This window comes from Shewanella benthica KT99, from assembly GCF_000172075.1.
Lineage (GTDB): Bacteria > Pseudomonadota > Gammaproteobacteria > Enterobacterales > Shewanellaceae > Shewanella > Shewanella benthica_A.
The window spans coordinates 115,344-173,014 of the sequence record NZ_ABIC01000001.1 but is presented as its reverse complement, the minus strand read 5'-3'; the positions used below and the strand labels follow the sequence as shown (position 1 = coordinate 173,014).

Genomic DNA, 57,671 nt, shown 5'->3' with positions numbered 1-57,671 from the left:
GAGTAGCAAATAGCCCTAATATTTAGATTTTCATTGCTAGGTTCTAATTCCTAATCCCTAGGATCTGCTCTAATTTTTCCATATCTAAATCTTTCTCTAACTGATCGGCAAATCGATTCAACTGCTGATCACGAATGGCATCTATGTCGACGGGATCGGCATCCGACATACCGGCCCACTTCAGTAATATCGCGCAGGCATCCGCTGAGTCGAACAGGCCGTGTAAGTATGTCCCCAACACTTGGCCATCTTCTGAGAGCAAACCGTCACTGAACGAGCCTGCAGCAGACTCATCCTCAACTCTTGAATCCATCGGCGATAAGCTCAGGGGCTGAAGTTGACCTTCGGCTTGAGTTTTGAGTAACAGGGATTGGCCACAATGGATCTCATAGCCTTTCACCTCGGCCTGCTCACCGAGTAACGAGAGCTTACCTGTCACTTGGCGTAGGACTTTCTTGGGCTTTAGCTCAGTGACCAGAGACAATAGCGCCAATCCTTCGCTCTCACCGGGCTCGCCTTCGACGCCGCTAGGGTCATCGATAAGTAGGCCAAGCATCTGATAGCCGCCACAAATCCCCAGCAGCTTGCCGCCGTATCTCAAATGCTTCTTGATGCCTATGTCCCAACCTTGCTGCCGTAGGAATTCTAAATCGGCGCGGACATTTTTACTGCCGGGTAATATGATGAGATCCGCTGGTGGTAACACACCAAACTCAGATTGACTTTCGGCTTGAGTCTGCAGGGATACATAGTTAAATTCAACATGGGGGTTTAGCCGCAGAGGGTCGAAATCGGTGTGGTTACTGATCCGCGGGAAGACGAGTACTAAGACCTTGAGCCTGGTCTGAGTCGATTTATTCGGTGCAGGTGTTAGTGCATCCTCGGCGTCCAGATGCAGATCGTGCAGATAGGGCAGCACACCCAAAACAGGCTTATTGGTGTACGCTTCTAGCCAATCTAACCCCGATTGCAGCAGGGCTATATCGCCGCGAAAACGGTTGATAACGAAGCCTTTGACTCTGGCCTGCTCTGACTCAGACAATAATGCTAAGGTGCCCACCAGATGGGCGAATACGCCACCTTTATCGATATCGGCAATGATGATCACCGGACAATCTACCGCTTCGGCGAACCCCATGTTGGCGATATCACCTTGGCGCAGGTTGATCTCAGCCGGACTGCCCGCCCCTTCTACCATCACCAGCTCATAGGCATGGGTTAAACGCGAAAACGAATCCAACACGACAGACATGGCTTTGACCCGATAACCGGGCAGGTATTCATCTCCACTTCCATCAGCCTGACCTCGATGCAGGCCGAAGAAGGTCTTAGCCTCCATGTGGTCCAGTGCATGGCCCTGAACTATCACCTGGGCACCAGTATCTGAGCTAGGTTTAAGCAAGATGGGATTAAAATCTGTGTGCAGAGGTAAACCACAGGCCACTGCCTGTAGTGCCTGGGCACGGCCAATCTCTCCACCATCGGCCGTTACCGCACTGTTGAGTGCCATATTCTGTGGTTTAAACGGGGCCACGTGCCAGCCCTTGCGGGCAAATAAGCGACACAGGCCAGCGACTAAGGTGCTCTTACCTGCATCGGAAGTCGTTCCCTGCACCATAAGCACACGGGCTGAGCCCATCTTTGGATCGATCGTGTTATTAGTGTTCATCTTGTTCTTATTAAGTATGAAGCCACAGGCTTTAAGGTTTTTAGAAAAAATACTGAGAGGCATAAAGGATACAAGCCTTCTTAATCTCTAACCTTGTTTGCTTTATTTTAATCTACTGGCTAACAGATTGGATTCCGGCCACAAGCATGCCGGAATGGCGAATGGCGAGAGCTTTCACGCCTACTCTTAAAACATATCGCTTTATTGCACATCCTTGAGCCTGCAATCTTTCTCTTAAAGCTTATAGCTTTCATAGCACTTACTTAAGCTTTCTTAGCATTTATCCTTTCAATCTCATGGGTAAACCCGCTGTCACTTTAGTCACTGTATCAGCAATAGCCGCTATATCCTGATGCAGCCAACCCGCCTCATCGACGAAGCGGCGATTAATCTCACCCAGGGGCACAATGCCGCAGCCAACTTCATTGCTGACCAGATAGATCTCACCGGGTAATTCGGTTAATGCCGAGAGTAAAGCTTGTTTTTCGTCGTTCCACTTACGATCGCAATCGGTGAATACAGTAGGAGAGTCTTCGAGCATCAAATGATTGGTTAACCAGAGTGTCAGGCAGTCGACCACGAGTACCCTATTTTCCCTGGCATATTCACTCAGGGTTTCCACCAGATTCAACGGAGTCTCGACGTTTATCCAGTCCAGACTATCAGCCTCTCGGTCAGCTATATGACGAGTAATTCTGTCATTCATCTCGTCATCTAAGGCCTGAGCCGTCGCAATATAGACGCACTGATAACCATTTTTGCTAAGTGCCTTTGCCGCATTGGTGGCATAACCCGTCTTACCGCTGCGGGCCCCACCGAGTACCAGATGTATCATGCTATACCTCCTAAGATGCTCTTCGCTCTCATAATAGATCTTAAACAGCTAGCTAACACATCACCGAAAGCCACTTCTATCATGCAAGGCTAGCTAACAAGAGCATATAGAATACCAGCTCAGAGACTTGCTGTGCTGCTCCTAAAGTGTCGCCGGTATAACCACCTATCTGTCTGCGAAAAACAATCACCAATAACCAGCGAACTAGGAATAAACTGACTACTATCAGTATGGCTGACCCCAGACCACTAAGCCATAAAGCCAGAACACCCGTGAGCAGCAAAATAGCAAGTTCATTGCTGGTTTGGCTTTCGGCCAATGGCTTACTCTTACTGCCCTTTTCTTTACTTTCACCGGCACTATCACTAACACCCTCACTAACACTAGTAGCGCTAGCATAAGCATCACTGACATAAGTGTCGGTAAAGATAATACTCGCGGCCAACACCCGGCTGAGGCAGTGACCCAAAATCAGCGCAACAATGACAAGTTCAGGATCATATAGCGCCAGTTCTAACAACAACATGTACTTTAATATCATAGACAACAACAGAGTTACCGCGCCATAGGTACCGATGCGAGAGTCTTTCATTATTTTCAGTTTATCGGCAACCGTCCAACCGCCACCAAAACCATCGGCGGTATCGGCCAAACCATCTTCATGAAGGGCCCCTGTCACTGCCACACCCGCGATCATGGCCAATATTATGCTGATAGATGTGGGCAGAACAAACAGGCTGATCTCATAGACCAGAGCCGAGATCGCACCGACGAGTATCCCAACCAAACCAAAATACCTGTTGGCCTTATTGAGATTATCGGCATCAATTTTAACCCAAGCCGGCATAGGGATACGGGTAAAGAAGCCCATAGCGATAAAAAACAGCGTCAGTTCTCTGCGTAATACGTCCATAAATAATCCTTTAAATCTCTATTCCTGCATCGCTGAAGCTGGCCATCTCATTGTAGAAACCCGCTGCGGCCTGGATTATAGGTAACGCCAATGCTGCACCGGTTCCTTCACCCAACCTCATGCTTAATGTCAATAAAGGCCTGGCCTGAAGGTACTCCATCATCAAGCAGTGCCCCCGCTCATCGGATTGATGGCCGAAAATCATATAGTCACGCACATTTTCATTGATCTGCACCGCAACCATAGCAGCAGCTGTAGCGATGAAGCCATCGACCACGACTAACATTTTTCTTTCCGCGGCGGCTAACATAGCGCCTGTCATCTGCACTATCTCAAAGCCACCTAAACAAGCCAGAATATTCATCGGGCTGGTCAATTCAGGCTGATGAAGATGCAGGGCTTGCTCGACCAGGAGCTGCTTTCTCTTCAGAGTCGCAGCATCTATACCCGTGCCGCGACCGACACATTCGGACCCCTTTATATTCATGATGCTGGCCATGATTGCCGCCGCCGATGAGGTATTGCCTATCCCCATCTCACCTAAGGCGATTAAATTTGTCCCTTGCTGGTGATGATATTCGATTCGATTACGTGCCATCTCGAAGCCTTGTTTAACCGCACCTAAGGTCATCGCAGCCTGCTGGTGTATTGGCTTTGTTCCCGCACCTAATCTCTGTTCGATAATACCTTCGACACCTTCGAGTGGTTGCAGAATTCCGCAATCGATAACTTCTAACTCGAAGCCAACTTGGCGACAGAATACATTGATTGCGGCGCCACCTTTGATGAAGTTCATCACCATCTGAGTCGTCACATCGCTGGGCGCTATCGACACCCCTGATGCTGCTATGCCGTGATCAGCGGCAAATATCAGCAGTTTAGGCTTGATAATTTCAGGCTTATCCTTGCCTAGCACTCGCGCCAGTTGCATGGCAAGATTTTCCAGCTCACCCAGAGCACCTAATGGTTTGGTCTTATTGTCGATCTTATGCTGAATCTCTTCATCGAACTCATGACTCACCGGACTAATATCAAACATTATCGACACCCTGTTTATTTTCGTGATTTATTATTTTATAAAAGTAAAAGCAGCTCCTACATGGAGAGTTATTACTTCCTACGACTAAGAATTCCTAAAAAGAAGATGCTGCCTATCACAGCTGTGATTATGCCTACGGGCAATTCTTGATAGCTCAGCATGGTCCGCGCTAAGACATCGATCCACACCATAAACAGTCCACCGACTAAGGCCGTGGTGATGAGTGGAAACTGACCGGGAAACAAGATTCTCACGGTATGAGGCACCATTAAGCCGATAAAACCTATACCGCCACAATTGGCAACCAGAATCGCGGTGATGATGGAGCAGAGCAGCAACATCTGCAACCGCAATCGACTCACGTTTATGCCTAATGTATGGGCCGTTTCATCACCGGCTCTCATGGCCATTATCTGCCTCTTAAACAGTAAGATGATACCTGTACAGCCAGTGACAATAATAACAGGCGCGATCAATCCGCTCCAGCTGGCTTTCGAGAAGCTTCCCATACTCCAAAACAGCACAGATGCAGCCGCCTGAGGGTCGGAGAAATAGAGTAACAAGCTGGTAAGCGCACCGAACATAAATGATATCGCCACACCTGAGAGCAACATCCGCTCTATCTGGCTACTCATATGCCGGCCACACAGAGCCAGCACCATAGCAACCGACAAACCGGCCCCCATAAAGGCACCTAAGGGTAATGTCATCCAGCTAAACTGTTCGAACAGATTTGAACTAGCAAAAAGTCCAGAGCCGGTAAAAAGTGTCAACACAATCACAGCACCGAAAGATGCTCCGGAAGAGATACCGAATAGATAAGGATCTGCCAATGGATTACGCGTCACAGTTTGCAGCACACTACCTGCGATAGAGAGACCCGCTCCGGCAATAAATGCCAATATGACTCGAGGGAACCTCAGTTCCATCACTATGCGCTGGGTGATGCTAGCAACGTCGCCAATCCCGAACGTCTTATGCAAGACCACATCTAAGGTGTCCATAAATGTGATATTTGCGGCGCCAAAACTCGCGGCAAACATCAGACTCAGCAGAGATAACAAGCTCAGGGAGAATAATATCCACTTATGAGCAAACAGTTCATGCTTTACCAAGTCGACTTCGCCAGTTTTCATTGCAATTGAATCAGTTTCCGCCATTCCAACTCCAGCGGTGAGCTTAATACTGCTAGTCATGGCCGGTGCCCTCGAGAGAGACAGGGCCACTTTTATTAACCAGCCCCTTGTCATGCCCCCGCTTGTAAGCCTGCTTATAGCCCGTCTCATAACCATAGAAGTAACAGATCTGTGGATTGCCATGTTGAGGATGAGACGTGACATGGGAACAGACACCGAAGACCTCGCCTATGGCCTGCTCTGTGAGCACCTCTTTAGGTGAACCGTAGCGAATACACTTGCCCTCTTCCAGCAGAAGTAACTTGTCACACATTGCGCTAGCGAGATTGAGATCGTGAATAGAGGTGATCACAGTGATCCCGATTGAGCGCAGCAGCTCCATGATCTGGATCTGATAACGGATATCTAAATGATTGGTCGGCTCATCGAGAATGAGCAGTTTAGGTTGCTGCACTATGGCTCGAGCGATCAAGGCTCTTTGCTTTTCACCGCCGGAGAGATGCTCATAACTCTGCTTAGCCTTATGGGTTAAGCCCACTTTTCCCAGCGCATCGGATATCAACACCCGATCGGCAGAATTAGTGAATTCGAACGGGCCCTTATGGGGGGTCAAACCGATAGCCACCAGCTGCGCCGTGGTTAACTCGAAGTGCTGAGGGGTGTCTTGCAGCACTACCGCCACCTCTCTGGCGAAGGCTTTAGAGGAGAGATGAGTTATCTCTTGGCCAAATAGCTGTATTTGGCCGCTGTCAGGCTTGATATATCGATAGATACAACGAAGCAAAGTCGACTTTCCCGCACCATTAGGTCCGATAATGCCGAGCATCTCACCACGTCTTATGGAGAAGCTTACCTGCGACAGAATTGAGCGTGACTCGACCTGCCAGCTAAGATCGCGCACATCCAAGGCGAGTTCAGGTGTGCTCTGTGACCTTGAGTCTGAAACTAATGACATCTATGACTCCCCCGAGTTACCCGCTCGAGTATTATCGCGACAAAATGAGGCCGGTATCCTGACTGGTGATTAAAAACAAGATCCTAGTTCCTAGGTCCTAGATTCTAGGAACGTCTTTAAAAATCACTCACAGTTGCGGGCACAATTTGGGCTTTCGCTAAGCTAATAACTAATGCAGCTAATGCTAAGAGCTGTCGTCCCAATTCCCTTTTAAGTTTGAGTTTGAGTTAGCAATAAAATGGGCACACTTGATTAAGTGGCCAGATTAGCTCTCAACACCTCATTTTTCGAACTTGAAACATTCCTCTTAGAAGCTAAAAGGAATGAAGGAAAATTTACATAACAAGTTCTAATGGGCGCTATTATGCCGAATTTACCCGCCTTAGCAAATTGTACCTGTGAAGTTAATACCATTCCGAGTAAGTATCAGATCATTCAGCGGGAGTTCAAAGCACTGTAGGCAAGGTCTATATATTGCTCCTCGGTAACAGCTCCTGCGTTACTCTACCTCCTATATCCCTATAGTCGTGCAATATAGACATTTCCCATATCCCTATGGGTCAGGGAAATGTCATATTTTGTATGGAACAAAATAGACCATGCAGTCGTATATCGAGAACATTCAAAGTAGCATAAAGGGCTTTGCCCTTTTCTTTAAACATCAGCCGCACTACGTGAGCTTCTCAGGACTTCCACTTCGGTGTTGCATTGCTTCAAAAACCTAGGCATCGCCCCAGTGCAGCTTAGTGAAGTGGCCTTGAGGGGAGGTAAATACAGAGATCTTGACCACAGATGCATAAGCCAGCGACAGTTGAGTGTAAAAACCGGCCACACCACTCACGCCAAGGGCATTGGCTATCAAGTGTCTCATCACCCCGGCGTGGGTGATCAAGAGTAAAGTCTTTCCGTTATATTGCTGCAAAATAGTCTGCCATAGGGCATCGACTCTGGACTCAAATTCAAGCATGGACTCGCCATTAGGCGGTGTCACGGCCCAGGGATCCTTCCAATAGCTTTCTATCATCTGAGCTGAGTTTTGATACAAACTCTCTATGGTCTCACCATCCCAATCACCAAAATTAACCTCCTTTAAGCCTTCCTCCAGTGTTAACGGCACCCCATTTTTCAGGGAGATATTGAGTGCAAACTCACTGCAACGACGCAATGGAGATGAGAACAGGTGGTCAAACTCAACATCATGTCGCTCGACGAGACGCTCGATAGCGGCGGCCATCGATGCTCGCCCCGTCTGGCTCACGACAACATCGGTATGCCCCCTGAGTATCTCGCCGCCTTCGCATTCACCATGACGAAGAAGATAAAAGACAGTGGTGCGCTCAGCCTTATTTTCAACGCTGTGATACTCGTCAGCCATATGATCTCCTTTGCTGATTCCTAGCTCCTAGAGTCTAGGTTCCAGGATAAATCTAGTCCTCAATATTCTTTGGGAAGCGTATATGGTAACAGAGTCCCTTGCCTGGCGATGTTTCGACGTCGACCTCCCCCTTGAGTTTCTGGGTACCAGGTTATACAGCAGATATGTGCCCAATCCACTGCCTCCCTGATTACGCTTAGTGGTATAGAAGGGATCGAATAGGTTTTTCTCGCCATCTTCATCTAAGCCGATGCCATCATCACTGTAATTCATTAAGATTTGTCCCTCGCTGGCAGATATCTCTATGGTGACCTTACCTACCTGCTCAGGCTTAAACGCATGCAGTAAGCTATTCATTATCAGGTTAGTGATCACTTGAGATAGCACCCCAGGATAAGTATTACAGGTGAGCTTATTCGAACATATGACCTTTACCTCGTGGGGAACTTTCTTCAACGCCGGACGCAACGACATTAATATTTCCTCGAGATATTCTTTAAGACCAAACTCTCTAATCTGCTCACTGGACTGATCCACCGCGACCCGTTTAAAGCTCTGGATCAACTTAGAAGCCCGAGCATTATTTTTGAGAATAATATCCATCGCCTCGGTGCAGGTCTGCATAAAACTCTGAAACTCCTCTTCACTCAGATCCCCGGCGGCGTACATCTTCTTCAGTGCAACCACCTCATCGTGTAGGTGAGATGCAGCTGTCACACACACACCGATTGGCGTGTTGATTTCATGGGCTATTCCGGCCACCATCTTGCCCAGTGACGCCTGCTTTTCTGTTTCAACCAGATGAGCCTGTGCACGCTTTAATTTATCTAAGGTCTCTTGTAGCTCGCGGGTTCTTTCATCGACTATGCCCTCCATCTGCTCTGAGTATCGCTTAGCTAACAATTCTTTCTCTTTCGAATAGTTAAGCTGTTGCCTCAACTGAGCCGGACTTATTTTCAACTCTGCCAGTAACTGACCGTAATAGCGCTCTAAAGTGCGGATTTCTGACTCCGAATAAAGGGTAGACTGAGTCACCACCATATGCGCCACCGCCGCACCCGTGATACCACTCAACTGCCTCTCTGTGGTTCGCTCCAGATTAGCCAGCTCCTGCACATTGATCAGGCTAACCTCATTCAGATCTGCCTCGGTCAAACAAGCTGCCAGTTTATTCTCAGCATTTTCAGGAGTCAGATACTGGCCGAATATATCTTTGAGTAATTTAAGCTTGGGCTCAATGTCTATATCTCTGGGTAAGGTATCCATGATGGCTTCATCTTCTGCCACACGCTCGGCCATCACATCCATAAATTCGGCATTGTAACGCTTCTCCTGTCCAGACATCTTAGAGTACAAACTGCCCAATACCAGCGCCGAGATGTTCGCCGCCATGGACCAGAAGGCGCCATGACTAATTTTGTCCATCTCGCTCCCCAATAGATGCTCGGGATGTAGCAAAGCAATACCGAAAGGACCGGTTAATAAGATATCGGCATTGATCCAGCCGCTTTTCATGATCGCAGGTAAAATCAAACAATAGGCCCAGATGCCAAAGCCAGCACACAAGCCAGCAAATGCGCCTTTCGATGTCACTTGAGGCCAATATAAACCCGCAATAACCAAGGGCAGAAACTGCAGCACGGCGCAGAACGAGATCATCCCCATGTTAACTAACATGTAGGACTCTCCCAGATAGAGATAAAACATCTGTCCGGCCCCAAGTACGATGAATACCGCCAGCCAGCGAGACTGTAACAGATATTTTTTAAAGCGACTGTCCGGTCTGAACCTCTGTATGAAAGGTAAAACCAAGTGATTACTGAACATGGTCGATAGGGTCATTCCCGACACCATTAACATGGCCATAGAGGCCGAGAAACCACCGATAAATACAAATATGGTCAATAGCTCTTGCCCGGCTAACATGGGAATAGACAACATATAGCTATCCGCAGTTTCGGGCCCTAATAACAACAAGCCCGCCGCCGCAATCGGCGTAACAAACAAGGTCATCAGAAAAAGATAGACCGGCAGCCACCACTGGATTTTTTTAACGTGATTAGCATCCGGGTTCTCCACCACCAACACATGAAACTGGCGTGGCAATAACATGAAGGCTGTTCCGGCTAACAGTAGATAGCTAAACCAGGTGACAAATGCAGGCTTAGAAGCCATTTTAGCCGCCGCCTCGGGCATCTGCTGCTGCAACTGAGCAAAGATATCGAACATCACGAAACAGACAAATACCCCGACGGTCAACATGGCTGCCAGCTTAACAAGGCCTTCGACCGCCAGAGCCAACATCATGCCCGGGTGGCGCTCAGTAGGGTCCAGATGACGGATACCGAACACTATGGTAAACAGGGCGACGCCCAGCCAAACCAGCCAGGCTATGGTGAGTTTAGCCTGGGTTTGCACCGCCAGAAGCAAGTCGATAGACGTATTTATCGCCTTAAGTTGCAGGGCTAAATAAGGCACTATGCCAATCATGGCAACTAGCGCCGCGAGCCCAGCCAAGGACACACTGCGATTATATCTGGCAGAGAGAAAGTCGGCGATGCTGGTCACCCTGTAGATCTGCTTAATCAGTAATATTCTTTGCATCAAGGGCCAGATCACTATCATCAACAGCGTTGGGCCTAAATAAACAGATAGCATCAAGATACTGGAGTGCGTGGCGATACCTACGCTGCCGAAGAAGGTCCAACTGGTACAATATATGGCTAAGGACAGGGCGTAAACAGCGGCACTACTGGTGAGTTTCTGAGCGCTTTCGCTACCGGATTCTGCCCAGGCAGCAATCACATACAGTAAGCCAACATAAGCCAGTATGATCAGTAGCAGACTAGTAGCGCTAATCATGCTGTCACCTCAGCGATAAGATTAGCGTCACCACCTGATTCTGCACTAATATCAAGAGCAGCAACCACATACAGTAAGCCAACATAAGCCAGTATGATCAGTAGCAGACTAGTAGCGCTAATCATGCTGTCACCTCAGCGATAAGATTAGCGTCACCACCTGATTCTGCACTAATATCAAGAGCAGCAACCACATACAGTAAGCCAACATAAGCCAGTATGATCAGTAGCAGACTAGTAGCGCTAATCATGCTGTCACCTCAGCGATAAGATTAGCGTCACCACCTGATTCTGCACTAATATCAAGAGCAGCAACCACATACAGTAAGCCAACATAAGCCAGTATGATCAGTAGCAGACTAGTAGCGCTAATCATGCTGTCACCTCAGCGATAAGATTAGCGTCACCACCTGATTCTGCACTAATATCAAGAGCAGCAACCACATACAGTAAGCCAACATAAGCCAGTATGATCAGTAGCAGACTAGTAGCGCTAATCATGCTGTCACCTCAGCGATAAGATTAGCGTCACCACCTGATTCTGCACTAATATCAAGAGCAGCAACCACATACAGTAAGCCAACATAAGCCAGTATGATCAGTAGCAGACTAGCAGCACTAATCATATAAGAATAGAATTAAAAACAGCCAAATCAGTGTGATACTTAGCATGATGCTAGATAGGCTGAATGATATGTTACCGGCGACTGGCCATGAGACAATAAAAAACCACATTACTAGGGCCAACAGCCTGAAGGCAGCTTGATTATTATTTTTCCTCCACACCACATTACTCCGGTAAAGATCCTGTCTAAAGCATAGTTCAAAAGCATAGTTCAGACCTTGAAACGAGTGGACAAACCATTCAAAAATAAGTCAATAGACCAGGCGATAAAACACGCAATATGGCGACTCGACACAGATACGGGTCTGGTTTAGTATAGACGTCTATACGTATAAACATCCAAACGACACCACCCAGCGATTTCAATAGAGATGCAGCGCAGATCGATTAAGGCAGGTAGAATTTATGGCCAGTGACACCCTCAGCACCCAAAGATTAACCAAAGAGAAAGGTCAACAACTCACCTTAAAATTGACCCGACAACTCGAACAAGGGATCCTCATTCTCGATGGTGCCATGGGCACCATGATCCAAGACCTTAAGTTGCAAGAGGAAGATTTTCGCGGCGAACAGTTCAAACACTGGCATAAAGATGTGAAAGGCAACAACGACATGTTGGTGCTGACTCAGCCTGCTGCCATCAAGGGCATTCATAAACAATACCTGCTCGCCGGCGCCGATATCATCGAGACCAACACCTTCAACTCGACGCGTATCGCCATGGCCGACTACGACATGCAAGAGTTCTCGGCCCAGATAAATCTTGAGGGAGCCCGCCTCGCCCGCGCCGCTGCCGATGAAGTTGAGAAAGAGACCGGCCGCAGCTGTTATGTTGCCGGAGTACTGGGCCCAACTAACCGCACCTGTTCTATCAGCCCGGATGTGAACGACCCCGGATACCGTAATGTCACCTTCGATGAGTTGGTCGAGGCTTATGTCGAGTCCATTAATGCCCTGATTGAGGGCGGCGCCGATATCATCATGCTCGAAACCATTTTCGATACCTTAAACGCCAAGGCTGCACTGTTTGCCGTCGAGACTGTCTATGATGATCTCGGTGCACGCTTACCTATCATGATATCCGGCACCATTACCGATGCATCAGGCCGCACCCTGACCGGACAAACCACCGAAGCCTTCTACAACTCATTACGCCATGTTAAGCCGCTATCGATTGGCCTTAACTGCGCCTTGGGGCCTAAAGAGCTGCGCCCTTATGTGGAAGAGCTAGCAAAAATTGCCGAATGTTTCGTCTCGGCTCATCCCAATGCGGGCCTGCCCAACGAGTTCGGTGGCTATGATGAAACCCCCAAGCAGATGGCCGATATTATTGGTGAATGGGCCCAGGAAGGCTTCCTTAATATCATAGGTGGCTGTTGTGGTACCACGCCGGAACATATTCGCGTCATTCGCGAAGCCGTTATCAAGTACCCAGCCCGCCCGCTACCCGATATCCCGGTGGCCTGTCGTCTGGCAGGGCTTGAGCCGCTGACCATAGATGAAAACTCGCTGTTTCTTAACGTGGGTGAGCGTACCAACGTCACCGGCTCGGCCAAGTTTTTACGTCTTATCAAGGGCGGAGAGTTCGAGGAGGCGCTATCCGTCGCCCGCGATCAGGTAGAGAACGGCGCGCAGATCATCGATATCAACATGGATGAGGGCATGCTCGACGGCAGTGAAATCATGCATAAGTTCCTCAACCTTATCGCCTCCGAGCCCGACATCTCACGTGTGCCAATTATGATCGACTCCTCCAAATGGGAAGTGATCGAGGCCGGTCTCAAGTGTATTCAGGGTAAAGGTATCGTTAACTCCATCTCGCTTAAAGAGGGAGAAGAGAAATTTATTCAGCAGGCCACCTTAGTTAAACGCTACGGCGCGGCCGCCATCATCATGGCCTTCGATGAACAAGGCCAGGCCGATACTAAGGCGCGTAAGATAGAGATCTGTACCCGTGCCTACCGGGTATTGGTGGATAAGGTGGGGTTTCCACCGGAAGATATTATCTTCGATCCCAATATTTTCGCCATCGCCACGGGTATCGAAGAGCACGATAACTATGCCGTCGACTTTATCGAAGCGACCGCCGAGATAAAGCGCACCTTGCCCCACGCGATGATCTCGGGTGGGGTATCTAACGTCTCCTTCTCCTTCCGTGGTAACAACCCGGTGCGAGAGGCGATTCATGCCGTGTTCCTCTACCACGCGATTCAGGCTGGCATGGACATGGGTATCGTCAACGCCGGTCAATTAGCCATCTATGACGATATCGACCCTGAACTTAAGCAAAGGGTCGAGGCCATAGTCGGCAACTTGCCTTGCACTTCTGTCGATAAGAATGGCGATGTCACCAATAACACAGAACTGTTATTAGAAGTGGCGGAAAAGTTCCGCGGCGACGGCAGTCAAACCACCAAGAAAGCAGATCTCGAATGGCGCAGCTGGGAGGTCAATAAACGCCTATCTCACGCCCTGGTTAAAGGCATCACAGATTATATCATCCAAGACACAGAAGAGGCGCGAGCGGCATCGAGTCGTCCGCTAGATGTGATCGAAGGCGCCTTGATGGACGGTATGAATGTGGTCGGTGACCTGTTCGGCTCAGGCAAGATGTTCCTGCCCCAGGTGGTAAAATCTGCCCGGGTGATGAAAAAATCCGTCGCTTATCTCAACCCTTATATCGAAGAAGAGAAGACCCCGGGTCAATCGAACGGCAAGATCTTAATGGTCACAGTTAAGGGTGACGTGCACGATATCGGCAAGAATATTGTCGGCGTGGTACTGGCCTGTAACGGTTATGATGTTATCGATCTCGGAGTCATGGTGCCGGTGGAGAAGATCATCGACGTGGCCATAGCCGAAAACGTCGACATCATCGGCATGTCAGGGCTTATCACCCCGAGTCTGGATGAGATGGTGCATAACGTAAAGAGCTTCCATAAGGCGGGCTTAACCATTCCAATCATCATCGGCGGCGCGACCTGCTCGAAAATTCACACCGCGGTAAAAATTGCCCCCCACTCGCCGACGGGAGCCATCTATATCGCCGACGCCTCACGCGCCGTGCCTATGGTGTCAAAGCTGATTAATAACCAGACTCGTCAGGCCACCATAGACGCCACCTATCAGGAATACGATGTGATGCGCGAGAAGCGCCTGTCACAGACCAAACGCAAGATCATCACCACTATCGAAGCGGCCCGTGACAATCGCTGCAAGTACGACTGGGACAAGTACACCCCGTTTATCCCTAACCAGCTGGGGCGTCAGGTATTCGATGACTATCCATTAGAAGACCTGGTCGAGCGTATCGACTGGACGCCGTTTTTCCGCAGCTGGGAGCTACATGGTCGCTACCCGCAAATTTTAACCGATAAGGTCGTAGGCATTGAGGCCACTAAGCTGTTCGCCGATGGCAAGGCCATGCTTAAACAGATCATCGATGAGAAATGGCTCACCGCCAAGGGCGTTATCGGCCTGTTCCCGGCGAATAGCGTCAATCATGACGATATCGAGCTGTACTCTTGCGATGGCACGATTGAGTCTCGCGAGAAACCAATAATGACCCTGCACCACCTGCGCATGCAGATAGAGCGTGTGGGCAACGACAACTTCTGTCTGGCCGACTTTGTCGCGCCGAAAGACTCAGGCGTTGCCGATTACATGGGCGGCTTCGCGGTCACCACGGGGCACGGTATCGACGAGCATATTGCACGCTTCGAGGCCGACCACGATGACTACAGTGCCATCATGCTCAAATGCTTAGCCGACCGTTTAGCCGAGGCCTTCGCCGAGCGCATGCATGAACGTGTACGTAAGGAGTTCTGGGGCTATGCCAGCGATGAAGTGTTAGATAACGAAGCACTTATTCGTGAGAAGTATAAAGGCATACGTCCAGCCCCTGGTTACCCAGCTTGCCCCGACCACACAGAGAAGGGCCTGCTTTGGGACCTGTTAAAGCCTGATGAGACCATCGGCCTTAATCTCACCGAGAGCTACGCCATGTACCCAACCGCTGCAGTTTCTGGCTGGTACTTCGCCCATCCCAAGTCACGCTACTTTGGCGTGACCAATATCGGCAAGGATCAGGTAGAGGATTATGCCCAGCGTAAGGGGATGAGTATAGAAGAGACAGAGAGATGGCTCTCTCCGGTATTAGACTATGATCCCGAGTAGACAGCCCTGAGTAACCAGAATCGGCTTTACGCTCACGCGGTGTAGAGTCGGTCTATCGACCGAAGAAAGTCGTGGAATTCCATTCCACACTAGGGCAAGGAGGACTGCTCGTCCTATCAATAACATCCATGTTTAACATCCAGTTCGGTATCCATACCTCTCGCTCATGAGCTTATGGCTACGCCACTTCTTGTAACAGCCAGAGCACCTTTCAACGAGGAATAGCTGTCGCCTGCGGCGGCATTTGAATGAAATGAGGAAAGTATGATCTGGCCCCACTTTTTATTGAACTTCATAATGCTATAGTGTAGGAAGTTCTAAAATAATAAATTTCAGATCACCTTTCAGAGGTTACCTATGCTTAATGAGAATCACGCGCTTATTTTCGATTTCCCAGAATATAAACAAGATATTGTTTATTTGAATTATAAAGACGAAGCATTCACAAAATTATCCAAGCAATATCACCTACTCGATTATGATATTCGTCAGCTAGAACTTGCCGGTAGTCCAACCGATGACGAGCATATGCATCAGCTGAAATTACAACGCGCTAACTTGAAAGACGTCTTGTTCCAACGATTGAAAGCTCACCACGACACTCCAGTTACAACCAGCTAATTCCAGAGCCTGAATACGCAATAAAAGACAGGGCAGCCCAGAGCGTCCCTGTCGTCCCTCCGACATTCCGACATTCCGACATTCCGACATTCCGACATTCCGGCAATGGTTTAGACTCTGTCATTCCAGCAATGCTTTAAAGCCGGAATCCATTGTGTCATGCCACTGTTTTTTTTAAGCCTAAACGAAATATTCTGTCGTCCAGACGTTCTTTTAGGCTGGAGTCTATTCTGTCGTCCCAGTGTTCTTTTAGGCCGGGATCTGGCTCCTTATGCTTTCAAAGTAACTATCTCTCGTTCATGAGCTTATGGCTACGCCACTTCTTGTAACCGTCAGAGCACCTTCCAATGGGGATTGTGGGTTTGAGCTGTGTTTGGATGAAATGCTGGATGAAATAAAGAAAGTTAACTCTGACTCAAGTTATTACACATCATCACCCAGAAGCATGGCCCGTTTAGATACACATGAGCAGCAGTGGTACATTGGACTTATTGTTAAATCAATAGCTCTAAACTAACCGGACTTCTTCTTGGGCGCGGCATAACAACCTCTTACTTAAACTTCATCATCAAAGCTTAGTAAGAGGCGTGAACATCTGCCACTGAGTGTGGGCGGCACCATTAATTCTTACCTGCCCCAATAAACTTAGATTGGTTCCGCTATTTTTAGTCTGACAGTGATAGGTGTGATATTGGCAAAGTTATCCGATACCGGGCAACGTAATTTAACTTGGTTCATCCAATGTTCTAATGTCTCAGTATCGGCTTCTGCTTCGATAACAAAATCAATATCAATACCTTTGTAACCGGCACGGTCATCGGTGACTTTTCCAAGGAAACAAGCGGGATTAAGACGACCAGATGCCTTTATTTCAAGTTTGTTGATCGTGAATCCCATTTCCTTAGCAAGGATATAGCCTGTAACGTTTAGACAACCGACAATGGCACTAAGTGCATACTCTACTGGGTTTGGCCCTTGGTCTTCGCCACCTAACATAGGTGGTTCGTCCACGATAATCGTAAAATTACGCGCCTTAACCGCCATTCTAGTCGCTGACTCAGAATATCCTACAACACTAAATTTTAAATCTGACATTGAATTCCTCACTCTTTGTACGCTGTAAATAAAAACGTTTTAATATTGGCAAAGTCTGATAACGACATGGCTTCTTTCTGAACGCATTAGCATCCGCTGCGCGGTCATTGGCGTCTAAAAAACAGCCACAGCTGTAGCTACTAGCCAGCCCCGAAAGATGTTAACAAGGGTATTGATATAATAAGTGAGCTCTTATTATCCATAGCTTCTCGTTAACTAATTAATTGTTTTAAAAACAAATGAGTGTGAATGATAACCGACAGAGTGACGAAAAACTGTGATGTAAGCTTCTTCCTTAAGTAAGTGGGGATCAGAGTAAAGATTTGGATTTCATTTATCCGCCATGCCTTACTAATCTAAACATTTTTATGGAGATGGGAATGGGTATAGGGAGTTAAATTGATTTATTATCAAGTGGCTATTAGCCTTAATACAGTCGCTCTCATCATCTAATGATTGACCACATAGCCATCTTTAGTCCTGGAGATATTAGCTTGTTGAACCGAGATCTGTAGTGAGGCTAAGGTATTAAATAGTGTCACAAACAGGCCGGGGTTATCCTTCATATAAACGAACAGGTCACTGCTACCTTTAGTGCTGCTTCCAACGAGTAAAATAAGTGTGTGTTCAGTGGGATATTACATCATGGCTTGGGAGTAACGGGCGATTAATCACATCAGGCGTTTCACTCATCCCCATCAGCTCTAGCGCTTTATTTTTGTGTTCACGAACGATAGTTCGCTGTTCTAGCACATTTTCTAAGCCATTACGCAGTGCATAACTAATCGACAAATAAAGAGCTCGAAGTAAGCTTGCCTTCCAATTGGTCCACAGGTCATCATTTGTCGCCTTAATGTCGGCAACCGATAAACAATAGATGGTTTTTAACTAATCCGGTGTTCACCTTAGCTTGTGAAGGTTTTAGTTCATGAAATTTAGCAAATTACAACGCGTCGACAGCCCCTAATTCACTGTGGTCACCGCCGCGTCCTTTGCCTAAATCATGGAACAAGGCGGCTAACAGCAATACCTCTTTATTCTCTATCGCTTTGTAAGCCGCACTAGGTTGTGCAAGAGAGGGAGATTAAGGTTTGCCACTGAGTGAATATAAGTTTTTTAGTAACTTATGCGTATGCTCGTCAACGGGGTAAACATGATATCGGTCGAATTGCATCTGACCCACAATTTCCCGCCATTGCGGAAAATAGGAGGCTAAGATCCCATGTTTGTGCATTAATGATAGCGCGAGCCCCATGCCTTAAGGATGACGAAATAGTGAGATAAACTCTTTGCGGCAGCGATGAAAGTCTTGCAGATCACCCAGTAATCATCGCCGAACCTGACGTATTAATCGAATCGTCTGCGAAGCATTAAAGCTTAGTAAGAGGCGTGAACATCTGCCACTGAGTGTGGGTGGCATCGTTAATTCTTATCGTTAATTCTTATTATTTGCTCATAGCAGCCATAACGAACTCTATGAAGACTCGCGTTTTCAGTGACAGGGCCTTGCTCTTATACATGAGATGTATTGGTGAAGGGGTTGGCACCTGATCACTCAAAATTTCAATTAGCTCTCCACGTACTAAATCTTCAGAGAGTAGCAAACGTGGCTGCAGTAGTATTCCCGCTCCCTTCAGTGTCGCGACTTTCAGGGCCTGACCACTGTTCGAGGTCAATCTGGAGTGCTGTTTATCAAATGCCTGTGTATCTATTTGCAATGCTAGGCTAGCTTGAACATCACCATAGCTAAAGCCCAGACATTGATGATCAGTTAAATCATTCAGCGAAAGCGGTATTTGATGTTTGGCAAGATAATCGGGGGATGCGCAAAACACCATTTCATAGACGGCAATCTGTCGGGCTATTAACGATGAACTGGCAAGGCCACCGATACGGCCATTGCTGCCATTCACTCTTTTTGTGAAGGCATGAATAGCGAAAAGGGTTGCTCGATGGCAGTCGCACTGCAAGATAAAGAAAACCCTCGTCGATTTATCTTCTGGGAACGTTATGAAGATAAAGCCGCCTTCGAGCAGCATTTTCAAGCCGAACACACTCAAAGGTTTATTAACTCCGGCTTAACGGATCTTGTTCAGGCGTTTGAAACCCAACTATTGATATGGAAAAAACGCAGGAGGCGCTGGCGGCCGTTGAGAAGAATGACGTATTCTTCGCCGAGGGACTGATGTACCTCACCCACCCGTTAGCCGCAAAAATTTGCGACATAATTCGCGGAGGTGCCATCGGTGATGTTCGCTCCATTAAGGGCCAATATTGTGCAGCTATCGCTCAATTCGTTAACCCGGATAGCAAGGGGGCTCTGTATAATCTGGGTTGTTATCCGGCGTCTCTCATGCACCTGATAATGCAGCAAGCCTTTGGAGACGGTATTTTCGAAAATTACCATATTGCGGCATCGGGCCGCCTAGGTGAAGACGGCAATATCTGCGAGTCGGCTGCAACCCTTCAATTCAGTAATGGTGTTATCTGTCAGCTGCATACAGCAGAAGATTATGGCTTGCATGCCGGTTTTACGGTACTTGGCAGCAAAGGCAGTATAGAGCTGGCTTCTAATCCCTGGTTACCGGAGGCAGAAGGTAATCGCTTAGTTGTTACTGAGTATGAACAGCAAAGTGAAACTGTCTCAGTATCCGCTGATGGTAACGGTTTCCTATATCAAGTTAGATTGGTCCGTGAGGCAATAGAGTTAGGGAGAGGTTCACTGCAGCGCCCGGCGGCGACGGCGAAAGATTCTCGTCAAATTATGAAAATACTGACGGATTGGGAAGCTGCAACTAAAGCTTACTAACTTGAAGAGTTAAATAACCGCTATTCACTTTAAGAATCGGAAAAATCGTGCCAGCCATTGTAAGAGAAATCTAGCCAGCCATTATTAATCAATAACATATCGAGCCTATGGCAGATTTAATTCTCAGCTGAATACTCGTATGGTCTAATTACTCTGGAGTATCAGCCATTTTTGCGCGAATAGGCCTATCTATTAGTGAAGAGTGGTCAACATAAGCCATGCGAGCAATAGGTTCATTTAGGGCTCGCAACTCTTCTGAAAACAATTAGCAGCTAATATCACTGAGTCGACTTCGATATTGCGCAATCGAATACTGTCAACCTCATAGCTGCAAATCGATTAACCTAGCTTGAATGTTGTAACCTTCAGATGACTAGCCCCTGAGGCTAATCCGTTCCCAGTTGTGAGTGACCGCGTGCTGGTACAGCTTATCGTCCGCATCGACGACGATTGGGTGTTGGACTTTTTGTAACAAAGGTAAGTCATTGTAAGAATCTGAGTAAAAACAGCTGTCAGCCATATTGTGCGGGTTAGTGTTTAACCATTTGCGTAGATTCACTACTTTACCGTGCTGAAAACAGGGTTCGCCGACGATATTGCCGCTATAACCGTCTGGCCCCAATTCGGGTTCGGTCGCGAGTAACTGCGAAATACCAAGCATGCCGGCGATAGGCCCAGTTATAAATCGATTGGTGGCGGTGATAATTAACAGGGTGTGTCCTTGTCGGCGATGCTCTTCGATGCGTTTACATGCTTGCGGTAATATAATCGGTTCTATTTTTTGCTTAAGATAATCTTTTCTTAAAGCATTTAAATGGCTAAGCGAAAATTGTGTTAGTGGCTGTAAACTAAAACGTAAAAAGGCATCAATGTCGAGACAGCCATTTTGATAGTCCTGATAGAATTGGTCATTATTGGTCTTATAATGACGGCCATCGATAAGCCCCTGTTCAATAAGGAATTCACACCATAAATGCTCGCTGTCACCCGCGAGTAGGGTCTCATCAAGATCAAAGATTGCTAGCATAGATTACTCCATAATTATCATTAACGGATATAGATTAAATTTTATTGACCAGCTGTGGTATCAAGTGACACCGCACTATTTTGGCGGCGCCAGGCGTTAGGCTTAGATGTGATTGAGTGAGCTCGACTAAGACCCTTGGATAACATCATCTGCATAAGTGTGTTTAGCTCGCTAGTGCAACAGGTTTTGGCCAGTATCTTGCGACATCCTGGCAGATAATACCTTTATCAGTCAGCTTGATATGTGTCAGCGTTTGCTCATCATGATTCATTCGCCATGACAGCATCTTCTGCGCATATTCAAGTACCAGCTGAAAATAATCAGGATTGTTCACCTGATTAATTAATTCTTCAGGGTCATTTTCCAGATCGAAAAACAAGGGCGGCATATTGGTGAAATGAACATATTTATAGCGCTGGCCACGAACCACATTTAAGGTACATTGATGGTGCGTTATACCCAGTGATTGTTCATGGGCTTCGCCTTTGGATATATTTCTAAAATCATATTCCCAATGTGCTTCCGTGCGCCAATTCTGCGGCTGAGTACCTGTTTGTATGGTCGAGATAAGAGAATGGCCATCACACTGAATCGGGATCTTAATACCCAGCCAGTCCAATAAAGTAGGCATGATGTCGACACTCTCGGTAAACTCGGTTCGAATCGTTCCTCGGGTAGCATTAGCCTGTTCATCTGGGTTATAAACAATAAGAGGAATATGATAGGACTGATCAAAATAGCCCATTTTATCCATCAGGTAATGATCTCCAGCTTGTTCACCATGATCTGAAGTGAAAATGATCAAGGTATCTTGCCAAAGATTCTTTTCCTTCAGATAATTAAACAGGCGGCCCAGGTTCGCATCGACCTCAGACATCAAACCGAAGTAGGCCGCTTTCATTCTGGCAAGTTCTTCAGGCTTATTGGGGGCGATAAAATTAGCTTGCTTTAAGGCCCAGTCCAGCCAAGGATGTTGCGCCGCTTCTTGCTCGACAGACTCGTGGCGAACGTAATCCTCAAGCGCCTCTGGCGGGTACATGCTGTTGTAGGGTTCAGGTGCAATCCAGGGTGGGTGCGGCCGTAGCAGGGATAGATGCACGCAGAATTTGTCTTGTCTTGCTTCGATATAATCCATGACCTGATCCACCATAAACCAGGTGACATGATGCTCCTTAGGCATATCAAGCGCTGCCGGCGCACCAGCATCCTGTTCACGCTGCTTAAAATAAAGATCCGATCTGGGAGAAGGTATTTTATGGCCTTTTTTGGCCAACCAATTTGCCCATGGTTCTATGTTATCACCCATAATTCCCACGGGATTAATCCCAGGTAATGGCCCTTCATAGTTATCTAAGATAGGATCATTTTGATCAAACGCTCTGGGATCATTGGCCGTATCTGTGTAACCAAACAAGGCTGGATCATAGCCGTTTTTTCGTAGCTCGAGCGCCCAGTTAGTATGTCGAGCATCCAAAGGTGTGCCATTAGTTCCAGAGCGGTGATTCTGTAGATACATGCCGGTATATAAACTCGCTCGGGATGGGCCACAGGGCACGGCATTGGCAAAATGATTTTTAAATAATACGCCCTCACTCGCAAGTGCATCAAGGTGAGGTGTTTGTACTAAATGGCCTAGAGCAGAAAGACACTCTCCGCGCCACTGATCAGCTGTAATAAATAGTATATTCTTAGACATGGATCAGCCTTTTAATCGTTAACCTATGACCAGAATCTTATGTTTGCTTGATGACACTATTACTACAGAATTTAGATAGTTTTATTACAGAGAAAAAAAGACGGAAAAGCAAAAAGTGCTTTTTTAGACACAGTTTGTCACCGCTGGCAGGTGAATATGGCGTAGCCATAAGCTCATGAGCGAGAAGTATGGATTTGTGATTCCATTTACAGCAGAAAACTGTCCTCCTTGCCCTACTCTTTATTCGAGAATGGAATGGTATTAATCCAAACGGAGTTTGGCAAGGTCTTCGCGGCTGAAGCCGCTCCTACATCAAAAGAATGGAAGCCGATAGTTTTCGCCGCATTATCCCGCCCAATAAATCCCACTCCATCGCTTTCCCTGCGATCGGGGATAACTACCTCCATGTACAAGCCCCCTCCTTCACCATCCATGGCGATCGGGGATAACTACCTCCATGTACAAGCCCCCTCCTTCACCATCCATGGCGATCGGGGATAACTACCTCCATGTACAAAAAACGCACCTCTAAGGGTGCGTTTCATCATAATTGCGTCGCTGGCGATGATAAGACAATGAAGTTTTGCGTTTTCGCCGCAGAGTTGACTCCAGTCAATGAGCAGCGAAAACGTTAAACTGAGGCAGTATTATCAAGCCCAAGCAGCAATTATTATTCGTAATCAGCGATTGGGATGCAGGCACAGAACAGATTGCGGTCTCCAAACACGTCATCGATACGGTTAACCGTAGGCCAGAACTTGTTTAGCTTCACTGCTGCCGTCGGGAACACGGCCATTTCACGGCTGTATGGACGTGAGTCAAACTCGCCGTCCATGATATCGGCCAATGTATGCGGAGCGTTGCTCAGCGGGTTGTTGTCTACCGGCCACTCGCCAGACTCGACGCGAGCTACTTCGCCGCGAATAGAGATCATCGCTTCGATGAATCTATCCAGCTCAACTTTAGACTCTGATTCAGTGGGCTCAATCATTAAGGTTCCCGCAACTGGGAAGCTCATGGTTGGCGCGTGGAAACCGTAATCGTTAAGACGCTTGGCGATATCCATCTCAGTGACGCCAGACGCTTCTTTAAGCGGACGCAAATCTATGATGCACTCGTGAGCCACGCGGTCGTTACGACCGGTGTAAAGCACAGGATAATGCTCAGACAGCTTCTTCATCACGTAGTTAGCGTTAAGCAGTGCCACCTGAGTCGATTGTCTCAGGCCTTGCTTGCCGAGTAACTTGATGTACATCCAAGTGATAGGCAGAATTCCTGCGCTACCGTATGGCGCCGCAGATACTGCGCCGTTGTTGTCAGACTCTAGACCCTGCTTAACCACAGCGTGGCCAGACAGGAATGGCGCTAGGTGTTTCTTAACACCGATTGGGCCCATACCCGGTCCACCGCCACCGTGTGGGATAGCGAAAGTCTTATGCAGGTTAAGGTGAGACACGTCGGCACCGATTGAGCCCGGCGATGTTAGACCTACCTGAGCGTTCATGTTGGCGCCATCGAGGTAAACCTGACCGCCGTGTTGATGAATCACTTCACAGATCTCGCCAATCGTCTCTTCGTACACGCCGTGAGTCGATGGGTAGGTGACCATGATACAAGACAGGTTATCGGCAACTTCTGCCGCTTTCGCCTTGAGGTCTTCCATGTCTATGTTGCCGTCTTTATCACAGGCGGTAACCACGATTTTCATGCCAGCAAGCTGAGCAGAAGCCGGATTAGTCCCGTGGGCAGATTGAGGAATTAGACAGATGTTTCTGTGTGCGTCGCCGCGAGACTCGTGATACTGCTTAATCGCCAGCAAACCGGCGTATTCGCCCTGTGCACCTGAGTTAGGCTGTAGTGATACGGCGTCGTAACCGGTGATCTCCACTAACCACTCAGAAAGCTCACTCACAAGTTGTGCGTAACCTTGCGCCTGATCTTGTGGGCAGAATGGGTGCATGTTACCAAACTCAGGCCAAGTGATAGGCATCATCTCGGTGGCTGCGTTCAGCTTCATGGTACATGAGCCCAATGAGATCATTGAGTGGTTAAGGGCGAGATCCTTGTTCTCGAGACGCTTGATGTAACGCATCATCTCGGTTTCGCTGTGGTAGCGGTTGAACGTCGGGTGAGTCAGAATCGCATCTGTTCGGATTAACGCTGCTGGCACCGATGTGCTGCCATTGGCAACGATGTCGCTATCGATCGTGGCAACATCCAGATCATGGCCTTCGCCAAGTAGGATGTCGAACAGCTGAGCCACATCTTCACGAGTGGTGGTCTCGGCTAAGCTGACACCTAAAATGCCATCCGAGTCTATGCGCAGGTTAACGCCTTGGGCTTCAGAGCGAGTCTTGATAGCCGCAACGTCTAAGCCTTTGATCGATAATGTATCGAACCAGGTATTGTTGACCAGAGTTATGCCCTTGGCCGTTAAGCCAGTGCTAAGAATATCGGTCAGACGATGAATACGCTCGGCGATAGTCTTAAGGCCTTGCGGGCCGTGGAATACGGCGTAGAAAGACGCCATGTTCGCGAGTAATACCTGAGCGGTACAGATATTTGAGTTAGCTTTTTCGCGGCGGATATGTTGCTCACGAGTCTGCATCGCCATACGTAGGGCGCGGTTACCACGAGTATCTTGTGATACACCGATAATACGGCCAGGCAGTGAACGCTTGTATGCGTCACGGGTGACGAAGAAGGCGGCGTGTGGACCACCGAATCCCATAGGGACACCGAAGCGCTGAGAGTTACCCAGTACGACGTCGGCGCCCATGGAGCCAGGCGATTTAAGCATCACCAGAGACATGATGTCGGCGGCAACAGCAACCACGGCCTTCTTCTCATGTAACTTGGTGAATAGCTCGGTGAAATCTGTGATTTGACCATAACGGTTGGTGTACTGGAACAGGGCACCGAAGATGTCGTGGTTAGCGGCATCGGCTGCCGGGCCCACGATAATATCGAAACCGAAACACTCGGCGCGGGTCTTGATCACATCCAGCGTCTGCGGGAACACGTCATCGGCAACGAAGAAGATGTTGGCTTTCTTGGCTTTCGATACACGCTTGGCCAGTGCCATGGCTTCGGCCGCTGCAGTCGCTTCATCCAGTAGCGATGAAGACGCTAAGTCCAGACCGGTAAGGTCCATAGACAGCTGCTGGAAGTTAAGGATGGCTTCTAAACGACCCTGAGCGATCTCTGGCTGGTATGGCGTGTAGGCCGTGTACCAACCTGGATTTTCGAGCACGTTACGCTGGATAACAGTAGGAACCTCGGTACCATAGTAACCCATGCCTATGTAGCTCTTATAGACCTTGTTCTTATCTGCGATAGCGCGGATATAGGCCATGCCTTCGGCTTCGCTGACGTGATCGCCAACGGCTAAGTCACGATTAAGACGAATCGACTCAGGCACTATCTGCGCGGTGAGGTCTTCTAAAGATTCTGCACCGACATAATTCAGCATCTCTTGCTGCTGTGCGCTATCTGGGCCAATATGACGGCTGAGGAAGAGATCGTGCTGCTCAAGCTTAGTAAGCGTTTCAGTGGTCATGATAACCTAATTCCATTTTTGCCAGTATCCGCCTGTAGGGGGGCTAAGGTACCGGTCTAATTGTATTGTTTAAGAATAAATTGGTGTTTGCTACATGTATATATAGCTAAATAACTTCTGACGATTGCTCTTGTTAAACTTTAGGCTTTAGTTGTAAGTTGTCAGCTTTAAGCTGTAAGTACTGAGCTGTAAGCCTTAAGCTATGGACATCAATCGAGTTTAAAGTCACTTAGCTATAAATTAGTCTCGGTAATAGGTGAAAACTGATATAACCAACAAGGCCTCATTTTTGAAGAAATGAGGCTTTGTTTTCGACGAGATTTTACTCTTCGTCGATAACCGCTTGATAGCCTTCGGCATCAAGCAGATTTTCAATTTCAGCGGTATCAGAAGGCATCACGCGGAAGAACCAACCGTCACCAAATGCATCGCTGTTGACCAGCTCAGGAGAATCTTCAAGGGCTTCGTTAACTGCCAGTACTTCACCTGAGATTGGTGCGTAGATGTCAGAAGCTGCCTTTACAGATTCAGCAACGGCACAATCTTCACCAGCAGTTACGGTATCGCCAACGTCTGGAAGCTCAATGAATACCATGTCACCCAAAAGCTCCTGGGCGTGCTCACTGATACCTACGGTATAGCTACCGTCTTCTTCTTTACGGATCCACTCGTGTGAAGATGCGTACCTCAATTCAGTCGGGATATTGCTCATTGTTTTTGATCCTTATTTCTATTGTTCTAATTCTGTATTAATAAGACAATTAGTCGTTGTCATATATTATTCAACGAGGTTAGCCGAAATTTGATTCGAGTTATAGGAGAGCGCGCGGAGTTGATAAGCATCAATGAGCACGATCGACAAATAAATCGGATTAAATAGCTATAACCCCGTTAAATAATTAAAAAACTTGTTTACCGTTGCGCACAAACGAAGGTTTGATCACTTTAACAGCGACGCGCTTCTTACGTATTTCGACTTCTGCAGTGTCACCAATACTTCTTGGCACGCGCGCCATGGCAATAGAGTAGCCTAATGTTGGCGAGAAAGTACCACTGGTAATAATGCCTTGCTGTTCATTACCTTCGCTATCGGTGAAGAAGATAGACATACCCGGACGGATAACGCCTTTGGCTTCCATAATCAGGCCAACCAGCTTCTCGGTACCGGCAGCCTTGATTGCTGCCAGAGCTTCACGACCGTTGAAATTACGATCTTCCGGCTCCCAAGCGATAGTCCAGCCCATGTTAGCCGCGAGTGGGTTAACACTCTCGTCCATATCCAGACCGTAGAGGTTCATGCCAGCTTCGAGGCGTAATGTATCACGCGCCCCTAGGCCACATGGCTTAACGCCGGCTTCGAGCAGAGCCTGCCATAATGCTTCGGCTTCGGCTTCTGGCACTATGATTTCGTAGCCAGTCTCACCCGTGTAACCGGTAGTAGCGATAAACAGTGAGTCAGCTTGCACTCCGAAGAAAGGCTTCATGCCTTCAACCGCTGCATTTTGATTAGTATTGAATACACTAGCGGCTTTGACCTTAGCGTTAGGTCCTTGAACGGCGATCATCGCCAGCTCTGGACGCTCGGTGATGACCACGTCGAAACCTTTGACTTCTTGTGCAATCCAAGCCAGGTCTTTTTCACGAGTCGCAGAGTTAACCACGATGCGATAATGAGTATCGGTAAGATAATAGGTGATGAGATCGTCGATCACGCCAGCGTTATAATCTAGCATGCCGCCGTAAAGCGCCTTGCCCGGTATTTTAAGCTTAGCGACATCGTTCGCTAATAATTTACGCAGGAAAGCACAGGCGTCTGTGCCAGTCACATCGACAACGGTCATGTGAGACACATCGAACATGCCAGCGTCTTGACGAACCGCATGATGTTCTTCGATTTGAGAACCATAGTTCAGTGGCATATCCCAACCGTGGAAATCTACCATCTTAGCGTCTGATTCTAAGTGCTTGTTAAAGAGTACAGTTTTATTAGCCATTATTATCTCGTTATTATGCCCTTTTCGGGTCTAACCTGGCGTAACTACACAGTTACCTGTTCGGCTTAGCTTCTGTATAAGAACAGAAACACCTAGCGTAGGGTACATACGGCCAAAGTGTGTCTGCAAACATATTACTCCTGTCACTATTTACTGTTTAAATAGTCGGTCGTAATACATGCATCAATTGCGTTAGATAAAATTGCAGCGATGAGTTTCCTTTAAGAAACAAAATCTCATCGATACTAAAATGCGGCGAAATTATACCTCGCAACACCATTTTGTATACAAGAGAATTTTCTAATCCGAATCCTTTCGTCATTACTTTTTCTCATGCTGAACATGTCGCTTTTTAACACCTGAATATTGTTTACACATTCACTGAGATTAACTCACTGAAATACTAGACTTAATAGCCTTAGTTGACTCAAGTGCCTAGTCTAGTTTGCATAGCTTTGGCAGGTTGTTTTTGTTACCCATGGCCTGCTGTATAAACAGTGTTTTCACAGGAGAAAGGTTATCGACTAAATTCAAGCCGAAATTCCGTAATGCTTTCTTAACAGGATTGCTACCTTCGAATAAACGCTTGAAACCTTCCATCGCGGCAATCATCTCCAGCGCATCAGCCTTTCGCCAACGTTCAAGTGCACGTAAATTACTGTAATCACCGATATCTTTGCCGTCTAACTTAAGCTCGGTTATGGTCTCGATAATCGCCGCCGCGTCTAAAAAGCCAAGGTTGACCCCCTGCCCCGCTAACGGGTGTATGGTATGCGCCGCGTCGCCTGCCAGTAACATGCGATGGCGGGCAAAATGACGGGCGTAACGCATACGCAACGGAAAAGCCTGAGGCTCACACTCGAGGTGACACATGCCCATGCGGCCATCGAACTCGGCGGTGAGGGTGCGCTCAAACTCCTGCTTGCTCGCCGCCAGCAATTGCTGCGCCTTGGCCGGCGGTACCGACCAGACGATGGAACATAAATTATGTTCATACAGGGGCAAGAATGCCAAGGGTCCGTCTTTGAGAAACACCTGACGGGCGGTATCTTGATGTGGAATTTCGGTGCGAATGCTGGCCACCACGGCATGATGGCCATAATCCCAGAAGGTCATAGGGATTTTACACTGCTCACGCACCCAAGAATTGGCGCCATCGGCGCCGATAACCAAGGCGGCGCTGATATTGTCCCCATTGTCTAAAGTCAACCAGGCTTCACGTTCACCGAAAGCGATTTTATCGAGTCTATGGTTCTCAAGATAAGTTATTTCATCGAACTCAGCAGCCCGCTTAGACAGGGCAAAACGTATGTTGTCATTTTCGATGATGCTGCCGAGATACTCTTCACTGAGAGAGTGAGCGTCGAAGCCAATCTTGCCTAGGCTGTCCTTGTCCCAGACTTCCATCTTCTGGTAGGGGCTGACGCGCCCATCGTCCAGATAACTCCAGGCACCTAAGTTTTGCAGTAAGCGCTGACTAGCTTTGTTGATGGCGCTGACCCTGAGTTTGGCTACGCCGGAGACGGCGCGAGCCTCTCCCGCGTCGATAACCACCACGCGCAGTTCATCCATCGCCAGTCCGATAGCGGTAGCTAATCCCACCATACCGCCGCCAATAATCGCGACATCATAGGTTTGCATTGCACTTGAATTTATGTGCATCTCACTTCCTTCACTTAAGATCTAGAGCGTTATATGTAAATTCGTATAAATCTTTTAAATAGCCCTTAGAGCAAGAGCAATCTTTTACCAGAGCCTTTTAAACATCCCTTATTAAGAATTAGCTTACCGACTTCCAGCCCATGGCGGCCCTGGCTACCGGCACTTTCAGTGGCGGCAGCCAAGAGAGTAGCCTTAAGCCCAGGCTACGCCCGACCACTAATGGCCAGTGGTCATTAGAAAAGCCGCGCACCAAAAATTCGACATTGGTCATGGTGCTGAATCTGTCTTTTTCGCGGCTCTTAAGGTAAGTGTGGGTCAGCTTGGCTGAGCCAAGATCCACCGCCTCACCTTCAGCGAGTAAGCGCTGCTTAACCACGTCAAGCAAGCTGACTAAGTCCCGCAGGCCTAAGTTAAAACCCTGACCGGCAATGGGATGTAGAGTCTGCGCCGCATTACCGATAAACACGGTTCTGTGATAGATGGGTCTGGGCATGTGTGACATTAACAAGGGGTAGGAGAAACGCTCACCCACTTGGGTAAATCGTCCGGCGCGAAAACCAAAGGCCTGCTGCAATTCGGCTAAGAACTCGTCTTTGGCAACCGACTGTAAACGCTCGGCTTCACTGGGGGTAAGTGCCCACACCAGAGACACCCGCGGATCCCCCTTGAGCGGCGCCATAGGTAATACGGCTAAGGGACCTGTATTGGTGAAACGCTCGAAGGCCCAATTATTGTGAGGCTTATCGGTCTCGACGTTAGCGACTAGTGCGACTTGCTCGAAGTCCACCTGTTCTAAGGGTAAGTTGAAGGCTTGCCTGACTTTGGAATTTACTCCGTCGGCGGCCACCAGCAAGGCCGTTTTGATCTGAGTGCCATCATTGAGCGTGAGCAGCTGGCAATCGACTTGAGCCTCGACATGGGCGAGCGTCTCTGGACAATGAAGCTGGACATCACTGGCTTCGAGCTGCTTAAACAGCACTTGACCGACCCGCTCTAACTCCACAACCTGACCTAAACTCTGCAGATGAAAGTCTTCAGCATTGAGCTCTGTCATGCCAAAGTGTCCGCGGTCTGAGATATGTATGTTCTCAATGGGCGTGCCAAGATGAGCAAGCTTAGACCAGAGTCCAAGGCGTTTAAGCTCGAAGATAGAACCGTGGGCGATGGCGATGGAGCGCGCATCGAAACCTGGGTGTTCACTGCCGGGTTTGTGTGCCTCTATAAGGGCTATCTTGAGGGGCCTGTTTAACTTTTCGCTCAACTTCTTTAAGCTTAAGGCTAAGGTAGCACCAGTCATAGCGCCGCCAACAATGGCAACATCGACCAGTTTGACGTCCTGAGTTTCCAGGGTATGGGAGTTTGTTGTATTGCTGTTTGTTTCTATATCAGCTGTCATTGGTCTTCTCTAATTTGCCGCGAGTCGTATAGGGGCTGCGGCAAGTCTAGATACAATAATGAGGAACTATTTTAATGAATTACGTTGGCTTCTTTTTGATTTAGATCTGTCAAATCTGGGCCAAACTCAGAATAGCAGAGTAACGCCGCCACCTTGGCAAACTCCATCAGCTCCATATAGGCCAATTCCGACTCCTCATCTTCGGCCACATCGAACTCGATCAGGGCGATATCCGCCAGATCTTTGATGACTTCCTGTACGTCGGCAGAAGCCTTGTCAATTTTAGGCTGCACCATGGCAATACCGGTTAAGAAGCTCTGTACCCATAACGACAGAGCCTCGACGCGCTGAGTAAGAGGCTCTTCCTCTTCCGGCAACATGGGCGAGAAACCAAATTCGATATCCGAGATTCTGCTCAAGGTATCTTGGTAGAGCTCCTCGATCAGCAGGTGCAGTGGATCTGGTAGAGGATGACCATCATTCATCAGCTCAAGCAGAGGTTTACACCAGGTATCTTTCGACTGCTCGACACCACCACAAATAATTCCCACTAAGGCACCATGAACTTCTACCGGTGTCTGACCAATTTCGGCTGCATCTAAAGCTGCTAATAAATTATCTATACGTAGAGAAGGAGGAGTTGCCATAACTGTTTCCACAGGCTGAAAATACTCAGCCCATGCTAGCAGAAGTGGGACGCTCGGCCAAATTAAACAAGGTTCTAGAAACGAGTTCCTAGAACCTTGGAGCAGGGAAGGATAGGAAAGTGATAAGTTTTAAGCGATAAGTAATAAGTAATAAGTAATAAGTAATAAGTAAGGGCAAAGAGCCAGATGCTGAAATCCAGAACCAAGGAACAAGGGCCTAGAAACTCGCAGCTTAAAAATCCAACTAAATGCTTACAAATCACTCAAGCCTGTCTATCTAAACAACATTTAATCCAATATTGCTCACCTTAGCGCTTACTCATGTTGCACTTTTCGATTTAGACCGATATAGTCCGCTCAAGAGCCAATAATCAGGACCCTTAGCCACATGAGCAGCCATGCTATTGAAATTAGCTTGCTAGGCCGTACATACTCCATCGCTTGCCCGCAAGGACAAGAGAAAGCATTGCAGCACGTGGCGCAGCAGCTCGAAATACAGTTGATTTCGCTGAAAGCACGGACTAACTGCCTGAGTCGCGAAGAGATAGCCATCATGGCGGCATTAAATACTGGTTATGAATTGCTGGAAGAACAGCAAAAGAATCAAGATTATAATAAGCAGATGGATGAAAAAATTGGCCTGCTGCAGGCAACTTTAGAGAACGCACTCATTGAGCGTTCGGTAAAAGAAGATTAAACTGTACAAAGATCATATGACACATGGTTAAACGAGTCTTGTTACTTTTACTCGCTAGCCAAAATTAGTCAGTACCCAGATTTAAATCTGAAAGGCTTATCATCGCAATAGCAGATGAAGCTAAGCATTTCAGATAACCAGTTTTGCTCCCTGGTATACGCGTCAGTCGGCAATGTCCCTGTGCCGATATTTACATACCCAGGATGAATGCTTTGATGACATTGAGCAGGCTCGGCTCGTACCGAGAAGCCTTAGGAGTTAATCATTTACCCGCCTTGAACCTACGGTTCATAGGTCAACGCCGGCAACGGTATTTTGGGGAGCAATTTAAATTCGACGTAAAGTTGAAATAAGAGAACCATTGCTGAAAAGTGATGGTTTTTTTATGTCTGCCCCTCCCGTCATTCAGGCATGCTTGTGGCCGGAATCTAGCTTGTAGCGTGCAATTGTAGGACCGGCTTCAGCCGGGAAAGACGCCCCCTATGAGCCATCGCAGCTAAAGCAGCTCCTAACCTTGATTAGATAGGAGTCTCAGCGGTACACTGAATCTATCTTATCAAGGTTAGGAGCTGGAGACTATATTGAAACAAGACTTCACATCTAACTCAATTGCACAGGCGCGCGGCAAATCGACTCGCACTCAGATCCGGGCTCGGGTTCGTAGTGCCCGCCGAAGTATTAACGAAAGCGAGCAACAAGGTTTCGCAGCTAGCTCGGCGCAATTGATGCTGGCTGAAATCATCAAGCTAGAAGCAAAACATGTGGCGCTTTACCTCACAAATGACGGTGAGCTGGATACTCGTGTCTTGATTGACGCTTTGTGGAAGCTAGATGTTCAGATCTACTTGCCACGGCTTCATCCTTTTTGCAAAGGCAATCTAGTCTTTCTCGCTTACATGCCCTCAACACTTCTGGTGCAGAACTCATTGAACATATGGGAGCCTAAACTGGATATCACTCAGATGATCTTACCGCACCGATTAGATGTGGTGGTGACGCCTCTGGTGGCCTTCGATTTATCGGGTAATCGTATGGGCATGGGCGGCGGTTTTTACGACCGGACCTTGGCTAACTGGTCATTAACCGGTAAACCTTATCCCATAGGTTTTGCTCATGATTGCCAGCAGGTCGAAAGCCTACCCTGTGAACACTGGGATGTGCCTCTGCCTATGCTGGTGACACCGACACAAGTCCTGACTTTTGACTCTACATCCTAGATACCTAGGTTCTAGTTCCTAGGATCTTCTTTTAACTCTTGTCACCAATAGGCATGAGTCTCGAAGCCCTGTAGCGTCAAGATACGCTGAACGCTGGCGTCGAGTTCCATCTCAAATTAGCGATTAACAAGCCATTTACCCTTTGATTATTTAGGCGTTACACCATACCGAGCTGGCTCACACTATAATGTAAAAGCCTAATGCAAGGGACTAATTTGCAGGTTTATTATGCTAACATTGGCGGCTGCACTTTTTCAAAGACTCATAAGGATTATGATGAAACTACAAATCATCACCGTATCTCTACTCGCCCTTACCCTTAGCGCTTGCTCTGAGCAAGAGACACCAACACAAGATAGCGTGCAACAAACTCAAGAAACTCTACCAGTAGGTGATACCAGCCGAACTTCATTGGACTGGAACGGTACCTATTCAGGTGTGACCCCCTGCGCCAGTTGCTCAGGCATAGACACGACTCTCACTCTGAAACTGGATAATACCTATGTGTTAGAGACTCGCTACCTAGGCGATGAGAATGAGGCTAAAAAAGTATTTACCGAAGCCGGTTTATTCGAGTGGAACAGCGAAGGCAACAAGATTAGCCTGCTGGGCGATGCCAGTAGAAAAGATGACCCCGAGCAATATCAGGTTGGTGAAAACCAGCTGTTAATGCTGGATATGCAAGGCAATCGCATCACAGGTTCATTAGCCGAACTCTATCGTTTAGCTAAGCAAGACTCACATTTAGAACAGCAACAAGATTAAGATTTTGTGTAGGAGCTGCTTTAGCCGCGAGGGTTTATTGATATAATCTCTCCCGGCTGAAGCCAGTCCTACAAATTGCATCTATACCTGCCAATCGATCGGCTTGGTGCCGAGTGATGCTAGCAGCGCATTGGTCTTGGAGAAATGTTGGCAGCCGAAGAAGCCACGGTATGCGGATAGTGGTGAGGGATGTGGGCCTGATAGAATATGGTGATGCTCGGATGTGATCACCTTACCCTTCTTGATCGCATGCGCTCCCCAGAGGATAAATACCATGGGCATTTCTTGCTCGTTTAGCTGCTTGAGTACATGGGCGGTAAAGGTTTCCCAACCCGATTTAGCATGGGAGTGCGCCTTACCCTGTTCGACAGTCAATACTGTATTGAGCATCAATACTCCTTGTTCCGCCCAACTGGAGAGATGCCCATGATCGGGTGTTTGAAAACCAGCAATATCAGTCAGCAATTCCTTATACATGTTCACCAGAGAAGGCGGAGTTTTCACACCATGCTTAACCGAAAAACACAGGCCGTGGGCTTGGTTCGGTCCGTGGTAAGGATCTTGCCCAATGATCACCACTCTCACCTTGTCTAAAGGTGTCTTCTCGAATGCGGTGAACACCTCTTCCTGAGGGGGAAATATCGCCTTACCAGTATTACGCTCACCCTGAACAAATTGTTGAAGTTTTTGGTAATAATCTAAGCGCTTCTCGGCTTCAATAAAGGTGTTCCAATTGAAGTGTACAGTCATAGTGTCCTCAGCGTGTGCAACTCTAAAGCTTAAGGGCCAGTCTTAAGCCGCAGGTTTTACCTTGATTGAGCTCGTGGTGGTGATCATTATACTCGGTATACTCGCAGTGGTCGCCCTGCCTAAATTTCTCAATCTATCTGTAGATGCCCATGTGTCTACGGTAAAGGGGACTGGTGGTGCATTCAAGTCGGGAATTAATCTGGCAAGAAGTGTATGGGCCGTGCGGGTAGGTTCAGGCCCCGCCGATGATCTGCACACCTTCGGCGATGCAGAATCTGGTGAGATGGACTTTAACGATAATGGCTGGCCGGCGCAGCATTGGAGAACACCAGACTCCCTGGGGGCGCACCTCAACTGGATAACACAGATGACTGCATCTCTGTTTGGGTGACTCTTTTTGCGGGCGATGAGCCCAGTGTTTCAAATAACATCAGTAATGAAACTGATTATGTGGTGACTTATAATTCTGATAACTCATGCACCTATACATATTCAGCCAATACCAATCTCAGTATCACCTATGACTCACTCGACGGTAGTGTAGTTATCGATTCGGATCCACAAAGCTAGAAATCAAAGAAAGCTTCGAGCAAAAAAAACATCTGTAGGACCGGCTTTAGCTGGGAGAGCTGGTACCAATAAAACATCGCAGCTAAAGCAGCTCCTACATGAAAGCACCTAGCTGATCCTGACCAAGATCCCATATAGATGATAAGAGAGCTTTATTAATGGCTAATTTACGTTAGTATTCGGCCACTAAAATTACGATTTTATTCTTATTAAATTCATATTAACTTCTTATTCGAGAGTGAGAGCACCATGTCAGAAGCAAAAAAAGAGACCACAATCTTTCAATTAGCCGATCAATTCATTGCACTTGCCAACGAGATAAACGCTAGAGAACAAGATGTGAGTAAAGTCGGCACAGCAATGCGTTTTGCAGCCTCTCGTTTCAATGCCTTCGAAGCATCTCTAAAATCTGCCGATTTGTCTGCAGAAAGAGATAATGCCATTGAATGGTTTACTAACGAATACAAAGAAATGCTTACAGACAATCTAAATGATCATATTAAAAACCCTTCCATGTCTAAAGATCAAGAGTCGAAGGAACAGGGAGCGACTGAGCAAGAGCCGGCTAAAGATGATGCGGTGCAGATATTTTCTAAATAAGAAGTTCCTAGTTCCTAGGTTCTAGAGCCTAGGAACTGATCCCTCCTAAATCGTCACTAGCACCCGCACGGCTAATAGGATCAGTACGACTCCCGATAGCTTATCTATCAATGCCGCCTTCTCTCTGAGCTTAGGCAGCACTGACTTATGGGAAAGCACCACGGCGATAATCGTGTACCAGAGGCCGTCGATAATGAGCGGCGTAAATACGATCAATGACTTGCCCCATAGGCTATCGCCAGCCATGACGAATTGACTGAATAACGCCAGAAAGAAGAGTGAAATTTTCGGGTTAAACAAAGAGATAGCCAGACCATCTCTGGCAGCCGTGAATGAATCGCTCGACTTCCCCCCCGCGAGTTTATCTGACATGCCTCCCTTAGATCTCAGTGCCTGAACGCCCATCCAGGCAAGATATAGGGCCCCGGTGATGGCGATACCGTTAAACACCATGGGCGATTTCTTAAGTACCACGGCCAGACCTAACAGGGTCACCAAGGCATAGATACCTATACCGATAGAGTGAGCCCAGGCGCAGATAATACCCTTGCCTCTGCCGCCACCTAAGGTGTGTCTGACCACCATGGCCAGACTCGGGCCCGGCGACATGGCGCCTAAACAACAGATGGCCACTAAACTCAGCCAAGCAGTAAAACTCATATCACTTCCTATTCCTCTATTATCTGTGCCCGCGGATGCCGTTAATGACTCCACAAACGCGACCCTAATGTACTACAAGCCAGTAATCTAATACCAAATGGTATTAGATTACTCAGTGGCTACAAAATTCAATGACAAACAACTCTTTCTACGATCTCCTTTAATGAGAAGCAAGCATCATAGATTAAAAGTTGGCTATTGCCGAAAGCGTCACATATTGAATCTGTGAAACTCTAGCAATAAGGGGATTTAACACAAAATAGCGATTTTTAGGCAGGACTTGTTACCTCAAATGGTTGAGCTCTTACAAGGTTCCTACTGAACCATTGAATAGTTTTCCAAATTCAGAGGTCAGTTTTATCTAGTTATCTGCTGAAATATTGAGCCTAGTTAATATCTTAGATGCGCTTGAACAATTAATAATGCCTGCCTCTATTTCTCCCCGACTCCCTGCCTAAACCCAGTGCCAACAAACCACAATAGAGCTATAACTCTAAATGTAACATGCTATCAAACCAAGTTGGAAACGTGATCGGTTTCACGTTTTTTGTTGACCTGAGGCCATTTTTAGCACTAATCTAAACGCATGTTTTATTTTTGAAGCTGCCGGGGTTAGCCAATCATAGCCAGCAGCATTCGCTTAATTCATAAGGGCTCAACCTATGCCATACGATTCAGATTCAACACTCGACCTCACTCAATACCCGTCACTCATAGAGCTGATAGAAACGGCGAGTGAGAAATATGCAGATAAAACGGCTTATGCCTGTTTAGGTCATCACGCGAGTTTCAGTGAAATTGAACGTGACTCTCGCTATTTTGCCGCCTACCTGCAGAGTATCCCAGGTCTTAAATCCGGCGATCGTATTGCCATACAGCTGCCCAACCTTATCCAATATGTTATCGCCGCTTACGGTGCCATTCGCGCCGGCATGGTGTTAGTAAACACTAACCCCATGTATACTGAGCGCGAGCTGACCCATCAATATAATGATTCGGGCGCTAAGGTGTTAGTGGTGCTGTCTGATCTGCTACCAAGCCTGGAGAATGTGATTGCCAACACAGCAATCGACACGGTAATTTCGACCCATGCGGCGGATCTACTGGCACCTCAGGCCCAGCCCCGAGTCTCATTTACGACCCATAAATTCTTAGATGTTCTGGCCCAGGGCCAAAACCTGCCATTCGAGCGATTCAGCACAAGTTTAGCTAGCTTAGCCGCCCTGCAATACACAGGTGGTACTACAGGTCTGTCGAAGGGTGCCATGCTCAGCCACAGCAATCTCATCGCCAATGCCATGCAGATTAAGTCACGCTTAAGCGATAAACTCGTGGAAGGAGAAGAGATCTTTGTCGCCCCGCTTCCCGTCTATCATATCTACGCCTTCATGATAAATCTGGTGCTCTATTTCGAGCGCGGCTGTTGTTCTGTATTAGTACCCAACCCCACAGATATCACCTCTCTTATCAAGACACTCTCTGACTATAAATTTACCGGTTTCGCCGGACTCAACACCCTGTTTGTCGGCCTATGTCATCAACCCGAATTTAAGGCGTTGGATTTTAGTCACCTCAAGGTCACCATCTCGGGTGGCACCGCCCTAACCCAAGCCGCAGCAGGCATATGGAAAGAAACAACTCACTGCACCATATCAGAAGGTTACGGTCTATCTGAAACATCTCCCGTCGTCTCACTCAATGCTCCGGGTCTCGAACAACTGGGGACAATCGGTAAACCCGTCATAGGCACTAAGGTCAAGATTCTCGATAATGATGATAATGAAGTCGCTCTGGGAGAGACGGGTGAACTGGCAGTGAAGGGCCCTCAGGTGATGAGTGGCTACTGGAACAAGCCGCAAGAGACCGCTCTGGTGATGACAGATGACGGTTACTTTAAGACTGGCGACATAGCTCTGGCCACCCCAGATGGTCTACACAAGATAGTCGACCGTAAGAAAGATATGATTATCGTCTCAGGTTTCAACGTCTATCCTAACGAAGTGGAAAATGTACTGGCAAACCACGAAGCTGTGCTCGAGTGTGCCGTCATAGGCGTAGCCGATGAGCGATCCGGCGAAGCAGTCAAAGCCGTTATTGTACTGGCAGACCAACATAGTGACCCAGAAGCCGCAAAAGCGGCCATCATCTCCTATTGCCGAGAGCAATTAACCGCCTATAAGGTGCCTAAACAGATAGTATTTATGTCTGCCCTACCAAAGTCGACGGTAGGTAAGATTTTAAGAAGAGAGTTAAGGAAAAACTAACTAGGACCCGGCTTTAGCCGGGAGCAGAGACAAAGCAAAGAAAGCTATAAGCTTGAGACAAAATCAGGGGCTATCTAGCCCCTTTTTACTCGCTGACCCCGAACATTAATCAAATCTGTATGTTTTACTTACCACTTAAGACTTACCACTTACCACTTAGAAATTCCAACTGAAAGCAGCTCCTACATATCAAAGCTCCTGCCTACAAGCTATCTAACCACTGCTTGATAGCCGGCCTGACATCCGGGTTAACCACTATGCCCATATGACTGATTCCGGGTAATACCTTCACCTCAGTTTGGTCATTATCCTGCAACGTGTTTGAGATAAGCGCTTGGTATTTATCGGCGAACATGGTTTCGTCAGCACTCCCGGCTAATAAAAGAAGTGCCATTGCGAACGGCTGCAGGCATATTGAACTCGATACTGGTGAGATAATCAAAACGATGAATGCCGATACTATTGAGCATACTCAAGCCTATGATCCTAGCGGTATAAGGCTTGGCCCAACCTCCAGCATTAGGCCTGGTTGTGGGGCATTATAATAGATGAAAGGTGCCAGCAGCAGGTAGGCATCGGCCAAATCTCCATACTCGCCTCCGGAAGAATGTCCGCCCATGATAATTGAACTATTCTTAACATCTTTTAATTCAGCATCTTGTTTCAGCTGGCCAATAAGATCCACCAGATCATCTTCGAACTGACCTAGGTAATCGATATCTCCCCGCCTTTTAGGGCTCATGCCATGACCCCGCAGATCCGGAGTCACCACCTTAGCCAGCCCCTGCTCGCTGATATATTTGGCCAGAGGAAAAAACTGCTGACTGTGCCAGCCTGAGCCATGGAGCAGAATCAACACCTTGTTGGAATCACTGGGATAGTAGCGGTAATCCAATTGTGTCCCATCGCGAGCGGTATAACTCTGCAGCGCTGGCATGTCGCTATAATCGAGCATCATCTCGGAGAAATCGATACCTCGACCCACAATATCCCCTTGTTCTATAGAACCCGCTTTACTCATAACAGTCCCATTCATAGCGGTCGCATCTTCGGCAGCATCGGCCCACCAAAGTAAGTAAGTCCGGAGGCTATACCCAGATAAATGAAACCAGACATAAGCAGCGAAGTAAAAATCCGTTTTAATATTTTCGACATAATCTTCTATCTTTGAGTTAACTGAAAGTCAGAGTGACTGTATACAGATACATAATGTCGCCATAGTCTGACAAGTTCAATCACAAGTTTGGTTCGCTTCGAATGAAGCTTGATGACATTTTCTGTGTTTAGCTTCTGGCTGAGTTGATATTGGGTAGTGTGTTGGAGGTTTAGTCTTCATTGGAATCTATCGCCTGCCCGGCGAGGAATATGCACTCTTTATTTTGAGAAGGTTCTGCGAGTCGCCGACTCTTGATTTCATAAGAGTACATCTGACCTCCAAGGGCCAATGATACTCCCGGTATCATTATGGCATTCCCTACATCCCTGTAGGTCAAGGAGGAAATGCCAAATTCTGTATGGAACAGAATTGGCCTTGTGGGCTCTGCCAAATCAAACAACGTCCATGTTTAACGGCCAGTTCGGCAAAATATGTCCATATACAAATGCCAGTTCAGCTTCCATACTTCTCGTTCATGAGCTTATGGCTTTGCCATATTCACCCTGCCTCTCGTTCGGAGAGTATCACTTCGCGATACCTCACCCTGTTTTGGAAGCTCGCAGCCGCATCTTCTACACTTGGTTATTCAACAGAAGGTTATTTATTTAACCTTACCTGTAAACAATTTTAAATCATGAGACCGACCTAATTCGCTACGACCCCTTTGTTCTATGTAAAAGGCCTGTTAGCCATTTGATAGACAGGACAGGACGCCCTAATACTTTCAATACAGGAATGAGGGATGCGCACGGCTAGCGCATTTTAATCCCTGACTCTAACAGGGTTGAGCGATACTCGTCGTCCAACCCTGCCATCTTCTTTTTAGCAGCTATACTCGCGCGTTTTGTCTGCTCTTGCTTGAACAAGGTCATTGCTATTTTTCTCATCACATTAAAAGCAAGCGGACCTCGGCCTTTACGGATCCGTGATTCATCTTCTCTGAATGTCATCTCTAACACCCAATGCATACTTTCTACTTGCCAGTGATTTCGCACAGAAGATAACGCCTGCTCTGCATTTAAATCTAATGAGCTAATGTACCAACGTGTTTCAGTGGTCTCTTTACCTGTCGTTTTTTCATGTACGTCTGATGTCACTTTGATAATGTTTTTTAAGCTAACCCACTGATATTTATGTAAGCGTCCGGCGAACTACGCCTTGCCGAGTTTTTACGCCCTATCACAAACGGTTTTACTGCGCGTTCGGCGCGATTATTGTCAATGTTGAGTCGACCATCTTCTAGGTAACGGCTGAGCTTTGGCCATTGATTGATAGTGTAATGGATGGCTCGACCCAAGGCACTTTGCTTCGACACTTGTTGCACCGATTTATCCAGCCATTGCTTCAATGTCGCCAGTTGGGCGCTTGAATGCGTACGCCTAAAATACAGCCGTTCTTTAACTTTGAATTTACGCCGCGCATGTGCCCAACAACCCACAAGTTTGTCATTGGCCCGTTGGTAAGCCGCATAGCCATCGACCTGTAAATAGCCATTAAACACGGTGTGCTCAGTGGCAAGAAAACCACTCACGCAAGTGCTCGCGCGGCTACCGTCTTGATAGTCGTACAGAACGATGCTGTTTACACCTTTATATCTAGGCTCGAGACTCGGCCTATCCGCACCTGAGCAATAGACCCACATGTAGGATTTCACCCGTTCATCGTTAATCACTTTGAGCGTGGTCTCATCGGCGTGCAGTACACCTTGCGTTAATAGGTGTTGGTGCAGTAAATCATATAAGGGTTTAAACAAGGCGGCTGATTTCATCATCCAGTCTGACATCGTTTGACGACTTAATTCGATACCATACTGTTTAAATAAAGTTTCTTGTCGATAAAGCGGTAAGGCGTACTGATATTTACTGGTGATGAGCTGGCTCAATAGGCTTGGCGTGGCAAAACCTTTTGGAATTGGACTAGCAGGCACGGGGGCTTGTTTGATGTTAGCTTGCGTCCCTTTAGTGTCGCAATGCTTGCAGCTGTATTTTAACCTAACATGCTCAATGACACTGATTTGTGCGGGAACAAACTTAAGTTTCTCGCTGCTATCTTGCTCCATCAAGGTCAACTGATGACCACAAGCACACTGTTTATCCGCTTCGCTAATATCATGGGTGATAATTTCACGAGGCAGGTCTTTAGGCAGAGGCTTACGCTTGGCACGTTTCTTAGGGGAAACAGACACATCATCTGCCGTTGATTCTTCTGGCTCATCAAGGGTGACTTCAGCTTCGTTAAATAACTCACCTTGATAATTATGGCTTTCACTGCTGGCCCCGAAGCGTTGCTGTTGCGCTAAGCGAAATGGCTCCAATAACCGCTGCACAGACTGTTTAAGCTCGGCGATTTCCGAATATTGTGACGCCACAAGTTGACTTGCCTCAAGCAATAATTGCTTAAGCAAATCAATATCATTGGGTAGGTTATCGGGTGCTAATTTCATGGGGTGATTATATCAAATGTCATCCAGAATAAGGCTAATGCAGTGATCTAATCATCGAAAACCGCATACGTAATAGCGATCAATCAACTGTAACTCAAGCCCTTAACTTGACGGTGTCCCAATACATCAAACCCTGTGTTATCCCAGTACAATATTTTTAATTTATCGCGGCTTTTATTGCAAAAAACAAACACACTGCCGTCGGTGGCCTCTAGCGACAGTTGTTGCTCAACGATGATGGCCAAGCCATTTATCGACTTACGAAAATCCACGGGCTCTCTATGCAGATAAATACTAGGAAGCTGCTGAAACATCAACATGCTTGCAGGCCTTTTATAATTTCAAGTAAGTAATTTACTGGCAACGAGCTTGGGAAGGTCCATACCCCTGTTTGATGCTGTAAACGTATCATCTGTTGCGCATCACAAAGTTGAGTTTGAGGCGTTACCGCTGTTGTCGGAGCCAGCGTTACTTTAGCAAAAGGCATGACCGTTTTTATTTTTGCCTTGTTGGCTTTACGGGCATAAAAGGTACTGATACTGAACTTATGCTGACGACAGAAAGCCGTGATAGTTAAGCCGCTGGCGGGCTGCTGTTTTATCAAAGCAGCCCAATCTTGATGAGAACGTTTAGCCATATTAACTCCTGATAAATAGTCAGGAGTTAATATGGCGGATCAATGAAATCTGTTGAAGTTGTACTTGCCCGGACGCTTACACTTTATTGTATAGGTTTGTTGAAACAACATTGTATCACTTGCCGTGTCACCTACTCATCACCCCATTCGTAACTTAGCGCTAGTGCACACTTCTTGTTACCTTACGCGCAAAAATCACCCGAGTACGCCTTACGCAGAGTGTCTCAAAGTGGTATCACAACTGTGTTGGTAAGAAAGTATTGTCCAAAAGTGAGTTACTAGTCAGTAAAACTAAAATCGAAGAAGCAACTTTCTCGAAACAAGAACGGATGTGAACTCGGCTGTGGGCTTTGGAAGTCACTAATCCGAATAAATTCCTATAAAGCCAGATGAAGTGATAACAATACTTAAGACTTGTTATCCGGCAAGCCACTGACTAAAACAAAAATACAAAAATACAAAAAAGGCCATGGTTTCCCATAGCCTTTGAGCATATTCAATCCACTCGATAGTCAGTGCCTAGCACTCAGTAAATAGGATTAATGTTTCATCCATGATGAGACCACTATTTTCCGTCGATAACAGCCATGATGCTGTTAAACAGGGCCCTATCGGTACGCGACTTTTTCAGTTTCTTCGAACAATCCTTGAAAGAATCATCTGAGATACGGGTGAAGATGCCGTTGTACTCTTTCTCGTCTATGGCCTCATCACTCTCGGCCATCTCGGAGATGTCTTGCGCCACTCGACTCAAGTGTATCCAGGCATTAGCAATATAGAAGCCATGAAAGTCCGCCTGTGGCAACTGAGCCCTGGCGCTGTTAGGTAGCGCTTGCCAGCCCTTGATGAACTTCTCATCAGTGTCTTCGAGCAACTCGTTACAGAGGTTAGCGTAGGCTTCCAACAGATTTTCAGGAAGCTTATCCATGGGAAGCACGACACTAGATACATTCAATGACACCTGCTCGACGCGGGCCTTATACTCTGGGGTGATCTCAATCATGGTTTTGCTCTATAATTTTTCAATAAAAAATGGCTGCCTTTATACCTGTCCCCCGGAATAAAAGCAAAATAACTAATAAATAGACAAATAGCGGCTTCATTTTGCAACATCAAAAAATACAATATCTTATGTCAATTTTTTGCATAATACATATATGATGATGGGGGGAACTAGGCTAATATTTGTGTACGCCAACATCATGAGCCAAGCAAAAATATGCATCAGACCATAATGGTTTATCGGCTTTTACGACATCAAATCATATCCAAGCTTGCTTTAATATGTCAGGCCCTAGTTTGCCGAGCGCCCAAACTTAGAGGGGCTGGCAAGCTAACTTGGGCTTGGCTATGGCTCATATTAGTCTCGCCCCAAGTCTTGGCCGATGAGCCAAAGAATCTGAATGCCACCTTCGAAGAATTGGAAAGTGGTGTGATCTTATCCAGTGACGCTCTTAAGGCTAAACTTGAGTATCTAAAAGCCAACATCACCTTAGCCGATCTAGATAATTATCTCAGATTACAGCGAGTGCTATGTTGGAGCACAGATGCATATGACAGCAATAAAAGAGCCAAGGGATTAGAGTTTGCCCAAAAACAACTGAATGCTGAAATCATCAAGCAATCTCCTGAGACCCATGCCGATTTAACACTATGCCGAGCCTGGTTGTATCAAATCGGGGGGGAAGTCGAGCTGGCCTTAACAGAATACAATCAAGTCATAGCTCGAGCCTATCAACTCGAGTCTCCTAGGCTTATCGCCGATGCACGAAATTTGCGGGGCGCTATGTACTCATTTCAGGGGAATTATGCCCTAGCCCTGGAAGACCTATTCAGTGCTCAACAGCTCTACGATAACCTGAACCTGACTTTCTGGAGTCTATATAATTTAGCCGACATAGCCACTAGCTATCGTCGGTTTGGCGATCCTCAAACGGCATATAAATATTATGCGAAACTCGAAACCAAGTTTATCGAAATCGGCGATCTCGAATCCGCCAATGCCATGGCGACAGAAATGGCCATCGCCCTGGAAGAATTAGGCGAAAATGAAGCGGCGTTGGAAAAGTACCGGCAAAGTTATCGATACTTGCAGCAGGAAAAAGATGAAATGGCCCAAAGCTTTGTCGCCATTAATTTAGCCGGTATTCTCATCAAGTTGGATAGGTTGGGTGAGGTACAAAAATATCTTGATGAAGCACAGAAATATGTTCTACCTACAGATGAAGCCTTCTATAGTTTTATGATGCTATTTCGCGCCCAGTTCCAAATATTACAAGGCCAGCCCAGCGCGGCTATCCCCCTTATCGAAGAAGCTAAATCTGCCTTCCTGCGAGTAAAGAATACTCGTGGTCTCACCCAACTCTATAAGCTTGAAAGCCAGATATTCGCGGAGCTTTCCCAATGGCAACAAGCATACCTTTCACTGGAGCATTTTAATCGACTCCATAACGAATTGGATATCAAGCTACAAACCTATAGAACCACAGAGATGCAGACTCGCTTCAATACTAAGCAAGTTGAAACTGAAAATCTCTTGCTGCTAGAGACACAAAAAATAAGGGATAATGAGTTACTGATTTTACAGCAGAATCGTTATTTACAATTTACCGTCATCTTTCTCGCCTTAATAGTCATCATAATCATCTCTTTCCTTGCCTATAAACAGGCACAGAAGTCTAAGATATTTAGTGTCTTAGCCCTGACAGATCACTTGACTCAACTGGCAAACCGCAGACACACTTATGCCGTCGGCGAACAATCTTTCTCTGAGAATCATGATGTGATGGCCTTAATCTTGTTCGATGCTGATCACTTCAAGAAGATCAATGACAATTTTGGCCATGATGTCGGTGATAAAGCACTGACTTTACTAGCCAATATTTCCAGTAGTCTGATGCGAAAATCTGATCTGGTAGGTCGGGTTGGCGGCGAAGAGTTCTTAGTCATATTGCCTCATACCAACTTAGAACAAGCCACAGAGATTGCCGAGCGTTTAGTGGACTCAATAGCCATGACAGATTTGAGTGATATAGCCGAGGAGTTAACCATGACCATCAGCGCCGGAGTCGCCGCTAGGGAACAAGATAAAAGCTTCTCCGACCTACTACAACGGGCCGATAAAGGCTTGTATCTGGCTAAATCCAGTGGAAGAAATTGTGTCAAAGCAGGATGAATACATATGGCGAGTAAAAATAGGGCCAAAAAATCAAACAAGTCAGAACCATGTTCAACGAATCGCAATCCAGACATCAAAATGTTATAGTCCGAAAATCGCTTCGTATAATCCCAATGATATGGTTTGGGAGTTTCTACCAAGAGCCTTAAATTCTTGATTATGAAGTCTGTAACTTTAAGTACTATCTCCAATATGGACTATCTGTTAATAGATAGGATCTGCGTCCGATAAGCACCATAGATCCCTCTTTTAATCGGTATTCATATAGGTACTATCCAATAAAGGTAGAGACTCATGAATTATTCAAGCTTACCCAAGATCGATCTACATTGTCACTTAGATGGCAGCGTTCGCCCACAAACGATTATCGATCTGGCTAACGAACAGAACATCTCCATTCCCAGCCAAGACATCAACGAAATCACTTCATTAATGATCGCTCCCGAGACATGTCAAAATCTCGATGAGTATCTGATGCGTTTCGATCTGCCTCTGTCTGTAATGCAGACCCAAGCAGGTATCGAACGTATCTCATTTGAGCTTTTCGAGGATGCGGCTAAGGAAAACGTTAAGTATTTCGAGGTCAGATTTGGTCCGCAACTGCATCAGTTACAAGGTCTAAGCTTCGATCAGATCATAGGCTCAGTCGTCAAAGGCATGCAGCGCGCCGAATCCATGTATGATATCAAGGGCAACTATATTCTCTCTATCTTGAGAACGTTCCCCAAGGATAACATCAGAGATGTTATCGATGCGGGCGCTCCCTACCTGAACAAGGGCGTGGTTGCCTTCGACCTGGCTGGCGCCGAGCTACCCGGATTTTGCAGTGAGTTTATCCCCTATGTGGATTACGCCATCGAGAAAGGCTACCGCATCACCATACACGCCGGAGAGCAAGGCGTGGGTCAGAACGTATTCGACGCAGTCTCTATGCTAAAAGCCGAGCGTGTGGGTCATGGGATTCATATTACGGGTCATCAGGGCGCCTATGACTTAGTGAAACAGCAGAATATCGGCCTGGAGACCTGCCCCAGCAGTAATATTCAAACTAAAGCGGTGGATAAGTTGAGTGAACATCCGCTAAAAGCCTTCTATGAAGATGCTCTGCCCATCACAATCAACACAGATAACCGCACCGTCTCGAATACCACTATGACAGACGAGGTACGTAAGGTGATGCAAGAGTTCAGCCTGAGCCGTGAAGATTACTTCAACATCTATAAGATCAGCATCGAGCAAGCGTTCGCTTCAGATGAAGTTAAACAACATCTGATGAGCTTCGCCGACTAGACTCAACAGCCACTCAGTCTTTGAGTATACAAGGCCGAGAGCACAGGCTATCTAGAGCCGTCTCGGTCTAAACTCGGTCCATAAAAAAGCCAGCTGATACGTTCGTATAGGTTGGCTTTTTTTCATGGCCGCTCCGTCATATCAGCCCCGGCTCTTAACCGTAAGAGAACTAGATAGAAAATTCCTGCACCTCTTTCTGCAGATTCTTAGTTAACATCTGGATCTGGGCGCTGGTCGCATGAGATGAGTGGGAAACTGATGCCGTGTTTTCGGCTGTTGCGGAAATATTGATGATTCGTTTAGCCGAGTCCTCCCCTGCCGTTAACTGCTCCGATGTCGCCTGCGAGATCTGTTGGCTCATCGAGGAGATTTCAGATAACGAGATGGCGCTCAATTGGCTTTAGCCAGAGCCTAAGCAGATAAACCTAGACGGGTGAAGTTACTCGCTAATTATGTGGCGCCATGGATAGGAATAAAAGAGGTGGAGGTAAAGCAGGTTAACTCAAATACCAGCCGCAAGACTATCCATTAGTATCAAATCTGCAGCCAAGCTAGCGGATTACTGCTATCATATTTAGGTATTTCATTGCCTATTTAAGTTTATGTCTGACACAGCTCTACCTCCAATAAATTCCCATCCTTTCTCGCCAGCAGAACTAAGAGAACTCACAGCTAAAATCAAGCAGTGGGGCATTGAGCTGGGGTTTGCTCAAATAGGCATCTGTGACACAGACTTAACCAGCGAAGAGCCCAAGTTACAGCAGTGGCTGGACAAGGGTTATCATGGCGATATGGCGTATATGCAAGCCCATGGCATGATGCGCGCCCGTCCACATGAGCTACACCCAGGCACCATCAGGGTCATCTCTGCTAGGATGAACTACCTGCCGCCGCAAGCTGGGTTCGCAACGAATCTCAAAGATCCCAACCTTGCCTATATCTCCCGCTACGCAGGTGGCCGGGACTATCACAAATTGATCCGTAATCGCCTCAAGAAGCTAGGCCAGATGATCCAGGCCGAACTCGATATCATGAACGCGGGTAAGACCAACTTCCGCCCCTTTGTGGACTCGGCGCCGATACTCGAAAGACCCCTGGCCGAGAAAGCAGGTCTGGGCTGGACCGGCAAACACAGTTTATTGCTCAATGAAGAGGTGGGCAGCTGGTTCTTTCTCGGTGAGCTACTGATCGACCTGCCTCTGCCCGTGGATATTCCCGTCGCCGAGGCTTGTAATACCTGTGTAGCCTGTATCAAGTCATGTCCAACCAATGCCATAGTCGAACCTTATATCGTCGACGGCAGACGTTGCATCTCTTATCTGACCATAGAACTGCAAGGGGCCATTCCCGAGGAATTTCGCCCCCTCATAGGCAATCGCATCTACGGCTGTGATGACTGCCAGCTGGTGTGCCCGGTCAATAGCAAGGCGCCGATCACACTCGAAAGTGACTTTCACACCCGGGACCCACTCAAACAACCCGAGCTGCTTACCCTCTTTGGCTGGACTGAGGCCGAGTTTCTCAAGATCACCGAAGGCAGCCCCATTCGCCGTATCGGACATAAGCGCTGGCTAAGAAATATCGCCGTCGCCCTGGGAAATGCCCCGGCTTCAGAAAAGATCGTCCAAGGACTCCAGCAGAGAAAAGCCTCGGAAGAGGCCGATGAGATGGTCATAGAACATATCGACTGGGCACTGACTCAGCAACACGCCAGACTAGCAGCAGCCCAAAGCCCGGAAGCACAAAGCCTGGAAACAAAAGGCCAGGAAACAGCAGCCTTGAGCCCGGTAGCAAGGGTCTTGAGCCAGTCAGATAGAGTGCAGAAAACCTCATCCCTCAGTCGCAAGACACAGAGAGTGATCCGCAGCATCGAGAAAGGCTTGCCAAGAGATGCTTAAAGGCAGGAGCAAGTTCCTAGGTTCTAGCTCCTAGAAACTCGCAACTCGCAACTCGAGCCTAATTATCCTCTATCGTAAATCCGACCTTGATGGTCACCTGCCAATGCGCGATCAAGCCTGCCTCCAGATGTCCCCGAGTCTCAATCACCTCAAACCACCTGAGATGCTTCAAGCTCTGCCCCGCAGCAGTGACGGCATTTTTGATCGCTTCATCCGAACTGATAGGCGAAGATCCCACTAGTTCAATTACTTTATAGGTATGGCTCATGGCTAGCTCCGGGTGATCCAGTGATTGCGCGAGTACGGGTTATTACAGGTAATAGAGCAAGAGCAAAACAACACTCTGCCCAACTCAGTATAGGAGAGCTATCAGAACCTAGCTTCTTATACCATTCCATATAAGTATCTGGTCAGTTCAGAGACTCTCAGTTTTTTCAATTCAAGGCGCATTGATGAGGAAATGGTTATTCCCTTTTAAGTCAATGTAACACCGAAGTGGAAACGCTGAGAGCCTCACGCAGTGCGGCTGATGTTTAAAGAAAAGGGCAAAGCCCTTTATGCTAGGTTGAATGTTCTCGATATACGACTGCATGGTCTATTTTGTTCCATACAAAATATGACATTTCCCTGACCCATAGGGATATGGGAAATGTCTTGAAAGCGTATGGAACGCTTAAGACCCTGGAGGTCAGATGCAGGAGGTACGAGCCCATGGACGGGTGAAGGTAGAATAATGCCGGAGCAATTATCGAGAGCAACGCAGGAGCTTGTTGCCGAGAATAACTATTAGCTTCAAATATTCGCAAGCCACATGGATGTGGTGAATGTCTATATTGCACGACTATAGGGATATAGGAGGTAGAGTAACGCAGGAGCTGTTACCGAGGAGCAATATATAGACCTTGCCTACAGCGCTTTGAACTCCCGCTGAATGCTCAGATACTTACTCGGAATGGTATTACCCCTTCAGAATGACTGTGCAAACTGAGAAAGCATTCAAGCTGAATCCTGAAACGAGTTCAGGATGACGACTAAACCACAAGCAACAAAACAAAAAACAAAAAACCATACGTCATTCCGGCATGCTTGTGGCCGGAATCCAGCCGTTTCTATTACAAAGTAAAACGTCCTCCCTTCCTAAAATATTACCTTAGTAAATATTGACTCATCATTCCTTTAGCTGTTGATAATTCAACCGCTTCCCGCTAAGTTCACTATAGTTTTACCCATTATTTTAATCAGCTTTTCGCTCTCCGTTATAAAAGGAATAAGTATCCCCATCAAGCACTGAGTATTTTCTAGCGATCCTTAGAAGTAGGCGCTCAAAGTCAGGTCGAAAGATGGGTATTTTCAACATTTTGCTACGCTGGGGGATTTAAGCTAACCTGATGTTGCCAAAGACTAGAGTCACCCACTTAGCAAGGGCACGATTGCGCAATATGAAAAGAAGATTAGGGTTAGCTTTTTGTTTGATGATCATTGTAAGCGGTATCGCTTATCACTTTCTCTCGCCGCAAATTTTTGTCAGAAATCACTCTGACAGAAGCTTTTACCAAGTTATTTTTAACCTGCCGACAAGCCAGATCATCTTTGAGCCCATCAAGGCTAATAGCCGCCAAACCATCTATTTCCCCCCTCAGGAGAAAACAGGCCTAGTCACCTATCAACTGATTGCAATTAATGGCGATCAGGTGGCACAAGGGCATATAAAATATCAATTTGACGACAGCTCATCTCAGTTAGGCACCAAGCTCAGCTTCATCATAGATAAGCGATATCGCCCCTAATTAATTCAGGCAAAAATGATGCAGCTATGACAAGAGCATGCGCCACCACATCCCAGGTAGGCTAGTAAAACCTGTGGTGTAGTATTTCAGCTCGCCATCTTTAAACACCATCAAGGTCGGCGTCAGCTGCACCGACCAATCACGGGCAATGTCATTATTACTGTCGTTGATAGTTTCAAACTCATAGCCCTTATGCTGAAGGTATTTAACCATCTTGTCATCGGGTCCCGAGTTCATCGCCACTGTGACTACTGGGTACATGCTGGCCATGGTATCCACAGCCGGACTGACAAAGTTACACACCGGACACCAGATCCCCCAGAAATACACCAATACCGCCTGATCTTGGCTCAAGGCATCAATATCGATATCTGTCCCGCTCAAGGTCATGCCTTTGATATCTGGCAGGTTATCCCTTGAAATATCCTTACCACGCCAGATGTCCATCACTCCGGTGATCACTATGGAAAACAGCATAAACAGGGCGATTTGCTTAAGCCAGCCGAAGGCCCTTCTCAGAGGAGTGAGCGCCACGGTATCAAGCTTATTCTTATCATTGTCCTTATCTTGGTCACTCATTATCCTTTCACCTCTATTACTTCTTCAAGCTGCTCTTTGAGCACACCATAAGACACCAGTCCTGGAATAACCTTGTCGCTAAAAATCATGCTTGGGGTACCGCCTATGCCTAAGTTTCTCATCAGCTTAATATTCCTAATACTTTGGCTGGCTCAAGATGACTAACTGCCTCACCTTGAGCCATAAATGCGTTTGATTAACCTGTGTCTAATTTAGGTAAAACACACGAATACTCACAAGCTTATTGTTTAATTCTCTGCTCGGCCGCAGCCGTAGGTGCTATCGATGCACGCTCAATCGCTGCTAACACCCCTTGTGTAGATAAGATCACAGGTAACTGGATGCCATTGGGTGCCCCAGGGCCGTAAACCACATTAAATGGCACACCGAAACGGTTATGCCGCTGCAAATAGTTAGTGATGTACTCGGATGGCTTAGTCCAATCTCCTTTCATGGTCAGAAGATTGTCTTGCTTGAGCTGGCTATAGACAGGATCTTGCAATATCACCCCCACCTTATTGGCCTTACAGCTGATACACCAGTCGGCAGTCACATCGACAAAAATCGTCTTACCCTCGGCCACTTGCTCGGCTATCACCTCTTCGTTTAATGGAGTCCACACCAGATCTGTGGGCAAGGGTTTCGCCCATTGCGCTGATGTCATAAAGGCGCCTATGGCGGCAAAGATAAGCGTGATACTAAACGTCGCCACGACTGCGGCGGAGCCAATCGTTTTTGCCATAAATATGAAGAAGGTCACCAACAAGACAGCTGCTGTGACAAACAGATAGCCAGTAGGTAGGAAATTGCTCAATAAGCTGATGAGCCACAAGCTAGTGATCAGCAGTAATACCGAGAAGATGACCTTAACCACACTCATCCAGCGACCGGGTTTAGGGAAGTAGTTAGCGATCTGAGGGAACGCCGCCACCAACAACCAAGGTAGTGCCATGCCCAAAGCCAAAGCTGTGAAGATCACCAACAGGCTGATGGTATCTGCGCCAAGGGCAAAGGCTACCGCAGTCCCCAGCCTATGGCCTGTCCGGTAAACTTGAGCATCAGGATAAAGCCCGCCAGTAACCAGAAAGAGACCAAGATCCCCAGCGCCGAGGCGATAAATTGCTGACGAATTTGATTACGTTCAAGATCCGGCGCCGCGATCACTGAGCTTAACTTCATGCCCAATACGGGTAACACACAGGGCATCACATTGAGTATCAAGCCACCAATCAAGGCAATAAGCATCATTTTAAGCAGAGATGAGCCCTGGGCGATGATTTGGGTTGGTTTCACCTCAGATGAGTATTCCAACGCACGCTGGGAATCGACCACAGTGACACGCAAACTTTTACCCAGTAATTCAGGCTCACCCAGCCAGCTGCTAGCATCGAAGATAGCGACGATTTTCTCGACTTCACCGACATCACTTGCTTCTCTCTTGTTGACACTCACTAGCTTGAAGACCGTATCCGGCTCGCCATCTATGATCAGCTTAGGCTGACGCCAGTGAGTGCTGTCGAGCACCACTTCCAGCTGTGACTTGCCACTGTCCCAACCTAGCTTGATTGCGGAGTCGGCGTCTTGTGCTGTCACCTTCAATGGCACACTAGAAACCGCCCTGTTATAGGCGAACATGGCATCGGTGTCGGCCTTAAGAGTACCAGGCTCGATATCCAAGTTGATCTCATAATCCGTGAGCACACAAATGGTGGTACACGAAGACAAGGTGAACTTGCCATGCAGTCGAGTATCTGCTTCAATATCATCTAAGATCAGCAGCAAGGGAAAAGTGACTTCCCCTTGATAACCAAAAGTCTGCATGCCTAACAAGGAAAACTGCTGCGGTGCCGGCCATGACCAATCCACGTCCTGTAGATTCGTGGACTTGTCCCACTTAATACTAGGGGCACCCCCCCCTCTCCCGGGCTACGCCAATAGGTCTTCCAGTCCCCATCAAGCTTAACTTCCAGTACCGCAGGCATAGCCTTAGTGACTGGATCTAGCTCCCTGGTCAACATCAAGCGTACCTTCACCGGCGGATGATGGGGGTTAGTGAGCCAGCCAGTCGAGGCGGCAAAAATAGTTCATAAAAAATATTTTTATTTTCTCAATCGATTTTCATTCTCACTAAATGAATAAAAAACAAGCTATTGCATAACACATGGTCATATTTTAGGTTATGTTTATAAGGATATTGATTAAACACAGTACATTTACTATCCCCGCGATTACAGGTGACTATTTCTATAAAAGTAAGTGAAATCACAATAAGAGCCGTGATAGTCACTTAAGCCTAATTCATCTAATAAAGTTGAAAATAGCCAAGGAGAAGGTATGAGCAAGCCAGATTCTACTGATGCAAAGCCGATTATTGCAGACAATAAACCTAAGAAAGTCGAACTCACCAAGGGTCAGGAGTATTACTTCTGTGCCTGCGGCCAATCTAAGCAGCAACCCTTCTGCGATGGCTCACATGCAGGCACTTCATTTAAGCCTAAGGCCTTCACCGCAGAACAAGATGGCGATGCATATCTTTGCGTCTGCAAGCACACGGCTAATGCCCCCTTTTGTGACGGCACTCATAAGCAGTTCACCGTCAAACAGGTAGGCAAAGAGGGACCCGGTCTCAAATCCGACGCCATGCCACACTAGAGGAACCTACGGTGGAGTTTATCCACCAACTCTCCCGAGATGGTCTGTCAAAACTTGGCCATCATGGCCCCATTACCTCCATGGGGGTTCCCCGTCATCTACTGCCTCACTGGGATGATATCCAGATAATGACGGCTCAGATGGCGACTAAGCCATTACAGGAAGACCAGGCAGTATCGACTGAACTGATCATAGGGCCCGAAGCCCGTAAGCCGCTTAAGCTCAAGATCCCACTGTTTGTATCAGACATGAGTTTTGGTGCGCTTTCCGAAGAAGCTAAAACAGCCCTGGCTATAGGTGCGGAGCTCGTAGGCACAGGAATATGCTCTGGCGAAGGTGGCATGCTCCCCGAGGAACAGGCACAAAACTCCCGCTACTTCTATGAACTCGCCAGCGCCAAGTTTGGCTATAGTGAAGAGCTACTACATTCTATTCAAGCCTTTCACTTCAAAGGCGGACAAGGGGCAAAGACAGGCACAGGAGGTCACCTACCGGGAATAAAAAATCGGGGGAAGATTTCACAAGTAAGAGGCATTCCCGAAGGTCAGCCAGCCATATCACCACCCACCTTTAAGGAACTCAATAATTCATGCGACTTTAAGCGCTTCGCCGAGCGCGTACGTGAGATCAGTGGCGGCGTACCCATAGGGTTTAAACTCAGTGCCAACCATATCGAACGTGACATCCAGTTTGCCCTGAACGCCACCGCCGATTACATCATATTAGATGGCGGCGGCGGAGCTGGTGCGGCTCCGGAGATGTTCCGCGACCATATCAGCGTACCCACTATCCCAGCCTTAGCGCGCACGTCGATATTTAGATGAAAAAGGTGCCAGTGGCAAAGTCACCTTAATCATCACCGGCGGAATACGTGTCCCCATGGATTTCGTCAAAGCCATGGCCTTAGGCGCAGACGGCGTCGCCATCTCTAATAGCGCCATGCAGGCTATAGGTTGTGTGGCCGCACGCATGTGTCACACCAACAACTGCCCTTCAGGCATAGCCACACAGAACCCGGAACTGAGGAAGAAACTCAATATCGATAAGGCATCGATGCAGCTCGCCAACTTTTTCAATGCATCGGTAGAGCTAATGCAGGTCATGGCCCGCGCCTGCGGCCACCATAGTTTGAGTGATTTTAACCAAGAAGACTTAGCCACCTGGCACAGAGAGATGGCACATCTTTCGGGAATACATTACGCGGGATTGACGCCATTAGATTAAAGAATTGACGGACTTCGTCCTATTCGACGCTGGCTACGAGTTCCTAGGATCTAGAACCTAGGAACTCGTTACTTCTCAGCCTTAGCTTGACCTTATCGCTTACAGCTTTCTCTGCCCTGTATTGAACTTATGGCTTATTTAACCCAACCTTCTTCTCAACAACTTAGTCGCTTGAACTAAGTTCTTAAGGGCTGGCTCTACTTCATCCCATGTACGGGTTTTCAGGCCACAATCCGGGTTTACCCAAAGCTGACGTACGGCAATCTTGTCGGCCGCTTTCTCGATAAGCTCAACCATCTCATCCACCGTTGGCGTGTTTGGAGTGTGAATATCGTAGACGCCTGGACCTATCTCATTGGGGTATTCGAAATCTTCGAAGGCCGTGAGTAACTCCATGCGAGAACGCGAGGTCTCGATAGTGATCACATCGGCGTCCATGGCCGCTATCGCTGCGATGGTTTCATTGAACTCGCTATAACACATGTGAGTGTGGATCTGCGTCTCGTCGGTGACACCTGCGGCACTCAGCTTAAATGAATCAACCGCCCACTTAAGGTAAGCTTGCCAATCACTCTTCTTCAAAGGTAAGCCTTCACGGAAGGCTGGCTCATCTATCTGAATGATGCCTATGCCCGCATTTTGCAGGTCGACGACTTCATCACGAATGGCCAGACCGATTTGAGTCGCTATCGCTTCACGGCTGATGTCTTCACGGGCAAATGACCAATGCAAAATAGTAACCGGCCCCGTTAGCATGCCTTTCACAGGCTTGTCTGTCAGAGACTGAGCGTACTGCGCCCACTCGACTGTCATAGCCTTAGGACGTGAGACATCACCATAGATAAGTGGCGGCTTAACACAGCGTGAGCCATAGCTCTGCACCCAACCAAACTTAGTGAAGGCGAAACCTTGTAACTGCTCGCCGAAATACTCGACCATGTCGTTACGCTCGGCCTCACCGTGAACCAATACATCGATACCTAACTTAAGCTGACGCTCAATCGTATCTCTGGTCACCTGGCGTAGTTGGTCATTATAAAACTCTTGGGTTATCTCACCTTTACGCCAGCGACTACGCAGGCCACGAATAGCAGGAGTCTGTGGGAACGAGCCTATGGTTGTCGTAGGTAACAGGGGTAAATTAAACTTCTGCTGCTGTATAGATTGACGGTTAGCAAACACGCTATCACGCTCATAATCATCAGTTTTAAGCG

General features: G+C 47.3%; 49 protein-coding genes, 1 other RNA gene, 5 pseudogenes and 2 riboswitches (1 of these 57 only partly in view). Of the genes and pseudogenes, 16 read left to right on the top strand and 39 right to left on the bottom strand.

Annotation, left to right across the window (positions count from 1 at the left end):
• Positions 1–43 precede the first annotated feature (43 nt).
• The 12 genes from KT99_RS00695 to KT99_RS23140 form a co-directional block, all read right to left on the bottom strand.
• Positions 44–1,669: a cobyric acid synthase gene (locus tag KT99_RS00695; protein ID WP_050774293.1), complete on the bottom strand. Its 1,626-nt coding sequence runs from the start codon at positions 1,667–1,669 to the stop codon at positions 44–46.
• A 280-nt stretch (positions 1,670–1,949) separates the two neighbouring features.
• The gene (gene cobU, locus KT99_RS00690; protein ID WP_005495932.1) at positions 1,950–2,504 is read right to left on the bottom strand and encodes a bifunctional adenosylcobinamide kinase/adenosylcobinamide-phosphate guanylyltransferase; all 555 of its coding nucleotides are present in this window, start codon (positions 2,502–2,504) and stop codon (positions 1,950–1,952) included.
• A gap of 79 nt (positions 2,505–2,583) precedes the next feature.
• Positions 2,584–3,417, bottom strand: coding sequence for an adenosylcobinamide-GDP ribazoletransferase (gene cobS / locus KT99_RS00685; protein ID WP_005495929.1), 834 nt, complete (start codon positions 3,415–3,417; stop codon positions 2,584–2,586).
• 10 nt (positions 3,418–3,427) lie between these two features.
• Positions 3,428–4,474, bottom strand: a complete 1,047-nt coding sequence (gene cobT / locus KT99_RS00680) for a nicotinate-nucleotide--dimethylbenzimidazole phosphoribosyltransferase (protein WP_040571418.1) — start codon at positions 4,472–4,474, stop codon at positions 3,428–3,430.
• 53 nt (positions 4,475–4,527) lie between these two features.
• Entirely contained in the window at positions 4,528–5,592 is a 1,065-nt protein-coding gene (locus KT99_RS00675) for a FecCD family ABC transporter permease (protein ID WP_050774292.1), read from the bottom strand.
• Between the two features lie 52 nt (positions 5,593–5,644).
• Positions 5,645–6,547 carry an ABC transporter ATP-binding protein gene (locus KT99_RS00670; protein ID WP_005495918.1) on the bottom strand — a complete coding sequence of 301 codons (903 nt, stop codon included), beginning with the start codon at positions 6,545–6,547 and terminating at the stop codon, positions 5,645–5,647.
• 31 nt (positions 6,548–6,578) lie between these two features.
• Positions 6,579–6,814: riboswitch (cobalamin riboswitch) on the bottom strand.
• 454 nt (positions 6,815–7,268) lie between these two features.
• Positions 7,269–7,922, bottom strand: a complete 654-nt coding sequence (locus KT99_RS00665; RefSeq protein ID WP_005495916.1) for a histidine phosphatase family protein — start codon at positions 7,920–7,922, stop codon at positions 7,269–7,271.
• A gap of 27 nt (positions 7,923–7,949) precedes the next feature.
• A complete protein-coding gene (locus KT99_RS00660; RefSeq protein ID WP_005495915.1) occupies positions 7,950–10,784 on the bottom strand; it encodes an ATP-binding protein in 2,835 nt (944 codons plus the stop codon).
• The gene (locus KT99_RS23155; protein ID WP_005495913.1) at positions 10,781–10,909 is read right to left on the bottom strand and encodes a hypothetical protein; all 129 of its coding nucleotides are present in this window, start codon (positions 10,907–10,909) and stop codon (positions 10,781–10,783) included. The genes KT99_RS00660 and KT99_RS23155 overlap by 4 nt, the downstream gene beginning before the upstream one ends.
• On the bottom strand, positions 10,906–11,034 hold the full coding sequence (locus tag KT99_RS23150) for a hypothetical protein (RefSeq protein ID WP_005495913.1): 129 nt from the start codon (positions 11,032–11,034) through the stop codon (positions 10,906–10,908). Before KT99_RS23150 ends, KT99_RS23155 begins: the two co-directional genes overlap by 4 nt.
• Positions 11,031–11,159, bottom strand: a complete 129-nt coding sequence (locus KT99_RS23145) for a hypothetical protein (protein ID WP_005495913.1) — start codon at positions 11,157–11,159, stop codon at positions 11,031–11,033. Before KT99_RS23145 ends, KT99_RS23150 begins: the two co-directional genes overlap by 4 nt.
• Positions 11,156–11,284 carry a hypothetical protein gene (locus KT99_RS23140; RefSeq protein ID WP_005495913.1) on the bottom strand — a complete coding sequence of 43 codons (129 nt, stop codon included), beginning with the start codon at positions 11,282–11,284 and terminating at the stop codon, positions 11,156–11,158. The genes KT99_RS23145 and KT99_RS23140 overlap by 4 nt, the downstream gene beginning before the upstream one ends.
• A gap of 529 nt (positions 11,285–11,813) precedes the next feature.
• Between KT99_RS23140 and metH the strand changes: the two genes are divergently transcribed.
• Positions 11,814–15,584: a methionine synthase gene (gene metH / locus KT99_RS00655; RefSeq protein WP_005495909.1), complete on the top strand. Its 3,771-nt coding sequence runs from the start codon at positions 11,814–11,816 to the stop codon at positions 15,582–15,584.
• Between the two features lie 357 nt (positions 15,585–15,941).
• Entirely contained in the window at positions 15,942–16,205 is a 264-nt protein-coding gene (locus KT99_RS00650; protein ID WP_005495908.1) for a YdcH family protein, read from the top strand.
• Positions 16,206–16,850: 645 nt separating this feature from the next.
• On the opposite strand, the gene KT99_RS00645 is transcribed toward KT99_RS00650, so the two are convergent.
• The 4 genes from KT99_RS00645 to KT99_RS00640 form a co-directional block, all read right to left on the bottom strand.
• A complete protein-coding gene (locus tag KT99_RS00645; protein WP_040571417.1) occupies positions 16,851–17,300 on the bottom strand; it encodes an OsmC family protein in 450 nt (149 codons plus the stop codon).
• 449 nt (positions 17,301–17,749) lie between these two features.
• The gene (locus KT99_RS23350; RefSeq protein ID WP_005495904.1) at positions 17,750–17,866 is read right to left on the bottom strand and encodes a hypothetical protein; all 117 of its coding nucleotides are present in this window, start codon (positions 17,864–17,866) and stop codon (positions 17,750–17,752) included.
• 377 nt (positions 17,867–18,243) lie between these two features.
• Complete coding sequence (locus KT99_RS22415; RefSeq protein WP_232504220.1) at positions 18,244–18,312, bottom strand: hypothetical protein; 69 nt, start codon at positions 18,310–18,312, stop codon at positions 18,244–18,246.
• Between the two features lie 433 nt (positions 18,313–18,745).
• On the bottom strand, positions 18,746–19,339 hold the full coding sequence (locus KT99_RS00640) for a LysR substrate-binding domain-containing protein (RefSeq protein WP_005495901.1): 594 nt from the start codon (positions 19,337–19,339) through the stop codon (positions 18,746–18,748).
• Between KT99_RS00640 and KT99_RS20305 the strand changes: the two genes are divergently transcribed.
• On the top strand, positions 19,229–19,486 hold the full coding sequence (locus tag KT99_RS20305; protein ID WP_083804792.1) for a putative quinol monooxygenase: 258 nt from the start codon (positions 19,229–19,231) through the stop codon (positions 19,484–19,486). The two genes, KT99_RS00640 and KT99_RS20305, sit on opposite strands and share 111 nt — an antisense overlap.
• Entirely contained in the window at positions 19,420–20,109 is a 690-nt protein-coding gene (locus KT99_RS00635) for a Gfo/Idh/MocA family protein (RefSeq protein WP_005495893.1), read from the top strand. The genes KT99_RS20305 and KT99_RS00635 overlap by 67 nt, the downstream gene beginning before the upstream one ends.
• A gap of 373 nt (positions 20,110–20,482) precedes the next feature.
• On the opposite strand, the gene KT99_RS00630 is transcribed toward KT99_RS00635, so the two are convergent.
• The 8 genes from KT99_RS00630 to KT99_RS00590 form a co-directional block, all read right to left on the bottom strand.
• Entirely contained in the window at positions 20,483–21,136 is a 654-nt protein-coding gene (locus KT99_RS00630) for an HAD family hydrolase (RefSeq protein ID WP_005495891.1), read from the bottom strand.
• Between the two features lie 163 nt (positions 21,137–21,299).
• Entirely contained in the window at positions 21,300–22,832 is a 1,533-nt protein-coding gene (locus KT99_RS00625) for an alkaline phosphatase family protein (RefSeq protein ID WP_005495890.1), read from the bottom strand.
• A 670-nt stretch (positions 22,833–23,502) separates the two neighbouring features.
• The gene (gene gcvP / locus KT99_RS00615) at positions 23,503–26,391 is read right to left on the bottom strand and encodes an aminomethyl-transferring glycine dehydrogenase (protein ID WP_005495886.1); all 2,889 of its coding nucleotides are present in this window, start codon (positions 26,389–26,391) and stop codon (positions 23,503–23,505) included.
• A 322-nt stretch (positions 26,392–26,713) separates the two neighbouring features.
• Positions 26,714–27,103 (bottom strand): glycine cleavage system protein GcvH, encoded by a 390-nt coding sequence (gcvH, locus tag KT99_RS00610; RefSeq protein WP_005495885.1) that lies wholly within the window; start codon positions 27,101–27,103, stop codon positions 26,714–26,716.
• Positions 27,104–27,290: 187 nt separating this feature from the next.
• Entirely contained in the window at positions 27,291–28,385 is a 1,095-nt protein-coding gene (gene gcvT, locus KT99_RS00605; RefSeq protein ID WP_005495883.1) for a glycine cleavage system aminomethyltransferase GcvT, read from the bottom strand.
• Between the two features lie 435 nt (positions 28,386–28,820).
• A complete protein-coding gene (locus KT99_RS00600) occupies positions 28,821–30,026 on the bottom strand; it encodes an FAD-dependent oxidoreductase (RefSeq protein WP_005495878.1) in 1,206 nt (401 codons plus the stop codon).
• 139 nt (positions 30,027–30,165) lie between these two features.
• The gene (ubiH, locus tag KT99_RS00595) at positions 30,166–31,443 is read right to left on the bottom strand and encodes a 2-octaprenyl-6-methoxyphenyl hydroxylase (RefSeq protein WP_005495877.1); all 1,278 of its coding nucleotides are present in this window, start codon (positions 31,441–31,443) and stop codon (positions 30,166–30,168) included.
• A 71-nt stretch (positions 31,444–31,514) separates the two neighbouring features.
• Positions 31,515–32,090, bottom strand: a complete 576-nt coding sequence (locus KT99_RS00590) for a UPF0149 family protein (RefSeq protein WP_005495876.1) — start codon at positions 32,088–32,090, stop codon at positions 31,515–31,517.
• Between the two features lie 388 nt (positions 32,091–32,478).
• Here KT99_RS00590 and KT99_RS00585 point away from each other — a divergent pair, with 388 nt between their 5' ends.
• The 4 genes from KT99_RS00585 to KT99_RS00575 all read left to right on the top strand — a co-directional run bounded on the left by KT99_RS00585 (position 32,479) and on the right by KT99_RS00575 (position 34,769).
• On the top strand, positions 32,479–32,787 hold the full coding sequence (locus KT99_RS00585; RefSeq protein WP_005495875.1) for a cell division protein ZapA: 309 nt from the start codon (positions 32,479–32,481) through the stop codon (positions 32,785–32,787).
• 144 nt (positions 32,788–32,931) lie between these two features.
• A non-coding RNA gene (gene ssrS, locus KT99_RS20300) (6S RNA) lies at positions 32,932–33,113 on the top strand.
• A gap of 255 nt (positions 33,114–33,368) precedes the next feature.
• Positions 33,369–34,004, top strand: coding sequence for a 5-formyltetrahydrofolate cyclo-ligase (locus tag KT99_RS00580; protein WP_005495874.1), 636 nt, complete (start codon positions 33,369–33,371; stop codon positions 34,002–34,004).
• Positions 34,005–34,277: 273 nt separating this feature from the next.
• Complete coding sequence (locus tag KT99_RS00575; RefSeq protein WP_005495872.1) at positions 34,278–34,769, top strand: copper resistance protein NlpE; 492 nt, start codon at positions 34,278–34,280, stop codon at positions 34,767–34,769.
• Between the two features lie 81 nt (positions 34,770–34,850).
• Here KT99_RS00575 and ung read toward each other — a convergent pair whose 3' ends face one another.
• On the bottom strand, positions 34,851–35,519 hold the full coding sequence (gene ung / locus KT99_RS00570) for a uracil-DNA glycosylase (RefSeq protein WP_005495871.1): 669 nt from the start codon (positions 35,517–35,519) through the stop codon (positions 34,851–34,853).
• A gap of 61 nt (positions 35,520–35,580) precedes the next feature.
• Here ung and KT99_RS23135 point away from each other — a divergent pair.
• Positions 35,581–36,089, top strand: a pseudogene (locus KT99_RS23135) (pilus assembly FimT family protein).
• A gap of 249 nt (positions 36,090–36,338) precedes the next feature.
• A complete protein-coding gene (locus KT99_RS00560; RefSeq protein WP_005495863.1) occupies positions 36,339–36,689 on the top strand; it encodes a DUF3144 domain-containing protein in 351 nt (116 codons plus the stop codon).
• 45 nt (positions 36,690–36,734) lie between these two features.
• Here KT99_RS00560 and KT99_RS00555 read toward each other — a convergent pair whose 3' ends face one another.
• Positions 36,735–37,349 (bottom strand): LysE family translocator, encoded by a 615-nt coding sequence (locus tag KT99_RS00555; RefSeq protein ID WP_040571414.1) that lies wholly within the window; start codon positions 37,347–37,349, stop codon positions 36,735–36,737.
• 662 nt (positions 37,350–38,011) lie between these two features.
• On the opposite strand from KT99_RS00555, the gene KT99_RS00550 reads away from it, so the two are divergent.
• Positions 38,012–39,613: an AMP-binding protein gene (locus KT99_RS00550; RefSeq protein WP_005495859.1), complete on the top strand. Its 1,602-nt coding sequence runs from the start codon at positions 38,012–38,014 to the stop codon at positions 39,611–39,613.
• A 202-nt stretch (positions 39,614–39,815) separates the two neighbouring features.
• Here KT99_RS00550 and KT99_RS22405 read toward each other — a convergent pair whose 3' ends face one another.
• From KT99_RS22405 to KT99_RS00520, 7 genes and pseudogenes are all read right to left on the bottom strand, one after another.
• Positions 39,816–40,007: a hypothetical protein gene (locus KT99_RS22405; RefSeq protein WP_005495857.1), complete on the bottom strand. Its 192-nt coding sequence runs from the start codon at positions 40,005–40,007 to the stop codon at positions 39,816–39,818.
• 84 nt (positions 40,008–40,091) lie between these two features.
• A complete protein-coding gene (locus tag KT99_RS22400; RefSeq protein ID WP_232504216.1) occupies positions 40,092–40,634 on the bottom strand; it encodes an alpha/beta hydrolase in 543 nt (180 codons plus the stop codon).
• Positions 40,635–41,521: 887 nt separating this feature from the next.
• Positions 41,522–41,884 (bottom strand): annotated as a pseudogene (locus tag KT99_RS00540) (ISAs1 family transposase); the annotation flags it as partial.
• Entirely contained in the window at positions 41,881–43,212 is a 1,332-nt protein-coding gene (gene tnpC / locus KT99_RS00535; RefSeq protein ID WP_005495853.1) for an IS66 family transposase, read from the bottom strand. The pseudogene KT99_RS00540 and the gene tnpC, both read right to left, overlap by 4 nt.
• Before the next feature lie 83 nt (positions 43,213–43,295).
• Positions 43,296–43,532 (bottom strand): IS66 family insertion sequence element accessory protein TnpB, encoded by a 237-nt coding sequence (gene tnpB / locus KT99_RS00530; protein ID WP_005495852.1) that lies wholly within the window; start codon positions 43,530–43,532, stop codon positions 43,296–43,298.
• Positions 43,526–43,849, bottom strand: a complete 324-nt coding sequence (gene tnpA, locus KT99_RS00525; RefSeq protein WP_005495850.1) for an IS66 family insertion sequence element accessory protein TnpA — start codon at positions 43,847–43,849, stop codon at positions 43,526–43,528. The genes tnpB and tnpA overlap by 7 nt, the downstream gene beginning before the upstream one ends.
• Positions 43,850–44,414: 565 nt before the next feature.
• Complete coding sequence (locus KT99_RS00520; RefSeq protein ID WP_005495848.1) at positions 44,415–44,852, bottom strand: DUF3069 domain-containing protein; 438 nt, start codon at positions 44,850–44,852, stop codon at positions 44,415–44,417.
• Positions 44,853–45,281: 429 nt separating this feature from the next.
• On the opposite strand from KT99_RS00520, the gene KT99_RS00515 reads away from it, so the two are divergent.
• Both KT99_RS00515 and add read left to right on the top strand, forming a co-directional pair.
• On the top strand, positions 45,282–47,024 hold the full coding sequence (locus KT99_RS00515) for a GGDEF domain-containing protein (RefSeq protein ID WP_232504215.1): 1,743 nt from the start codon (positions 45,282–45,284) through the stop codon (positions 47,022–47,024).
• A gap of 83 nt (positions 47,025–47,107) precedes the next feature.
• A riboswitch (purine riboswitch) is annotated at positions 47,108–47,207 on the top strand.
• A gap of 114 nt (positions 47,208–47,321) precedes the next feature.
• Positions 47,322–48,317 carry an adenosine deaminase gene (gene add, locus KT99_RS00510; protein ID WP_005495846.1) on the top strand — a complete coding sequence of 332 codons (996 nt, stop codon included), beginning with the start codon at positions 47,322–47,324 and terminating at the stop codon, positions 48,315–48,317.
• Positions 48,318–48,486: 169 nt separating this feature from the next.
• Here the strand turns inward: add and KT99_RS20295 are convergent, their stop codons facing one another.
• A complete protein-coding gene (locus KT99_RS20295) occupies positions 48,487–48,678 on the bottom strand; it encodes a hypothetical protein (protein WP_005495844.1) in 192 nt (63 codons plus the stop codon).
• A gap of 241 nt (positions 48,679–48,919) precedes the next feature.
• Here KT99_RS20295 and queG point away from each other — a divergent pair, with 241 nt between their 5' ends.
• Positions 48,920–50,215, top strand: a complete 1,296-nt coding sequence (queG, locus tag KT99_RS00505; RefSeq protein ID WP_005495843.1) for a tRNA epoxyqueuosine(34) reductase QueG — start codon at positions 48,920–48,922, stop codon at positions 50,213–50,215.
• Positions 50,216–50,273: 58 nt separating this feature from the next.
• On the opposite strand, the gene KT99_RS00500 is transcribed toward queG, so the two are convergent.
• Entirely contained in the window at positions 50,274–50,483 is a 210-nt protein-coding gene (locus KT99_RS00500; protein ID WP_005495841.1) for a dodecin, read from the bottom strand.
• Positions 50,484–51,687: 1,204 nt separating this feature from the next.
• Between KT99_RS00500 and KT99_RS00495 the strand changes: the two genes are divergently transcribed.
• A complete protein-coding gene (locus KT99_RS00495; protein ID WP_005495840.1) occupies positions 51,688–52,002 on the top strand; it encodes a hypothetical protein in 315 nt (104 codons plus the stop codon).
• A 24-nt stretch (positions 52,003–52,026) separates the two neighbouring features.
• On the opposite strand, the gene KT99_RS00490 is transcribed toward KT99_RS00495, so the two are convergent.
• The 3 genes and pseudogenes from KT99_RS00490 to KT99_RS00485 all read right to left on the bottom strand — a co-directional run bounded on the left by KT99_RS00490 (position 52,027) and on the right by KT99_RS00485 (position 54,662).
• Complete coding sequence (locus KT99_RS00490) at positions 52,027–52,479, bottom strand: protein disulfide oxidoreductase (RefSeq protein WP_050774291.1); 453 nt, start codon at positions 52,477–52,479, stop codon at positions 52,027–52,029.
• Between the two features lie 101 nt (positions 52,480–52,580).
• Positions 52,581–52,715 (bottom strand): annotated as a pseudogene (locus tag KT99_RS21460) (DsbA family protein); the annotation flags it as partial.
• A gap of 107 nt (positions 52,716–52,822) precedes the next feature.
• A pseudogene (locus tag KT99_RS00485) lies at positions 52,823–54,662 on the bottom strand (protein-disulfide reductase DsbD family protein).
• Between the two features lie 253 nt (positions 54,663–54,915).
• Between KT99_RS00485 and KT99_RS00480 the strand changes: the two are divergent.
• Positions 54,916–56,457 (top strand): annotated as a pseudogene (locus tag KT99_RS00480) (glutamate synthase-related protein).
• Between the two features lie 138 nt (positions 56,458–56,595).
• On the opposite strand, the gene metE reads toward KT99_RS00480, so the two are convergent.
• On the bottom strand, positions 56,596–57,671 hold the 3' portion of the coding sequence (gene metE, locus KT99_RS00475) for a 5-methyltetrahydropteroyltriglutamate--homocysteine S-methyltransferase (RefSeq protein ID WP_198401983.1). It continues 1,213 nt past the right edge of the window; only the last 1,076 of its 2,289 coding nucleotides appear in the window; the start codon falls outside the window, past its right edge; the stop codon is at positions 56,596–56,598.

Bases quoted from the DNA above. Each gene is read 5' to 3' on its own strand.
- KT99_RS00695 (WP_050774293.1), bottom strand. From the start codon at position 1,669: ATGAACACTAATAACACGATCGATCCAAAGATGGGCTCAGCCCGTGTG.
- cobU (WP_005495932.1), bottom strand. From the start codon at position 2,504: ATGATACATCTGGTACTCGGTGGGGCCCGCAGCGGTAAGACGGGTTAT.
- cobS (WP_005495929.1), bottom strand. From the start codon at position 3,417: ATGGACGTATTACGCAGAGAACTGACGCTGTTTTTTATCGCTATGGGC.
- KT99_RS00675 (WP_050774292.1), bottom strand. From the start codon at position 5,592: ATGAAAACTGGCGAAGTCGACTTGGTAAAGCATGAACTGTTTGCTCAT.
- KT99_RS00670 (WP_005495918.1), bottom strand. From the start codon at position 6,547: ATGTCATTAGTTTCAGACTCAAGGTCACAGAGCACACCTGAACTCGCC.
- KT99_RS00665 (WP_005495916.1), bottom strand. From the start codon at position 7,922: ATGGCTGACGAGTATCACAGCGTTGAAAATAAGGCTGAGCGCACCACT.
- KT99_RS00660 (WP_005495915.1), bottom strand. From the start codon at position 10,784: ATGATTAGCGCTACTAGTCTGCTACTGATCATACTGGCTTATGTTGGC.
- KT99_RS23155 (WP_005495913.1), bottom strand. From the start codon at position 10,909: ATGATTAGCGCTACTAGTCTGCTACTGATCATACTGGCTTATGTTGGC.
- KT99_RS23150 (WP_005495913.1), bottom strand. From the start codon at position 11,034: ATGATTAGCGCTACTAGTCTGCTACTGATCATACTGGCTTATGTTGGC.
- KT99_RS23145 (WP_005495913.1), bottom strand. From the start codon at position 11,159: ATGATTAGCGCTACTAGTCTGCTACTGATCATACTGGCTTATGTTGGC.
- KT99_RS23140 (WP_005495913.1), bottom strand. From the start codon at position 11,284: ATGATTAGCGCTACTAGTCTGCTACTGATCATACTGGCTTATGTTGGC.
- metH (WP_005495909.1), top strand. From the start codon at position 11,814: ATGGCCAGTGACACCCTCAGCACCCAAAGATTAACCAAAGAGAAAGGT.
- KT99_RS00650 (WP_005495908.1), top strand. From the start codon at position 15,942: ATGCTTAATGAGAATCACGCGCTTATTTTCGATTTCCCAGAATATAAA.
- KT99_RS00645 (WP_040571417.1), bottom strand. From the start codon at position 17,300: ATGTCAGATTTAAAATTTAGTGTTGTAGGATATTCTGAGTCAGCGACT.
- KT99_RS23350 (WP_005495904.1), bottom strand. From the start codon at position 17,866: ATGAAGGATAACCCCGGCCTGTTTGTGACACTATTTAATACCTTAGCC.
- KT99_RS20305 (WP_083804792.1), top strand. From the start codon at position 19,229: ATGAATAGCGAAAAGGGTTGCTCGATGGCAGTCGCACTGCAAGATAAA.
- KT99_RS00640 (WP_005495901.1), bottom strand. From the start codon at position 19,339: ATGCTGCTCGAAGGCGGCTTTATCTTCATAACGTTCCCAGAAGATAAA.
- KT99_RS00635 (WP_005495893.1), top strand. From the start codon at position 19,420: ATGGAAAAAACGCAGGAGGCGCTGGCGGCCGTTGAGAAGAATGACGTA.
- KT99_RS00630 (WP_005495891.1), bottom strand. From the start codon at position 21,136: ATGCTAGCAATCTTTGATCTTGATGAGACCCTACTCGCGGGTGACAGC.
- KT99_RS00625 (WP_005495890.1), bottom strand. From the start codon at position 22,832: ATGTCTAAGAATATACTATTTATTACAGCTGATCAGTGGCGCGGAGAG.
- gcvP (WP_005495886.1), bottom strand. From the start codon at position 26,391: ATGACCACTGAAACGCTTACTAAGCTTGAGCAGCACGATCTCTTCCTC.
- gcvH (WP_005495885.1), bottom strand. From the start codon at position 27,103: ATGAGCAATATCCCGACTGAATTGAGGTACGCATCTTCACACGAGTGG.
- gcvT (WP_005495883.1), bottom strand. From the start codon at position 28,385: ATGGCTAATAAAACTGTACTCTTTAACAAGCACTTAGAATCAGACGCT.
- KT99_RS00600 (WP_005495878.1), bottom strand. From the start codon at position 30,026: ATGCAAACCTATGATGTCGCGATTATTGGCGGCGGTATGGTGGGATTA.
- ubiH (WP_005495877.1), bottom strand. From the start codon at position 31,443: ATGACAGCTGATATAGAAACAAACAGCAATACAACAAACTCCCATACC.
- KT99_RS00590 (WP_005495876.1), bottom strand. From the start codon at position 32,090: ATGGCAACTCCTCCTTCTCTACGTATAGATAATTTATTAGCAGCTTTA.
- KT99_RS00585 (WP_005495875.1), top strand. From the start codon at position 32,479: ATGAGCAGCCATGCTATTGAAATTAGCTTGCTAGGCCGTACATACTCC.
- KT99_RS00575 (WP_005495872.1), top strand. From the start codon at position 34,278: ATGATGAAACTACAAATCATCACCGTATCTCTACTCGCCCTTACCCTT.
- ung (WP_005495871.1), bottom strand. From the start codon at position 35,519: ATGACTGTACACTTCAATTGGAACACCTTTATTGAAGCCGAGAAGCGC.
- KT99_RS00560 (WP_005495863.1), top strand. From the start codon at position 36,339: ATGTCAGAAGCAAAAAAAGAGACCACAATCTTTCAATTAGCCGATCAA.
- KT99_RS00555 (WP_040571414.1), bottom strand. From the start codon at position 37,349: ATGAGTTTTACTGCTTGGCTGAGTTTAGTGGCCATCTGTTGTTTAGGC.
- KT99_RS00550 (WP_005495859.1), top strand. From the start codon at position 38,012: ATGCCATACGATTCAGATTCAACACTCGACCTCACTCAATACCCGTCA.
- KT99_RS22405 (WP_005495857.1), bottom strand. From the start codon at position 40,007: ATGGCACTTCTTTTATTAGCCGGGAGTGCTGACGAAACCATGTTCGCC.
- KT99_RS22400 (WP_232504216.1), bottom strand. From the start codon at position 40,634: ATGAGTAAAGCGGGTTCTATAGAACAAGGGGATATTGTGGGTCGAGGT.
- tnpC (WP_005495853.1), bottom strand. From the start codon at position 43,212: ATGAAATTAGCACCCGATAACCTACCCAATGATATTGATTTGCTTAAG.
- tnpB (WP_005495852.1), bottom strand. From the start codon at position 43,532: ATGTTGATGTTTCAGCAGCTTCCTAGTATTTATCTGCATAGAGAGCCC.
- tnpA (WP_005495850.1), bottom strand. From the start codon at position 43,849: ATGGCTAAACGTTCTCATCAAGATTGGGCTGCTTTGATAAAACAGCAG.
- KT99_RS00520 (WP_005495848.1), bottom strand. From the start codon at position 44,852: ATGATTGAGATCACCCCAGAGTATAAGGCCCGCGTCGAGCAGGTGTCA.
- add (WP_005495846.1), top strand. From the start codon at position 47,322: ATGAATTATTCAAGCTTACCCAAGATCGATCTACATTGTCACTTAGAT.
- KT99_RS20295 (WP_005495844.1), bottom strand. From the start codon at position 48,678: ATGAGCCAACAGATCTCGCAGGCGACATCGGAGCAGTTAACGGCAGGG.
- queG (WP_005495843.1), top strand. From the start codon at position 48,920: ATGTCTGACACAGCTCTACCTCCAATAAATTCCCATCCTTTCTCGCCA.
- KT99_RS00500 (WP_005495841.1), bottom strand. From the start codon at position 50,483: ATGAGCCATACCTATAAAGTAATTGAACTAGTGGGATCTTCGCCTATC.
- KT99_RS00495 (WP_005495840.1), top strand. From the start codon at position 51,688: ATGATCATTGTAAGCGGTATCGCTTATCACTTTCTCTCGCCGCAAATT.
- KT99_RS00490 (WP_050774291.1), bottom strand. From the start codon at position 52,479: ATGCTGTTTTCCATAGTGATCACCGGAGTGATGGACATCTGGCGTGGT.